Here is a 57,671-nt window from a genome sequence, read left to right as displayed (position 1 = left end):
ACTCCTACACGTTGTCGTTGTCCCCCTGACAATTCATCAGGTTTTCTGTTTTTATATTTTTCAGGTTCTAATCCAACCATTTCAAGTAATTCATCTACTCTTTTATCTATATCTTTTTCTTTCCACTTTTTCATTTGTGGCACTTGTGCAATATTTTCTTTGATTGTCATATGTGGGAATAATGCAATCTGCTGCAATACGTATCCAATATCCCAACGCATTTCATATACTGGATAATCACTTATTGGTTTATCTTTAAAATAAATATAACCTTCACTTAAGTGAATGAGTCGATTAATCATTTTTAATGTCGTAGTTTTTCCACAACCTGAAGGTCCAATTAGTACAAAAAATTCACCCTCATTAATATCGAAACTAATGTTATCGACAGCAACATGTTTGCCATAACGCTTAGTTACATTTTTAAACTTAATCACTTTGCCACCTCTTTTTTTCTCATAGCATAAAACCGAGATTATATGTATGTATTCCCTATTTAACCACGTTTATTACAATTTTCAAACTTAAATGATTTATCCTTGAACTTTTTTAACAAAATAATGAATAATAGGTAATCTCCAGTTAAGAAATAGTGTTATTTTACCTTGAATTCAAAAAAACACCCAGTAAAACAAGGAATGCTTACTAGGTGCCTTCACTATACTTTAGCTTTATAATTTTGAATCGTTTCTAAAAATGCTGGACAATAATGTTTTAATTTGTAACTACCTACGCCATCAATATTAATCATATCTTGTTTCGAAGCAGGCTTACGTTTAGCAAATTCCTCCAACGTGTAATCAGAAAATATACTTACAGGTGCTATCGTTAATTTGTCACTTAACTTTTTACGAACTTCTACCAACTGACTGAATAATACTCGGTCAACCCCTTCAACCGTATTTATAAATACTTTTTCAGTCGCTTTTTGCTTAAATGGTGTTGTGAATACTTCTACTTCATTACTGAGTAATTTTTTAATTGAAGTATCACACATTAATATTTCATCATTTTCATTTAAGAACCCTTTGAATCTTAATTCATCTATTAAGTGACTTAATTCTGATGTTGTGTAACCTTTCATTAAACCATGGGTTGAAATTTGATCATAACCTTTATACTTAATATAATCTGTTGACTCTCCTCTTAGCACTTGAATGATAACACTATAACTCTCTTGTTGTTTCATACGAGCGATGCAACTAATAATCATCTTAGCTTCTTGTGTCATATTATATGATTTATCTTGTTGAACACAATTACTACATTGTTCACATTCTTCTAATTTTTCATTCGGTTCAAAATAATGGACAATTGTTGCTTCTAAACATTTTTTTGTTTTTGTATATTGAATCATTTTAGTTAACTTTTCGCCCATTTTATCTTTATAGTCATCATCAGCTTGAGAGACTGTTATAAAATACTCGTGTAAATTGATATCGCGTTCGCTAAATAACAAAATACATTCACTTTTCAACCCATCACGACCTGCACGACCCGCTTCTTGATAATAAGATTCTAAATCTCCAGGCATATTATAATGAATAACAAAACGTACATTGGATTTATCAATACCCATACCAAAAGCATTTGTAGCAACGACTACTTTAACACGATCAAATAAGAAATCATTCTGCGCTTCTTCTCTTTCTTTATTGCTCAAACCTGCATGATATATAACACTTTCAATTTTCTGGCTTTCTAAGGCTTCTTGAAGCTCTTCAACTTGCTTACGTGTAGAACAATAAATAATACCTGCATCTTCATCGTGTGTTTTAATATAATCCAATATAAATTTTTGACGTTGATAAGTAGGATTTACTTTAAAAATTAAGTTTCTACGCTTAGTACTCGTTTTAATTTGATCAGTTTGAGCGATATTTAACTTTTCTCTAATATCTTGCTGTACTTCAACCGTGGCAGTTGCTGTCAACGCTATTATTGTAAAATCTTGAGGTAACGTAAATACTTTAGAAATGACGTTTTGATAACTCGGTCTGAAATCATGCCCCCATTTAGATATACAATGCGCTTCATCAAACGCGACTAAGTGAATCTTTATACGCTGAAGCATATTTAAAAAATATCGGTTTTCAAATCGTTCTGGTGCAACATACAAAAATTGAATTTCTCCATTTGATAATGCTTTTTCAATACGTTGTTGCTCTTTTTGAGTCAAACTACTATTTAAAAAAGCAGCTTGAATTCCCATCGCTTTTAATTGATCCACTTGATCTTTCATTAATGATATTAGTGGACTTATTACAATTGTTGTACCACCTAACAATAAACCTGGTACTTGATAGCATATAGACTTACCTCCACCAGTTGGTAAGACACCAAGCACATTACGATGGTCTAATACTTTGCTAATAATTTCTTCTTGTCCTGGTCGAAACGTTTCATACCCAAAGTAATGCGATAATGTTTGTTGCATCATAAATTGACCCCTTATTGTTGTTCTTTAATTTCTTCTAACTCACTCCATCTTGTGATGTCTAAATCATATTGAATTTCAAGTTGTTCTTTTTCTTCGTTTAATTCTTTAATTTTCCCATAATCTGCACTTGCCTCAATCATGAGCACATCAATTTCTTCTATTCTTACTTCCGCTTGTTCTATGCGTTTCATCAATTGTTCATATTCTAATTTTTCTTTATATGATAACCCATTTTTCTTACGTACAGTTGTAGAAGATTTAGATTGTTGCTTCAATGTAGATTTATTTTTATCTAATGATTTTTTATAATTTTCATAATCTTCAAAAGTTCCTATAATCTTTTCCATCTGACCATCATGAATAAACCAATATGACTGTGCAACTTTATTTAAGAAGTAACGATCATGGCTTACGGTAATCACTGTACCACCGAAAGTATGAATATAATCTTCAAGTATTGTTAAAGTCTCAGTATCTAAATCATTTGTCGGTTCATCTAACAACAGAACATTTGGCTGGTGTACGAGTAAACGTAATAAATACAAACGCTTTTGCTCTCCACCAGATAATTTATAAACTTTTTTACCATGAGTGGCACTTGGAAATAAAAATCGTTCAAGAAGTTGTGTAATAGATACCGAGGTTCCATCTTTTTCTTTTGCGATCTCACTTTCTTCTCTTAAATAATCAATCATACGAATATCTCTATCCAGGGTCTCATCTGTTTGCTTAAAATAAGCTACTTTAACCGTCTGCCCAGTCTTCAATTTACCTTCGAATTGTTGGTCTTCTCCACTCAAAATATTTAAGAGTGTTGTTTTACCAGCTCCATTTGGCCCAACAACACCAATACGCTCACCTTTTTGAATAATTTCCGTTAGATGTTCAAATAATACTTTATCATTAATAGCCTTTGATAAGTCTTCTAATTCAAACACTTGCTTACCTAATCTTGAATAAGCAAGATTCAATTCACCTTTATCGTCTTTATATTGCTGGTTAACTTCATTTTCTAGGTCATTAAATCGATTAATTCTAGCTTGTTGCTTTGTAGTACGAGCCTTAGCTCCAGCCCTCATCCAAGCAAGTTCTTCCTTATATAAAGCTCGTTGTTTTTGTTGTTGCTTTTGAAGTGTTACTTCTCTTTCAGCGCGCATTTCAATATAAGATTCATAGTTACCAGGATATGACGCTAACTTACCTCTGTTTAGTTCAATAATTCTAGTGGAAACTTCATTTAAAAAATATCGATCATGGGTTACGAATAAAACTGTATGAGGATATTGCTTCACATAGTTGATCAACCAGCTGATTGATTCGAAGTCTAAATGGTTCGTAGGTTCATCTAATAACAATAAATCTGGTTGTTCTATTAATGTTTTAGCAAGTACAACACGTTTTTGTTGTCCGCCGGATAATTCTTTAATGTATTTAGTGGTATCATGTATACCTAGTTTTGAGAGAATTGTTTTAATTTCAGCGTTATAGTCCCAAGCATCATGTTGATCCATAGCATCTTGCGCATCCATCATTCGCTTGAACAATTTATCACTTTGGTCATCCGCATAAGCTTGTACTGCCTGCTCATATTGCTTGATGATACGTAAAGTTGTTGTATCAGAACTTAATACTGCATCGAAAACTGTCATATCTTCATTAAGGTCCTGTTTCTGAGACGAATATCGAATTCGATATTGATTTGGATGCATAACATTGGCTGTAAAATCATCATCAATACCACCAATTACTTTTAACAACGTACTTTTCCCTGTACCATTAATGCCTACCAAACCTATTTTTTCACCTTCTGAAATTGATAAATCTAGGTTATCGAATATAGTCTTATCGGCATAAGATTTATTTAAATGTTCAATTTTATATGCTTCCATACCCATCTTCCTTCTTCTGTTGAAATCTCTACGTACTTAAATCAGTTCTATACATTATACACCTTTTTGAAATCAAAAGAAATCGATACCGTTAAGTGTCATAATTTAATATATTGTTGCTTCAACTATAAATAAAAATTGATAAGGCTTTGATGACTATGCTAATGATCTTTATAATATACCTTTTTATCAACACATATAATGTAAAACATAATATAAAAGAACATAATAAAAACCCGGATTGATATTTTATCAATCCGAGTTCGTGTTTAGATATTATTTTTTAGAGTTTGCTTTAGGTCCTGTTTCATATTTATACTTCGAAGGATTTACCTTTTTGAAGTCTGGATTTTTGTAGAATCTAAACAAATCACCATTAAGCACGTTGTCACTCATTTCGAGATCCTTTTCAACTTGCTTTTTATTCTTTTCGAAATCAGCTGGTTGAGTAGTTATGAGTTCATTATTTTTATTAGAATAAATCTTACCATTAACATATTTATAATCTTTTGTTATAAAGTCACCATTTCTGAATGGAACTACTTGATTATGACCTTTAGAGAATAAATCAGTACCGAACATTAAATAGTTCTTCGTATCTATACCAGCCAAATGTAAAATTGTTGGCATTACATCGACTTGACCAGCATATTCATTATTGATACCACCAGATTTACCAGGGATTTTAATCCAGAAACCAGTTCTGTTTAAATCTGTAAATTTAGCCGGTGTGATTTTTTCACCTAATAGTTTTTCCATGGCATTGTTATGGTTTTCAGAGATACCATAGTGGTCACCATAAATCATAATCACTGAATTGTCATATAATCCTTTTTTCTTCAAGTCATTAATATATTCTTCTAATGCTTCGTCTAAATAACGCGCTGTTTGAATATAACCATCAACTGTTGCATCACCTGTGTTTGACTTCTCAATAGTTGCATCCTTTTCATCTAATGTGAATGGATAGTGGTTAGTCAATGTAATTAAATGAGAATAGAATGGTGATTTCATCTTAGCTTGATAATTAGCAGAATCTTTAAAGAAAATTTTGTCTTTCAAGCCTAAGTTTACAACGTTTTTATCTGACATGTCATAGTATGTTGCATCATAGAATTTATCGATACCAAAGTGTTTATATACTTGGTCTCTGTTCCAGAATGTTTTATAGTCACCGTGCATGACATCAGATTTGTAGCCTTGCTTTTGATCTAAAATTGCTGGCAATGACTGATACGTATTATCTCCTTTTAATGAAAAGGCAGAACCTTGCGGTAAACCGTATAAACTGTTATCCATTGTAAATTCAGAGTCAGATGTTTTACCTTGACCTGTTTGATGGAAAAAGTTAGGGAAGTATGTGAATTGCTCTTTCCCACTTGATAATTTGTTTAAAAACGGTGTTACTTCTTTACCATTAACCTTTTTATTAATTAAGAAGGTTTGGAAACTTTCTAAATGAATCTTAATAATATTTTTCTTCTTTGCCACCCCATAATATTCTGGGTTAGGCTCTGTTTGACGTTGTTTCGTGTAATTTAATACTTTTGTTAAGTCATCTTCAGATGCCAACGCTTTTTGTTGATTATTTTCGATAGTTTTAACACCATCGTATACTGTAAAGTTATACGGTCCTAAATATTTCACTAAATATTTATGGTCAAATGTACGTGTTAATAATTCTGGTCTATCAGTTTCAGCAAAAGCTAAGTTTAAGAAGAATAATGCTACTGAAGCCGCCATTACGACAGGAACAAATTTCTTACTAAATGCTTTTGTGTCTAACCATTTTGTTTTAAATATTAAAATGAATAAGTAAACTAACGTATCAATGAAATAAACAAAGTCATACCATTTGAATGATGCACTAACCGCACCACCCATAGATTCTACGTTACCTACTTGGTTTAAAGTACTAAACGTTAAAAAATCCGAGAAGAATCTAAAGTACACAACATTGGCATATAATAGGAACGTCAATAAGAAGCCGCCTATGAACATGAACCAAAATGCTTTTTTGCCTTTAAAGAATAGGAACACACTTAAAACCAGTGCTACTAAACTATAAGGATTCATCAATAATATTAAGTTTTGTACTAAACCTTTAACACCTAAAGAAAAATCAACATAATAAGAAAAATACGTCTTCAAGGTAATCGTTATTACGGTTAATAAGAAGAACGCAAAAAGACTAATTTTCTTTTTTTGTGAACTCATGATTCTTTCCCCCGTTATTTAGATAATAAATCTTGCGAAAGTACTTGAATAAATTAGATATTAACATTATGTAGTTAATTAATAAGTGCGTTTAAAAGTTAACATTGTCATAATTATAGTAATTACTTTCAGATTCAAGTTTATAATTTTCATTATTTGTAGCTTTCAACTTTGATTTAACAAGTATTTTGGGCTACAACTCATATTTGCTTGTGTAAGTTTCTTTATTTAAAATTATCATTCAATTAACAAATTTAAAATTTGTAATCAAATTGTAATAATAAGCATAGCTCAATTAATAAATATAGAGTAATTTTAGTCAAAATTCAAGTAAAAACACACTTTCTCTTTTCATTTTACTGTGAAACGAATTAGAATATGATACATTTCGCAGATAAAACACAGTATTATTTCATTATACATTAGGAGGAAATTATTTGCATCGGACTCTAGTATGAGCTACGTACCAAATATTATTTCATCATTTCTAATTGCATTCTATATTCTATTCCATGGAATAATTGGTTTAACCAGTTACTATACTTAACAAGGTTCTTTTCAGCCGTTAAAATATCTATAAATTGAAATTTCAAACGTGATCCTTGTGGTTTTTGTGCTAATTTCGTTAAATGATAACTTGCGATTGTACCGATTTGCGGGTAGCTACCTAGCGTATAATGATCATTTAATAAGATAATAGGTGTGCCATCACGCTTAATTTGTATCGTTCCTTTTTTGACAGTCTGATACGGTGGCATATCTTCATAAAAAGCTTTGATTTTTTCACCTTCAAGCATCATCCCCATGCGATTTGCTTTGCTCGTTACTTTATAATCATGTTTCACAAATCTTTGAATGGCATCTTCTTTAAAATCTTCCGTACCTTTATTTTTAACGACATGAAATACATCAGACATATAATTAAATGACAAGGCGTATCCATCAATACCCCAATCTGTTTGTTTCGTGTGAGTAAGGTTTTCAAATAACTTATGATGACGAGCTGTATAATCTCTCTTAAGCTTTATTTCATCGCCATCTTGTAATGTTCTACCTTTAAAACCACCAATTTTTACATTAAAGTCGGTTGAATTAGATCCTAACCATGCATCTAATTCAAATCCGCCTCCCACAGCTAAATACACTCGCGATGTATAACTTGTTTCTCTAAATTTTAAAACATCGCCTTTATCTAACAAATACAATTTATATGGAGATATAGTCATATGCTCAGTGTAAGCTTTGACATTACCCCCTGCTAATGCAATCAGCGTAGATTCTGTAAAACGAATCGTTGCCATTTTATTAGTCATTTCCAAAGTTGCTTCATTCTTGTCATTTGCAACTAATCGATTAGCAATTTCATGTGCTAAAGTATCAAGTGCACCACATGGAATTACACCATCATGTTCATATCCCCTTCTACCAAAGTCCTGAAAGCTACTGAATAAGCCACTTTTTTCAATTATGATTGACATCTTTAAACGCTCCTACTTCTAATTCATTTTCATTGATAGGTCTAAATTTAATATTATCGCCTAACTTTAAGCGTGCGAAATCTGATTCTTTCGGATTAAAAAGTGATAATGGTGTATAACCAATAACTAACCAATCATTAATTGTATCCGTAGTTACAATACCGCATTTTTTCCCTTCAAGTACTACAGAACCAGCTGGAATGAATTTTTTCTGTTTACTCGTGTGATTAATATACAATTTCTTATTTAATCCAGTTAAATAAGGAAACCCAGGTGAATATCCCATCATCGAAACAAAATATTGCGCCTTAGAGTGTAATTCAATAAATGTTTCTAGCTTGATTTTGTAATGTTTTAAAAGTGATTCTAAATCCGGACCATATTTCGAACCATACACAATTGGTATTTCAATCAAATCTTGCTGGTTAAAATCATGTTTTATGTTTAAATGAATCGATTCTATTAGTGCTTTCATGTATAAAAAAGGTGATTGTATATTATGGTGTTTAATCATATCCCTTGCGTCATAGACAATCATCATGTCTGATTCTGATGGCACAATTTCTATAATAAATGGATATTTTTGTTCAATTAAATATGAGCGAAGTGTTAATAAATCTTCGGTTAAACTTTTAGATACTTCTTTTTCAATTGCGACTACAATGGCTTGGTCACCTTGACTATATATTTTCATTTGTACACCTCTTCAATATTTGGTTAATTTACTTTGATTTTTAATTATAGAATCGATTGAATAGTTCATTTTACCTACTCACTAAATTTACTGGTGATACATTAAATCCATTGCTCGCACAACAAAAGGCATGAGTTCGTGAATTAATGCGTATACAAGGATAAAGCTTATAACAGTAGTAATTGTTGCTATCAAACGAACAACATATATTCTATTTTCAGATAGCAATCGATTCACTAATCGATAATTTACGTATACAAGAATTAACAACAGCACAATATAAACAATAATCATATTTGGCCCCATTTAATTTTTAAATTTGTTTTCACTTCATTTTCTACATTATTATCATACTAATTTTAAAGGCAAAGGTGGACATCGGCAACCTCTCGTAAACTATTTATCAAAAATAAACGTATCTCATTGTTATGATATTTATAAATCAATTCGTTTTTATTAAAGTCTTTTTCAACAAGTTTGTCACTATCTATTAAATAATCACGCATGCATCCTTTTAAGAAATCATCTTTATAACTTGGTGTGTACCATTTTCCATCCTCTTCAATGACAATGTTGCCAATATCAAATTCAAGGACCTTGCCGTCCTCTGAAGTTAGCAATATTAAATCTGTTTCATGATTGTGTGATAAATGCTTTCGTTCTGTCGTTTTATTATTTATAAAAGTTGGATTAACTGCTTTGGGCAACACTTGAAATTTTGCTGTAAAACTACTTTTCTCAGGTAAAGGTGACACTTTCGTTTCGAATTCGCTTTCAGCATGTAATACGATTTTAAGTCTATATTGGCCACTGTGATACTTTGTTGTTACATCGTTTAATTCATTTCGCCATGCATGTTCATCAAATTTAAAGTTTAATCGCTCAGAAGAACATTTTATGCGATTAGTATGATAAATAAGTCTAGGGATATGTCCATTATCAATTTTCATTGTTTCAAATAATTGCATTATAACATCTCCAAAATCTTGGTTTTTGCGTAAAATTCATTTACTTCATCTTTTGGCTTAGAATCAATTGTAATACCTGCTCCGACTCCATAAATCGCTTGTCCATATTTATACTCAATAGTACGAATTGGAATATTAAAAATCATTTTATCATCTTCAGTTGGAAGTAATAGTCCAATTGCTCCGCAGTATATACCACGAGGTGAACTTTCTAATTGTTTAATATATTTCATTGTATTCAGTTTCGGTGCACCTGTAATCGAACCACAAGGAAATAACGATGTTAAAATTTGAGTTAAGTCTGTATTAGTTTTTAAAGTTCCACTTACCATCGAAGTCATTTGAAATACAGTTTTATATGCCTCAATGAAAAATAGTTTATACACCTTAATTGAGCCACTCTGTGATATTCTCCCTATATCGTTTCTTAGTAAATCAACAATCATGACATTTTCTGCACGATCTTTCGAAGAAGTTTGTAATGTTTTATAATACTGTTGATCTTCAGCTTCCGTTTTACCTCTAGGCATTGTCCCTTTCATCGGTTTGCTTATGATAACGTTATCGACATTGTTAAATTGTCCTTTTTGAAAAAATAATTCTGGTGAGATAGACGCTACTTGGATTTCATCTGTTTGTAATAACGCAGTATAATTACCATTACTAAATTGAGTTAATCGTTCATATAAAGTACTAATAGGATAATAAATGTTATCCGTTAAGCGCGCCGTATAGTTCACTTGATACGTTTCCCCTTCAACAATTGCTTGTTGGACACGTTTAATATTAGTCATCATAACCTCAGAAGATTCAACAAATGAAAAATGATGCTTTGATACATAAGAAGTTTGATGTTCATATGTTGAATTTATGCTTTCCGCTTTTTCAAAACTATAAGCTACTGCATAAATATCATCTTTAGCTAATGAATGTGTACACATAACATGATTAAAATACTTTGCCGCTTCGTAACTTAAATATAACGAAACATATCTACCTTGTCGTTGCTGCGCTTGTGCAAAGTGTATCACTTCTCCCACATCAGCCAACTTAGTGGCAACATACTTCTTTATAAATCCCTTTAATTGAATATGGTATTGCTTATATTCATTTTCAGTTAAGTAGTAGCGATAATTATATTCTATTCTCACAGTATTCACCTACCTTCGATAAAAATAATTCAACTTGTCGATAACCGTATTCACTCAAAATAGATTCAGGATGATATTGCACACCAAAAACCGGATATGTAATATGCTCAAATGCCATAATAATCGCTTCATCATTTTTTGCTGTAATCTTTAAGCAATTTGGAAAAGTCGCTCCGTCAGCAATTAATGAATGATAACGCATTACATTGAAATTTTGAGGCAGTCCTTGAAAAATACCTTCATTGGTATGGCGTAACTGTGTAGTATGTCCGTGTACAGGATGATAGCCGTGAATGATATTCCCACCAAAATAAGACACGATACATTGAAATCCTAAACATACACCTAGTATAGGTACACGCTGATAAAATTGTTCTAACACTTCATTCAAGATAGGATAATCATCCGGATTACCCGGCCCAGGTGAAATAACAATTGCTTTTGGCTTCATATTAATGATGTCTTCTATCAGCAGATTATCAATACCAACAACTTGAACTGTTAGTTTCGTTTGAGTCTTAATATAGTCTATTAAATTATATGTAAATGAATCATTATTATCTATGACTAGAATCATTGTATACTCCGTTCTAAATGTGTTTTATTTTTATAATATGTATTGGATGTAGCTAAAACTTTAAAGGCATTGTCATTATCCTGACCTTGATTTTAACTAATATATGGTATATTCTATTCATCGTACATAAATGAATATCAGAGGTTCCTAGCTGAAACCCTCTATAAAAAACTAGACATTGAAATTTCAAACATTCGTTGGTAAACCTTTAATATATATTATAGGAGCAACCCATTTCTTTCGTCTATCTTTTATGGAGATAGGCTTTTTTTATTTTATAAATTAAAAACGGGCTTATCAATGCCATTAACCTCTTTATTAATATTATTAATGATAGGAGCAATTACAAAATGGAAAGTGTATTAAATAATGAAAAAGCCATCGTTGTCTTTAGTGGTGGTCAAGACAGTACAACATGTCTCTTTTATGCAAAAAAACATTTCAAAGAAGTTGAACTCGTAACGTTTAATTATGGACAAAGACATGATACTGAAATTGAAGTCGCAAAACAAATTGCACAAGATCAAGGAATAAAACATCACATTTTAGATATGTCATTATTATCACAACTTACTCCAAACGCATTAACACAACATGATATGGAAATTACTAATAATGAAGATGGTATACCTAATACATTTGTTCCAGCTAGAAATTTACTTTTCTTGTCGTTTGCAGGCGCTCTAGCTTATCAAATTGGGGCTAAGCATATTATTACAGGCGTATGTGAAACAGACTTTTCAGGCTACCCAGACTGTCGCGATAGTTTTATAAAATCAATGAACGTAACATTAAGCCTAGCTATGGACAAAGATTTTGTCATTCATACTCCTTTAATGTGGTTAAACAAAGCAGAAACGTGGAAATTAAGTGATGAACTCGAAGTTTTAGATTATATTCGTACAAAAACATTAACATGCTATAACGGCATCATTGGGGATGGCTGTGGTGAATGTCCAGCTTGTCATTTACGTCAACGTGGTCTAAATCAATATCTTGAAAGTAAAGGAGCGCTTTAAAATGTTACAACAAATCTATCCTAATACAACGCATCCATATCAATTCGAATTAAATAAAGATTTTAATTTTTCAGCTGCACATCACATTCCGTGTGAAGAAGCAGGTATTTGTCAAAATGTCCATGGTCATACTTACTTTGTTAATTTAACAATTGTCGGTGATAAACTAGATGACACTGGCTTTTTAGTGAACTTCAGCCATTTGAAAAAGATGATACACGGTAAATTTGACCATCAACTGTTAAATAACTTACCTGCTTTTAAAAACAAAATCCCTTCAACTGAAATCGTAGCGGAAACAATTTATCAAATTGTTAAAGAAAATTTGGCATCGCTCGAACACCAACCAAAATGTATTCAAGTATTTGTAAGAGAAACACCAACAAGTTATGTCGTATTTAGACCAAAGGAACAGGTGTAACTAATGGCTAAAATTCCTGTACTCGAAATATTCGGTCCAACCATTCAGGGTGAAGGTCGAGTAATCGGTAGAAAAACGATGTTTGTGAGAACAGCTGGATGTGATTATCGCTGTAGCTGGTGTGATTCTGCATTTACTTGGGATGGTAGTGCTAAAGGCGATATAAAACTCATGACCGCTGAAGAAATTTATGATGAATTAAAACGAATTGGTGGCGATTTATTTAACCACGTTACAATTTCTGGTGGTAACCCAGCATTAATTAAAGGTATCCAAGAGTTAGTTGACTTATTTCAAGATAAAGGTATTTTCAGCGCACTGGAGACACAAGGCAGTAAATTCCAACCTTGGATGACACAAATTGATGATTTAACGATTAGTCCAAAACCACCAAGTTCAACTATGACGCCTGATTTAAAAAAGTTAGATGAAGTGATTGCACAATGCGTACCTTCCTCATTAAACTTAAAAGTAGTTGTATTCGACGATAAAGATTATGATTTTGCCAAAATGATACACCACCGTTATCCAGATATTCCCTTCTATTTACAAGTTGGTAACCCATATTTATCAGACAGCGTAGATAATCATACCGAAAAGTTGTTAGAACGCTACGAGCAGTTGGTAGATTTAGTTATGCAAAGTAATGATATGAATCACGTTTATGTGTTACCACAACTTCACACATTACTTTGGAGTAATAAAAAAGGTGTATAAAGAATAACTTATTTTACTTTTTACAAGTCATATCTAATGAATAACAATATATTAATTGATATAATAGTTGATTGAAGTATAACGAACAGGAGTCCATCATGATTGTATATATATTAATTAATATTGCTATCGTCGTACTTATAACTGGATTCAATTTATATAGGCATCAAATGCAACATTTATCATTAAGTGCAATGTTGTTATCTATTACTATAAACGCCTTTATAAATACATTCATAATTGATAAATATAACTTTATTACTCTGTGTACTATAACGATGTTTATCATTTGGACGATACTACAGTTTTACATTGATAAAAAATTAAAACCTGTATACATTACAGACCAAAAATTTATTGCTATCATATTAACGATTGTTGTCAGTTTAACGCAACGTGTTACCGACTTTTCAAGTACACAATCAATATATATGTCTATTCCATTTTTAGCCCCTGCCATTTTCATCATTGGTGGTATTATGTTGTTTATTTCAACATTTAATAACTTAGATGAAACTGCTGAAAATAATAACAAAATAAAGAAACTAATGATTAAAGGACTTATCATTATTAACATTTCATTTATCGTTATGATGGTTTTAACACCATATTGGTACTTGTATTTAATCGTCTATCTTATTTTCTTGTTGTTTTTATTGTGGCAAAAGGTTTATAAATTTTAATATCAAAACTATAAAACACTTCTGATATTCTTAGTTCGATATATCAGAAGTGTTTTATAGTTATAACTAGTTTAGATAAATATTTTCTTACTTAAAAAACCGTCCTCCTCTTATTTTGACTCCTATTTATTTAAATCAGACAATTATTTTCATTTTCAAATTATTCTTTCTTCAATATTAGTTAAGCGATATTTAAACGAAGTTAAGAATTAGTTAATGGCATATTATTTGCCTTCATTTTAAACTTAACTTATCAAATTGAAGAAATGAGGAGTTAGCATGAATACAAAATATTTTTTAGCAGTTGGTGCTGTTGCCTCTGTATTAATTTTAGGCGCTTGTGGTAATTCTAATTCACAAGATCAAGGTAACAAAACTGAACAAAAAACAAAGTCAGAAGATAGCAATGTTAAAACTGATAAAACAAAACACCTAACTGGTACATTCAGTTCTAAAAACGGTGAAACTGTTGAAGGTAAAGCTGAGATTAAAAATGGTAAATTAATGCTTACTAACTACAAATCATCAAAAGGTCCAGATTTATACGTCTACCTAACAAAAAATGGCGACATTAAAAACGGTAAAGAAATCGCAATGGTTGACTACGATAAAGAAAAACAAACATTTGATCTTAAAAATGTAGATTTAAGCAAATATGATGAAGTAACAATCTATTGTAAAAAAGCTCACGTCATCTTCGGCGGCGCTAAATTAAAATAATCAATTTCTGAGTTAAACTTTTATTTACAACATACTATTACTATACATTACAAATTTTAAAAATATACATTACACTCATTACTCAATGGAAAGCGTATGATTTCACAGCCCCCCTAGCTTGTAGAAATCATACTTTCCTTTTTTCAATATATATACAACTATTAAATCCCATAAGATTGTAGAGCACATAAGTAAATTTTTTTAGAGCTTGAGGTTTGTTTAGCTTAAGCAACCCATGAGCTCAAACACTTCCTGTTCACATAACACTACAAATCACATTATGTTGCTTAATCTTATGTTTATATAAATTACACACAATAAATAGAAAGAATGTGAACATCATGAATAAATTATTGCTACTCGTTACATTTATCATTCGTGTGAGTTCAGGTATTGTTATGTTAATGCAAGGTTACGAAAAATTAACGGGCGGATTTACGCTGAAAGGTTTAGTACCAGTCATCGCTAACAATACTGATTCACCAGAGTGGTATAAGTGGTTTTTCGCAAATATAGTTGCACATACGACGTCATTATTTGATATTGTTGTCCCACTCGGAGAGATTGCAATTGGATTAGGTTTAATTTTTGGAGTTTTTGCATATGCTGCTAGTTTCTTTGGAGCCTTTGTTATGATAAATTATATCTTAGCAGATATGATATTTACGTATCCTCTTCAATTAACTTTCTTTATCCTTTTATTAATGAGTCACTCATTGTTAAAACAGATTTCACTTAAAGAAATCATTAATTACTTTAGAGGTCGTAAGAACAGAGGTGAAAAAATAGATGACCCACTTACTGATCGTGGATGATGAACAAGACATTGTAGACATTTGTCAAACCTATTTTGAATATGAAGGTTACAAAGTAACAACGACAACTAGCGGTAAAGAAGCAATTTCTTTACTATCAAATGATATTGATATCATGGTACTTGATATCATGATGCCAGAAGTTAATGGTTACGACATTGTCAAAGAAATGAAAAGGCAAAAATTAGATATCCCCTTTATCTATTTAACTGCCAAAACACAAGAACATGATACCATTTACGCCTTAACTTTAGGTGCAGATGACTATGTCAAAAAACCATTTAGTCCAAGGGAACTCGTTTTACGTATTAATAATTTACTTACAAGAATGAAGAAATACCATCATCAACCAGTTGAACAACTGTCATTTGATGAATTAACACTTATTAACTTAAGTAAAGTTGTGACTGTAAATGGTCATGAAGTCCCTATGCGTATTAAGGAATTTGAGTTATTGTGGTATTTAGCTTCTAGAGAAAATGAAGTTATTTCTAAATCAGAATTACTTGAAAAAGTTTGGGGATATGACTATTACGAAGATGCTAATACCGTGAATGTCCATATACACCGTATTAGAGAAAAATTAGAAAAAGAGAGCTTTACAACATATACCATCACAACTGTATGGGGATTAGGATATAAATTTGAAAGGAGCCGATAATGGTGTTATCAATTAGAAGTCAAATCATTATTGGCGTCGTATCGAGTATACTATTAACTTCAACTATTTTAGCAATTGCATATATTTTAATGTGGTTTAACGGCCATATGACACTAACTTTGACCTTAACGACAATAATTACAAGCTGTTTAACCTTATTAATATGTAGTATTTTTATTAATCCACTTATACAAAAAATTAAGCAGTTTAATATAAAAACTAAGCAATTTGCTAACGGAAATTACGCAAGCAATGATAAAACGTTTAATTCACCAAAAGAAATTTATGAATTAAATCAATCTTTTAATAAAATGGCTTCTGAAATTACGCAACAAATGAATCAAATTAAATCCGAACAACAAGAAAAAACAGAACTGATTCAAAACTTAGCCCATGATTTAAAAACACCTTTAGCAAGCATTATTTCATATTCTGAAGGACTACGTGATGGTATAATCACAAAGGATCATGAGATTAAAGAGTCATACGACATATTAATTAAACAAGCAAACAGATTATCAACATTATTTGATGATATGACTCATATTATCACTTTAAATACAGGTAAAACATATCCCCCAGAATTAATACAACTAGACCAATTACTTGTATCAATATTGCAACCATATGAGCAACGTATCAAACATGAAAACCGCACATTAGAAGTGAATTTCTGTAGCGAAATTGATGCATTTTATCAATATCGAACGCCACTTGAGCGTATTTTAACAAACTTACTTGATAATGCGCTAAAATTTTCAAATGTTGGTAGTCGCATTGATATTAATATTAGTGAAAATAAAGATCAAGATACTATCGACATTGCTATTAGCGATGAAGGTATTGGCATTATACCAGAACTACAAGAACGTATATTCGAACGAACATTCAGAGTAGAAAACTCTCGTAATACAAAAACGGGTGGTTCTGGATTAGGCTTATATATAGCTAATGAACTCGCGCAACAAAATAACGCAAAAATCAGTGTAAGCAGTGATATAGATGTAGGAACTACGATGACTGTAACATTACACAAATTAGACATTACGTCATAATCCGATTTATTTATAAAATAAAATGCAAAGACTAAAAAGAAGCTCTCATTAATGAGGGCTTCTTTTATTGTTTATTTAGAATAAACTTTATGGGTATCCTTCTCATCATTTTCAATACTTGAAAGATTTGTAGCTTGAATAATATATTTAGGACGTGCCTTAACTTCATAATATATCCTGCCAATATATTCACCTACAACACCAATTGAAATTAACTGTATGCCGCCTAATAATAAAATAGCTGCAATCGTTGAAAAATATCCTGGAATATTAACACCAGAAATCATAATATTGATGAATAAATAGATAATATATAACACACTTATTGAAAAAATAAATAAGCCAAGATATATCATCATTCTCAAAGGTTTACTATTAAAGGAAATCAATCCATCAATACCATAATTAAATAACTTTTTAAAGGACCACTTAGATTCTCCTTTTTGTCTCGCAACATTTTGATACGTAAACACTTTAGTATTATATCCTATCCATTCAAATAGCCCTTTTGAAAATCGATTATATTCTTCAAGTGATGCAATGGATTTAACAGCTCTTTGGCTTAAAAGTCTAAAATCACCAACACCATCATCAAATTGTACTTCTTCTACAAAGCAATTAACTAACTTATAGTACAAATGGCTTAATGTTTTGCGACTAAAATTTTCACCACTTCTATCACGCTTTGCAATCACTTGATCATAGCCTTCCATAAAACCTTCAACCATTTTCGGAATATATTCAGGTGGATGTTGCAAATCACAATCTATCATGATGACTGCATCAAATTCAGTACTATGCTGGTAACCTGCAATCATAGCTGCTTCTTTTCCAAAATTTCTGCTAAAAGAAATAAAGCTGACATGTCTATCTATTGTGGCAAGATGTTGCATTTCATCTATAGTGGTATCCGTACTACCATCATCTATGAAAAGCATATTATAATCATAGCCTTTCACACTACTATCTTGTGAAAGTATTTCAGTTAATTGTTGATGTGTTTGTGTAATGACTTCCCCTTCATTAAAACAAGGAATGACGACTCTAATTTTCATCTATGTCCATCCTTTTTATTTAAAAGATTTTGAATGTACCTGAGTATTGTTTTATCAAATAGTAAAAACCAACTCATTTATTTTAATGTACACATTAAAAGGCATTCATAAACGTAAAATTTAACATCCAGTTATTTTAAATCCCCAATTTTCACATCATCTGGATTTTTACCTTGTCTTGCATTTCTATTTAAAGCATCAATTTCAGCTACTTCTGTTAATTCTAAATTAAAATCTAAAATATCTATATTTTCTTGAATGCGTTTAGGTGTCTGAGATTTTGGAATAATAATTCTATTGTGTGCTAAATGCCAACGCAATACAACTTGTGCTGGTGTTTTATGATATTTTTCAGCAATTTTAACAATGACAGGGTCGTCTAGTAGTCCTCTATTTCTCATCAAAGGCATCCATGCAGTCACTTTAATATCGTGACGATCACAAAATTCTTGTAATTCTTGTTGGTTAAAATATGGATGTACCTCAATTTGATTCACCATTGGTTTGATACTTGATTGAGCCATTAATTTTTCTAGATGATGAACATTAAAATTACATACACCTATTGCTTTTACCTTACCTTGCTCGTAAAGTTCTTCCATAGCTTTATATGTTTCTAAAAATAGACCATCTGCTTCACAAGGCCAATGTATTAGAAATAAATCAAGATAATCAGTTTGTAAATTTTCAATCGATTTGTTGAAATATTCGAATGTTTTCTCATAACCTTGATAGTCATTCCATAACTTCGTTGTTATAAACAAATCTTCTCTATCGACGCCATTATCCTTTAATGCTCGTCCTAGTGAAGCCTCATTATCATAAAAGTATGCTGTATCAAACGCTCTATAGCCTGCGTCAATTGCAACATTTACAACTTTAGTCATATCTTCGTCAGAGATTTTATAAACACCTAACCCAACTGAAGGCATCGGGTATCCATTATTTAATATTTGTATCTCATTCAACATCTTTATATCTCTCCAATCTATGTATCTTTTATATCTTTACATTACCCTAAATTTTTCAACAAACTCAATTAATACGAATTATCGCTTTCAATAAAAAATATTCATTAAATCATTAAAGATATTGAGTTCCAATACTATTTTCACTTTTCATTAATTTTAGTCAAAAAATAACCAACCAAAAATGAATTAAATCATTCTTAGTTGGTTTATATATTAATATCTATTCTGATTTTTCATCTTCATCAGACTGTCCGATAGTAGGTCTCGCTTCATTAAATTCATAGTTTAACATCACCCAAATAATTTGGTGGTTATCGATTTCTGAAACAACCCAGCGATCATAAGTTGTATCCACGTAATCATCTTTTTGTAAGTTAGTATTACGAGATTGTAACCATCCACCTATCGTATCAATATCCTCAGAATCATCAAATTCTATACCGAACTCTTCAGTTAAATCATCCAATAGTACTCTACCATTTACTTGGAATGTCTTATTATCAATTTTAACGATATCATTCACTTCATCATCATCAAATTCATCACGAATTTCCCCAACGATTTCTTCTAAAATATCTTCCATCGTTAAAATACCTGCCGTTCCACCATATTCATCTATAATAAGACTCATATGTACATGTTCACGTTGCATTCTAATTAATGCATCACTTATACGTGTTGTCTCTGAAATCATTGGCAACTCATGTATATAGTTTGCTATTTTAATCGTTTTTCCAGAAGCATATTCAGTTAAAAATTCTTTGACGTTAATAAATCCTTTAATGTGGTCTTTATCACCATCATCAGTAATTGGATAACGCGTAAATTGATGTTCTTTTATTGTTTCTAGTAATTCGTCTACATTAAAAGGTTCATTTAGTGTAATCATTTGAGTTCTAGGTACCATTATATCTTTTGCATGTCTTTCATCGAATGAAAAGATATTTTGCATATATGCCAATTCAGTTTGGTTGATTTCTCCACCATTATAACTATTGTTAATAATAATTTTGATTTCTTCTTCTGACATTGCATCGGTTTGGGCATCAGGATTTACACCAAACATTCTAATAATAACACGTGCAGAACCATTCATCAGCCAAATCAATGGTTTCATAATGTTACCGAAATAGAACAATGGTCTTGCATATACTAAAGCAAGCTTTTCAGTATGTTGAATCGCTATAGATTTAGGCGCTAATTCACCAAGTACTACATGCAAATACGTAACGATTATAAATGATACTGCAAACGAAATCGTCGTTGTTAATGCAGTTGGTAAATTGATTGCTTCAAATATCGGGTGTAATAGCTTTTCAAACGTTGGTTCACCAAGCCAACCTAACCCTAAAGATGTTACTGTTATACCTAACTGACAAGCAGAAAGATAATAATCTAGATTAGCAATCATCTTTTTTACTATTTTAGCTGGTTTATTTCCTTCATCTGCTAGCTGTTCAATTCTTGTTGCTCTAATTTTTACTAATGCAAATTCTGAACCAACAAATACTGTGGTTAATGCAATTAATAGAATAAATATAATCAAACTAATTATGGTCGAAGTTTCCAATTAATTCCCTATTTCTAGGGATTCACCTCCATGTTATATGTGTCACTCATGGGTAACACGCATTCAAATTTATCACTATGACTTAAATTACAACTACATGTTATCGCTTTCCCATTTAGACACCCCCAGAAAAAAATGTTATTGCTTCTATTTTATCATAATATAAAGTGCTTATGTTAACAGATTAAATCTATTGCATACATTTAATTATGATTATCTATTAGCTAAATGTGTGAACCTTACCTTGTTTTATTGTAGATTTTACATTCATGTCATCATCTAGAATAACAAGATCTGCATCCTTATTTACTTTAATACTACCTTTTCTATCATCGATACCTAATGCAATGGCTTGATTTAAACTTGTTACACGCCATAAATGATCTAATGTATCACCTGTAAATGATATTAAGTTACGTAACCCATGATTCATTTTTAAAATACTACCAGCAAGCGCACCATTTGCAAGACGTGCTTGTTGCGATTGAACAGTTACTTTTTGACCACCCAAATCATATTCTCCTTCAGGCATACCTTTTGCACGCATTGCATCGGTAATTAAATAAAAACGTTCATTACCTTTCATACGGTAAGCAATTGCAACCGATGCCGGATGAGAATGTGTGCCATCAACAATCATTTCGGTATGTAAAGCATCATTCAACCATGCTGCTCCAAAAACACCTGGTTCTCTATGTTGGAATGGCGTCGCTGCATTATATAAGTGCGTGACATGTTTAGCTCCTCGCTCAACAGCTTCAACTGCTTCTTCGTATGTTGCCACTGTATGACCAATTGAAAAAATAATGTCATCTTTATACGTTTCAAGCGCTTCTTTTGCACCTTCAACTTCAGGTGCAAACGTCATAATCTTTATTAGTCCGTTAGCAGTCTCTTGAAAATGTTTAATTTTATCGATAAATGGGCGTACAACGTATTGCGGATGTTGAGCACCAACTTTATTTTCAGATATAAATGGCCCTTCCAAATGTATACCTACAATTTTCGCTGCATTGTGAACATCTTGCTCCACTTCATATTTAGCAATATTTATAAGTGCTTTATCTATTTTATCAGTCGATTGCGTCATTGTAGTGGCCAAGTATGATGTCGTCCCTTCAGACAACAAATTTTCGGATAGATATTTTAAGCCATCGTATGACCCATCCATTGCATCCTGTCCATAACCACCATGAATATGTATATCGATAAAACCTGGCACTACATGATGACCTTTTGCATCAATCACTTGAATTTTATTTGTCGTATCATTATCAATCGCTGCTTTATCATTTACTTCTCCAATTGCAACAATCTGTCCATCTTTCACATGAATGTAACCATTATCGATTTTGCCATCTTCAGTATAAACTTTGCCGTTATATATAATTAATTCTGACACGTATAAACCCTTCTTTATTTATAAATTTTCACTTTAAGACACTCATATTTTACTATATCTGCTTCGTTTGGCATAACTTTTTGCAAAATATTAAAAAAGTCTATACATTTGTGGTGTTTATTTCTTCATTCATTTATCTAAAAATAAAAACACCTTCATATCAATTCATAAAAACTGAATTAATAGAAAGTGTTTTTATAACTTTGTAAAAGCTATCGTTAACACGATATATAAAACTAACATATATTCATTGAACTTACAACTTAATATGAAGCTCTTTGCTAACAATCATTTTAAATCATTAAAACTACTCGTCCATTGATTTTGAAGCTTCGATTTCTGTTTCAGTTAACTTTGGTTTAATAAGTCCATAAATTAATGCTGAAACTAATGTACCTACTACAAGTGCAATAAGTGTTTGTAGTAAATGTGCACCATCCGTACCAACAATTACGATAATACCACCGTGTGGCGCAGTAATTCGAGAACCTAAACCTAAAGCGATTGCGCCACCTATACCTGATCCAATCATCATTGAAGGAATAACACGTAATGGATCGGCAGCTGCAAATGGAATCGCACCTTCTGTAATAAACGACATACCCATCACATAGTTAGGGATAATTGAACCACGTTGTTCTTTTGTAAATTTACGTCTGAAAATTAACATCGCTGTCGCAATTGCTAACGGTGGAATCATACCACCAATCATTGCAGCTGTAATTGGTGCTGCATTCCCTTCAATCAACGCACCTGTTGCAAAAACATATGCCGCTTTGTTGAATGGACCACCCATATCAATCGCCATCATAGCGCCAATAACTAAACCTAATAATACAATATTAGAACCTGATAAATTGTTTAATCCATCTAATAACAAATGATTTAACCAAGATGCTGGTGGATTAAAGACATAAATCATCAATAAGCCTGTAGCTGTCACTGTTAATAGTGGATAAATTAATGTCGGCTTTAATCCCTCTAATGCTTGTGGTAATTTACGTGTCATGGCTTTAACACCTTGTGTTAAGTAACCTGCTAAGAAACCTGCAATAATACCACCAATAAATCCTGAACCACCTGAAATTGCTAACATACCACCTACAAGACCTGAAGCGAATCCAGGTTTATCCGCAATACTACGTGCAATGAATCCAGATAAAATTGGAATGATTAACGCGAATGCACTTTTACTACCGATATTCCAAAGTTGTTCTGCAAACGCGTTATAATCTGAACTTTTCGGATCAAATGAGTTTGCACCAAATAAAAACACGATTGCCATTAAAATACCACCAGATATTACAAGTGGTAGCATGTTAGAAACACCGTTCATTAAGTGTTTATAGAATGCTTTACCTGGACTTAATTTTTCTTGACTGTCATTTGAGTTACCTTTTCTTTGACCATCACGGGCAACAAAAGGTTTACGACTTGTATCTAATGCTTTATTAATTAATTCTTCTGGACGTTTAATGCCATCTGCTACTGGTACTTCTACGACATTTTTACCATCGAAGCGATCCGTCTCAACATGAACATCAGCAGCAACAATGATACCTGTTGCATTTTTAATATCTTGTTCCGTTAAATGGTTTTTAATACCACTTGAACCGTTCGTTTCAACTTTAATTTTAATGCCCATTTTATCTGCTTGCTTTTTCAATGCATCACGTGCCATATATGTGTGTGCAATACCTGTTGGACAAGCAGTTACAGCTAATACATATGGCTCGTTCGATCCATTAGTGTCTTGATTTGCTTCTACAGCAGCAACTTGTTGTGCTTCAGCTTCTGCCTCTTCTTCTTTTGTCGCTTCATCATCAGCATGATCAATAATTGCTAACACTTCTTCTGGAGACGATGCATGTAATAATTTTTCACGTACATTTTCATCCATTAAAATACCAGATAGTTTAGCTAAAGCATCTAAATGTGTTTGGGCACCACCTTCTGGCGCTGCAATCATAAAGAATAAATGAGCTGGTTGCATATCTAAACTTTGGTAATCTACACCTTCTTTAGATTTACCGAATGCGATAGCTGGAGACTTAACTGCGGCTACTTTCGCATGTGGAATAGCAATACCTTCGCCGATACCAGTTGTACTTTGTGATTCTCGATTGTGAATCGCTTCTTTAAATGACGCTACATCACTTAATTTACCTGCTTTGTCTAATTGATTTACTAACTCATCAATAACACCATTTTTGTCATTTGCCATTAAATCCATTGCTATTGTATCTTTTGTTAATAACTCTGTTACTCTCATTATTTTCACTCCCCATCAAGTACGCTAATCGTAACTTGTGATTTTATTTTTTCTATAGCGTCCCGTGTTGCTAAGTCCTCATCAAATGCCGTGGCAGTACCGCATGCGACTGCTTGTTGGAATGCTTTTTCAATCGTTAAACCTGAAGCAATTCCAGCCACCATGCCTGCAACTGTACTATCACCAGAGCCAACTGTATTAACCACTTTCCCTTGTGGATTAACTGCTTTAATACTGATTTCTTTATCAATATAAATAGCACCATCACCGCCAAGTGAGACAATAACAGATTGCGCACCTTTATCAACTAACAAACGACCATATTTAATAACATCTGCGTCTGAGTTCACTGTTGTATTAAACATCACTTCTAATTCATCTTTATTAGGTTTAATAAATAGTGGACGATATGGTAAAACGCTTTCAGCCAATTCTTTTTCAGCGTCGACTACTAATTTAGCACCTGTCTGTGCTGTAATTTGTGCAATTTGCGCATACGCATCACTTGGAATACTACTTGGTACACTTCCAGCAACAATAACTATATCATCGCTTGTTGTATTTTTAATTTGTTGTAACAGTTGTTCAAATTGTGTTGACGTTATATGAGGACCCGGTGCATTGATTTCTGTTTCTTGTCCTGTTTTTAATTTCACATTAATACGTGTATCTTCATCAACTTCAATAAAATTCGATTGAATTGCACTGTTATTTAATGTATCTACAATGAATTTCCCAGGAAATCCACCTGCAAATCCCAAAGCAGTTGACTCAACTTCCAATGTCTTTAAAACACGTGAGACATTAATACCTTTTCCCCCAGCAAATTTATATGTTGCTGTTGCTCTGTTCAAACCATCAATTTTAAAATCATTCGTAAAAATGACATAGTCAATTGAAGGGTTGAAAGTCACTGTATAAATCATAAAGTCCCTCCTATAAAGTGATACTTTTGTTGGTATTCTTTTAACGATTCTTGATTTAATGCTTTTTCAGATGTGATGATTGTCGTACTTTCTAGCAAAGGTACACGAGCAAAATATACTTTATTAAACTTAGAATGATCTATAAGTACAAATGATTGATTGGCTAATGACATTGCTGTTTGTTTAACTAATGCCTCTTGCTCATCGGGAGTAGTTAATCCAAGTTCAATATCTAATCCATTCATCCCGATAAAAGCTTTATCGAAACAATATCGTCTTAATATCTCCATGGCACTTGAACCAATCGTAGCAAGTGTATTTTCTTTAACTTGACCACCTAGCATAATTGTTTTAATACCTTTTTTAAGTAAAGCTTCTACATGTGTTAAACCATTGGTTACCACAATGATATCTTTCGCTTGAATATATTTAATTAGCTCCAATGTAGATGAACCAGCATCGATAAATAAGCATTCATTATCGTTGATTTGATTAGCTGCTATTTTAGCAATCATTTTCTTTTCATCGAGATTAGTTGCTAATTTTTCAGTTAAATTCGCCTCAACCATACGATTTTCTTTTAACATTGCACCACCATGCACACGTTGCAATTTCCCTAATTGTTGTAGTTTAGATAAATCTCTTCGTATTGTTGAAGCACTGCAGCCAGTTCGATCTATTAATTCTTGTAAAGTCAAAAAATCTTTGTGCGAAAGTTCTTCTAATATTAACTCGTGTCTTTTTTCTGTAATTATCATCATCACCCCATCTCACTCTGTATTATAATGAGTACGCTTTCACTTTTCAATCATAAATTACCAAAAACAATCACAAACAATCAAATTGTGACGATAAAATTACATTTTTATGTTCAAATACTCAATTATCATGACTGTTTATGATCGTAAAATGCTATTTCAATCAAAAAGGAGTGTAGCAGAAATGAATTTTATAAAAATTTCATCTCTGTCACACTCCTAATCTTGCCCCATACTTTTTGTTGTTATTAATCATTCATGGATAACTGCTCCAATTTTGCCTTTAGTTATTGTAATCAAATCCTCAACAGCTATCGTGATTTGCATTGTTCGAAGCCCACCACTCACACTGATATGACTATAATTTTCACAGGATTTGTCAACGACTGTTGGAAACAATGTTTTCATACCAACAGGTGAACACCCACCACGAATGTATCCCGTTACATTTTTTAAATTATCTAAAGGCATAAGTTGCAATTTCTTCTCTCCAACCAAAGCAGCTGCCTTTTTCATATCTAAAGTTTCACTTACTGGGATAACAAATACAAAATGTTCATGTTTTGTATTTTCTAGAACAAGTGTTTTAAATACTGTTTTAACATTTGCTTGTATGAGTTCTGCAACTTCTTGACCAGATAAATGTTCTTCTGGTACCTCAAAGCTATGAACTTCGTATTTAATTTTTGCACGATCAAGCATACGCATCGCGTTCGTTTTCTTATTTTTAGCCATTTCAACACCTCATTTATACTTCTTCAGAACTATATTAACATTTTAAAATACATTACGGATTGGTTGATTTTGACATTACATTTACATCATTTTATAAGTTGATTTCACCTTTTTAAATTAAAATATTGCAAAATAAAAACAGTATATCCAATTAGAATACACTGTTCCATCTATTATTTCGTTATTATGCCTTGATTTGAAATACTTACATGTTGCTTACTAGTTGAATTATCATTGGAATAAACATAATTATATCCATGATTTGTCTTAGAAATTCTTTCTAAACCATAATTATCATTGATATGCTTATCTGCATAACGATCAGCAATAACTTGGCACTCTTGTTCGTTAAAAGAATTTGATTTATTTGCATTCACACGATGCTTAAAATGATTTTGCTTTTTCACATTTTCATTCACTTCAGATGCTTTAGCAGTATGAATATTGAGAATATCCATTTTCTTTTTATAAGTATCTTCAGTTGATACATTTATCGCGTTAAACGTATTAATCGTTTTATGTACCTTAGCAAGCGCATCTTCATTTGTTGCTAATATTAATAAACCAATTAAACAAACAGTTAATATTACAGCAACAAAGCCTAAAAATAAATTTTTTACTGTCATCCCCTTACCCACATTTCCTTACTCATTTTTTATCATCTTAACACATTAACGTTAATGAATTAGGTATGTGGATTGCAATTTAAAAAGAATGTAATATTTGTAACATGTTTATTACTCAAAATCATTTTTTGTTACATATAACATTTAAATATAAAGAGTAAAACATTTAATCAATCGAATCTTTTTAAATGTAAAGCATCGACTTTTCTTAATAAAATTCATAAGAAAAACGATGCTAATTATTCATAATATTACGGTTTACTTTATATCAATATACACCAAAATACTTATGCTACATATCTTGTTCTTTCAATTTAGCTCTATGTTGCTTTTCAATTAAAACAATAATAACACCTGCTAATGAAACACCTATAGCCATATAAATTGGTGCTTCAATGTGTACATCAAATAACGCACCTGCGATTAAAGGACCTATGAAATTACCCATACTAGTGAATGTCGAGTTCAATCCGCCTGCAAAGCCTTGCCTTTCTCCAGCAATATTAGAAAAATAATTTGTAATGGCTGGTCGTATCATATCGAAACCTATGAAGACAACAAAACTGATTAACATTATTGACCAATAGCCATTAGCAAAAACTAATAATATTAAGACAACAACTGAATATAATAATGACCAAGCTATAAATGTTAACTCTGAGAAATACTTCATAAATTTATCGAAGAAATAGATTTGGAAAAGTGCCCCAAATATACCGCCACCTGTAATAGCAATCGAAATATCTTTAGGTGAATAATTTACCTTGTCAGCTGTATATAGTGAATACAATGTTTCAAATGCAGATAAACCAAACGATAATACAAGTGTTAGAATAACTGGTGTAATAAACACTTTCCAGTTAATTTTCGTTAGCAATTGTGGCTCCAACTTTTGGAATCCATTTGTCGAAACTTTTTTAGGGTCGTGAATCAATGCAATTGACATTATAAATGCTAGAATACCTAATGCACCTGCAAAATAAAATGGCATACGATGTGAAACTTCTGCCATAAATCCACCAATCCCTGGTCCTAAAATGAATCCTGAATTGATAATCGCTGACATGTAGCCAAAGTTTTTTGCTTTTTGATGGCTTGGTGAAATATCAGCTATTAAACCTGTCACCCCAGGCATAACCATACCAGCACTCATACCACCGATAACCCTTGATAACATCAAAATTAAAAAATTCTGACCGATAGCAAACATAAATTCTGACACTGAAAACAAAATTAATCCTATACATATAATTAATTTCTTTCCTAATTTATCAGCTAACGTACCACCGAATGGCGATATAATCATTTGAGATAAGGCGAAAGCAGCAACTAATAATCCTAAATCACTACCAGTTAACCCCAAATCTTTTAAATAAACAGGTAAGACTGGTATCACTAGACCGATACCTAAAAATATTAAGAAAATATTAAAATATAAAACCAAAATCTGTTTATTCATTTGCTCACCTCTTTTTTCTACTTGTCACTCTTAAAGCTGTTATTTTTCTTTTCCACGACAGATTGCAATTCATGCTAAATATTCGTAAAAAGTTTCTATATTGTATTACAATATTGCTACAATTGACAATATTTTTTTCTTTGTAATTATCACTATTTTCCATTTAATTGTATAATTAATGACATATTAAAATAAAGGGGATTGATCATATGAAATTGCAAAAAAGTAATCATACTATACTACTAGTGTTAGAAAAAGGAGAAGATATCATTGAATGTATAACAAACTTTGCAGATGACCAAGACTTAACATTTACATCTGTCAGCGGCATTGGTGCATGTGATGACGTCATTTTAAAATTTTTCAATTTAAATACGAAACAATATGAAGAGACACATATAACTGAACCGCTTGAATTGACTAGCTTATTAGGCAATATTTCTCGTCTAGATAATGGACATTTTGCACATTTACATGCAACATTTGGTACGCAATCATATGAAACTTTTAGCGGACATTTATCAAAAGCTATTGTTTCTGCTACAGCTGAAATTGTGCTTACCGTTACAGATATGGATATTCAACGTACATTCAATGATTCAGTTGGTTTAAATTTACTTGATCCACAATAACACATTACTTTTTAGTTGAAACACATCAACTCAAACGTTATCATAAGTGTTTAATTATAAATGCATTCGCACTTTGGTTTAGACATTTCTATAGTAAATAAACCTTTAAATAAAATTTTGGATGTAATTATAATTACCACATTAATATGAATAACTTTTTTCATTAGAAAGTAGTGTATATCATTTATGAATTCACGATACATCGCTAGAATTTACTTTTTAGTATTATTTATTGCGTCACTATTTGAGAATAAAATATATCAATTTATGACATTAAATTTATTTTTAGCATATATACCTTTTGAGCTAAGCCTACTTTTGCGTTTATTTAGACCCAATAAAAAATATGAATGGCCGCTCTTCGTCATATATAGCTTTATATTTGTATTACTTTTACCTAACACATTTTATATGGTAACTGATTTAATTCATCTAAACCAATTTCAATTTAACTTTTATGCAGGGCTTAACTTATTTGAATGGAAGTACTTTACTTATTTACTGTTAGGTGTCTTTTTAGCAATTTATGTAATGATTTTAATCTATTTTGAAATTTTAACGCTTACTTCGCATCCATGGCTTAATAGAATAATTGTTGTAATTCTTATGTTTTTAAATGGCTTCGGCATTTACATCGGACGTTTCTTACGCTTACATTCCGTATACTTCTTTAATGAACCTATACGCGTCTTAAATCACATTCTAAAAAGTTTAACAATCGACACAGCAATATTTGTATGCTTTATGGTTATGATGCAAGCAGCTATTTTATTATTTGGAAAAGGAGTTAGATTGAAAAAGTGACTTTAGATATAACCGTTTTTATGATATCAATCATCGTTCTTCAAATGATTATTGGACACCTATGGCATGATATTGGTTTAAGTTACACAAGAAGTATTCTACTGATGTTATTTCCGCTAGGTATAGGCGTTTTTGTTCAACAAATGATTTATTTCGAACGACAATATCCTAAATGGGATGTTCCTCAACATATAAAAATAAGACTAAAGTATATTTATATCATTACATTTTTGGAATATGTCTTGCTATATTTCACTATGTTTACTGACATATTCCGATAGAACAATTTAAACAAGCTAACTATGGCAAAACATGTCTTAGTTAGCTTGTTTTATTTTAGTTGAACCATCAAATCAGATCAATTAGTCTAATGCTTTAAATGTCGCTAAAACTTGAGATCTCTTTTCTTGATGATCCACTATTTGTTTTGGATAATGACGACCTAACTCAATCCCTTGTTTAAATAATTCAGATTCATTTCGATGTGTGTCATGTAAATACTTTGCATCAATTTGATTTAAAACTGGAAGATATGTTTTGATATATAATGCTTTAGGATCAAAGCGTTCACTCTGCCTAATTGGATTAAACATTCTAAAATACGGCACCGCATCCGTACCAGTAGATGCAGACCATTGCCAACCATGAACATTTGATGCTGCATCATAATCTATAAGATACTTTCTGAAGAAATCCTCTCCCCATGTCCAATTTATAAATAAATCTTTTGTTAAAAATTGAGACACAACCATTCTCATACGATTATGCATAAAACCTGTTTGTCTCAATTCCATCATTGCTGCATCAATTATTGGAAATCCCGTTTGACCATCACACCAAGCTTTAAAATCCGCTTCATTTTCAGACCAATTAATATGACGATATTTCGGTTTAAAAGATTGATGTGCAGACTCCGGATATTGTGTCATTAAAACATAATAAAACTCTCTAAAAATGAGCTCCCGAATAAACGCTTCATAGTTTGACTCATCTTCTTCATATCGTGATAACAAATCATTGAAAATTTCAATAATATCTAATAAGCCATATGCTAAGGCAATGCTTAATTGACTTGTTAATATTTCTGGTAAATATTCTCTGCCATTTTCATAATTCTGTATATCATGTTCTAAAAATTGTTGCCATTTTTCTTGTTCATGCGCTTGTGATGAACCAGCATCTATTTGGACATCTTTTAAATTATTAGGAGATGCAATTACAATGTCAATTAACTCATTTAAGTCGTAATGATATACATCTCTAATTCTCAAGTAAGGTCGCCATTTTTTATAAAAACTTGTAAACACTTTGTATGGTTCACCTTGTTTATTCATCGTTTTACTCGCTTTAAAATAATGATTACCACGTACTAATGTAACGGTAATTTCTGCTTGATCAAATTGAGAACGTTGATGTAAAATATCGTATTCTTCAAGATGATAACTCATAATATCACCCGCAATCACTACTTCAGGGATATTGTTTTCTTTACAAAATGAAATGATATCGTCATAAGACATGACATAAGGTGTGAGCTTTTCTGCGTGCAACGATTGGTAAAAGCGTTGCAAAGTACCACGATAATATTGTGCTTTCAAATCAGATGCTGTACTCATATCCTCTTCTGCAATAATGAAATAACAAGCATCAATATCATCTTTTTGTTGATATATATATTCAAATAACGGATTATGTTCTGTTCGAAACATACGATTTAATAACACAGCTATTGCCATAAATTAACCACCTATATTTTATCTTTATTAATAACATAACCTTTCAGTGGGAATGGGACAACGATAAAGAAATACTTTTTCTTTAGAAATTAGTATTTCTTATGCATGAGTTTTACTCATGTATTCCTATTTTTAAGTACATATTAGCTGTGGCTAATGTGTAAGAACCACTACATAATAAATCATAGGTGGTTCTTTATCATTTCTGTTACTCTCCCTCTTTTAAAGCAAACCTAACCATTTCCAATAAGTCATACTAAAAACTATCACTAGAATATACCCTACAATTGTCAATGGTATACCTGCTTTCAAGAAATCTTTAACTGTAAAAGTACCAGTGCCATAAGCCAACATATTTTGAGGTGCACTAACAGGTAATAAGAAACCAAAACTAATAACAAATTGTTGAATTAAAACAAATCCTATAGACTGGTCTCCTAAGTGTAACGTAGAGGTTAGCGAAATAAAAACAGGTATTAACGCTGATGATAAACTTGTTGCACTCGCAAAGCCCAAATGAATCAATATATTAAAAAGCGTGATAAGTGCAATTGTCGCGATAATAGGTAAATGTTTTAAACCTAAAACACCAAAAGTTTGATCACTTAACCATTGAGCTGCACCTGTTTTCAAAAGAACGTTACCTAGCGAAATACCTACACCAAACACGATAATTGTTCCCCATGGTATTTTATTTTCAACATGTTTCCATGTCATGACACCAATTTTCGGCATTAACATAACACCTAAAGCAATAATAGTAATGGATGCAGAGTCAATCGGATGTAATACTTTTTCAGTTGACCAGAACAGTAATAATAACATCGATATAACAATTAAACGCCATTCACGTGCGCTAACGGGGCCAAGTTTATGCAATTCTTCTTTTATTAAATCTTTGCCACCCTCTATTGTATTAATTTCGGGAGGCATCACTTTAATCATGATGAAATATAGAGATATAGACATAACTATGGACCAAGGAGCTGCATATAAAAACCACTCGCCCCATGAAACATCAAATCCTAATTGATGGTTTATAAAATTAATCGCTACGATATTTTGTGCTGCCGCCGTTTTGATACCAATATTCCAAATTGACACAGCTTGTACTGAAGTAATTATTAATAATGACGCTAACTTGCTATCTTTAGAAACTTTAAATGCTGCAATCATACCCAGCAAGATTGGTACAACTGCCCCTGCTCTAGCTGTTGCAGAAGGAACGAAAAATGCAAGTACAATTGAAACAATAATTGCTCCAATAACTATATTTCTAGTTTTATTACCAACAATTGATAGCACTATAAGAGCTAGTCTTTTATGTAAATTCGTTTCTTGCATAGCAGCAGCCAAAAATAATGCGGCTGCAACGAGAGCTACAGCTGATGTTGCAAATCCACTAAACGCTAATGATAATGCATGATTTGTTCCTAGAGGATCACTTCCAGTTAAAACAGCACTACCACCTTTCGGGTTACCCAGCTTTTCTCCTAAATTTTGAACCGGGCTAAATCCTAAAAGTAATATCATTAAGCCAATAATTAAAGTTGCTGATACCGGATATGATACAGCTTCCGTTACCCACATAATAACTGCAAAAGCTAAAATAGCTAGTACTGCCTTAGCCATTATTGGCAGACTTGAAGGTGCCGGGAGTAATAGTACAACTATAAGTATTATAAAACTCATAACAATCCAAAATGGCTTGTATTGCTTTTTTGTCTTTTCTTTCTTTTGTTGTTCATGTTTAACTACCTTTTTTTCTTCTGACATAACAGTCACCCCTTTGTTTAATCTTAATTTAATTATAACAATTTTTTAAAACATACATTTTTAATTTATGCAAAATACACAATTTTATCGAAATATTTTGTAAATAATATTGCTAGGTGATGAGTTATCTCGGTTAATTACAAAAAGATATCTAAGTTTAAATATTAGAACATAAAAAACTATCTACTGAATATCCTCATAGCATCATTTTTCTAAGCAAAAGTTAAACTTAGTTAGATAAAATGCAAATGAGATTATTGTAGATAGTCTCTTTTTAATATTTAAAAATGATTAATGCCATAAACATAAATAATTCCAAAGAATGCCGCGCCACTAAGTACTGTTAATATAAGACTTAGTAACAATGTGCGTTTATAATGTTTAATAAATGCTATGAACAAAATAACTACATTATACGCAAAGAAAAGTCCGAATAATGTCATTGTTATTTTCAAATCAGAATAGAAAATATTTAATAGTAATACAATGACTGCATAAATTACATACGGAATAACTATAAATTTGCGTTCAAATCTTAATTGTTCGAAACGTTTATCTTCGTTTGTCATGATATGCTCCTTTATGATTTAAAAGTAAATAAGTTTACGGAATATCTTGTCCGATAATAGCGGTGTAAATGTCAAACCACGACTGATCATCTAAATTAAGTTGCAGCCCTTCGATTGCTTGATCAATACGCTTTAACTGACTTGTTCCAAGTATCGGCATGATACGATGCGGTATTTTTACTAACCATGCTATCATCACAGCTGTGTCACTCACACCATATTTGTCAGCTATTGATTGAATAACTTTCATAATACGTTGCGCTTTAATATCTTCCTTGTCGAAAATTTTACCGCCTGCAAAAGGACTCCAAGCCATGATTTGAACATGGTTTTGATACATTGAATCCATTGTTCCATCTTGTAAACTATCAACGTGATATGGCGATAATTCTAATTGATTGATGCTAATATGTAGTCTTTCTTTCTTTATATATTGATTTAACAATTGGTATTGAGAATGATTAAAATTCGACACCCCGAATGACTTCAACTTACCTTGTTTAACAAGTTTAGTTAATGCATCAGCAACTTGTTCTGGATCCATCAATGGTGAAGGACGATGAATGAGTAGACTATCTAAATAATCTACATTCAAATTGATTAATGACTGTTCAACAGATTTCACGATGTGCTTACTACTCAAATCATAACGATGTCCATTTGTAAAATCAAATTGCTTAGAAGGCAAAATGATACCACATTTCGTAACAATTTGAATTTTATTTCTTAATTCGGGTGATAAATCCAAAGCATTACCAAACAGTGATTCACATTGATAATCCCCATAAATATCAGCATGATCCATCGTTGTAATCCCACGTTCAACTAATTCGTTTATAAAATAATTTAACTCTTTCGCAGTCATCTTCCATTCATTTGCACGCCAAAAACCTTGTACAAGCCTAGAAAAATGAACATAGTGATTAATCATTATTTGTTCCATATCTCATCCACTCCATCCCTCAATGTCACAAAATATTCACAATAAAAGTATTAAGAAATTAATGTGCTATTTCCGTTAAATTGAAACAACACATTTTCTAATTTACGTAAATTGTAGCATATCCAATTGATTACGTATGTGATTTGTATCTAAAGTTTCACCAATAATAACAATCGTTAATGGTAATTGCATGCCAATTATTCCATAGTCTGGTAAACCATATGCATATTGAAATTCATAAATTGCATTTGGTTGATCTCTAAATGATACATAACCTTTCAAACGTAGAACAGATTCCGGTAATTTCATTATAAATTGATAAAACAATTGACGATCAATCGGACCTGTAAATGTGTAAGTCATACTTTTAATCCCATGATGATGGTGATGATGAGACGATATCTCTCTGTCTTTACCAGGTAAGTCCAATTCTTCCAACGAAACTTGTCCATAGGTTGTTTTATAAGTTGGAATACTTGCACAAATCATACTTAATTGTTTATCAATTTTCTCAAGACTGTCATCAGTTACAAGATCAATTTTATTAATAATAATCATGTCACTTAGTTTCAACTGATCTTCCATCAGCGAAACTGTATTTTCAGTATATTGATGACGTTCCAAAAATCGAGTCGCATCTAATACACCATAAATAATTGGCTTTTCAAAGAAATTAACGATTTGCGGATCTTGACATGCAACTAGTAATTCTAAAGGATGCGCAATGCCTGTCGCTTCTATGATGACATGATTAACGTCCCCTTTTAAAGCAATGGCTTTTAGTTCATAGACAAGTTCTTGTTTAAGATCGCAACAAACACAACCATTAATCAATGAATGGACTTCAATTTCATTTGAAATACTATTGCTATCAATATCAAAAGTACCGAATTCATTCATGATGATTTTAATTTTCTCATCATTTTTTAATAATTCACTAATATAATGTGTCAGTAACGTGGTTTTACCACTACCCAAAAATCCGTTAATTATGGATATTCTTATTTTTTCATCTTTATTATTTTTCATTTTATATTCTCTTTTCTATTACAGTTATTTTTAAAAATGATAACATATATATTAAATTATCTTTTTGCTTGATTTAATCAAAAATATCTTCTAAACTTTAAACATACTTTAATTTTAGCATGGCATTGAATCAAAGAAAGTTGTGAATTAATAAACAATCAACTTTTTAATGATTACCAATCCGAAAAGAGAAAAAAACGGATAGTATGTCTGGAGGAGAACTTTAATGTCTGATCAACATAATTTAAAAGAACAGCTATGCTTTAGTTTGTACAATGCTCAAAGACAAGTTAATCGCTACTACTCTAACAAAGTTTTTAAGAAGTACAATCTAACATACCCACAATTTCTTGTCTTAACTATTTTATGGGATGAATCTCCTGTAAACGTCAAGAAAGTCGTAACTGAATTAGCACTCGATACTGGTACAGTATCACCATTATTAAAACGAATGGAACAAGTAGACTTAATTAAGCGTGAACGTTCCGAAGTCGATCAACGTGAAGTATTTATTCACTTGACTGACAAAAGTGAAACTATTAGACCAGAATTAAGTAATGCATCTGACAAAGTCGCTTCAGCTTCTTCTTTATCTCAAGATGAAGTTAAAGAACTTAATCGCTTATTAGGTAAAGTCATTCATGCATTTGATGAAACAAAGGAAAAATAATTAACTTTTGTCATGACAATTAAAGTAATGTTTAGAATTTATTAAGAATAGAAAAACAATTAGCACGCGTAAGCTTGTTAGTTAAAAAACTGCTTGAAAGGTTTCTTAGCCTATCAAGCAGTTTTTTTATGCATTATATTGAATCATATTCCATAAAGCACCTTGATTAGCGAGTAATTGTTGATAGTTTCCCTTTTCAACTATTTTACCATTTATCATCACAATGATGGTCTCAAAACGTGACAATAAAGTTAAATCGTGTGTAGCAACAATTAATGTTTCTGCATGTGCTTCAATTAAATCCATAACTTTTAAACTATTTTGTTTATCTAATGCCGTTGTTGGTTCATCTAAAATCCATGTTGATGCAGTATCTTTTAATAACATCCTCGCAATCGCTAAACGCTGAATTTCTCCGCCAGATAATGTATGACCATCTAAGTCAATTTGACGTTCTAGTGCCAAATGTTCTAAATCTAATTGCTTAAATATTGCTTGCACCGCTTCATCTTTTTCATCGGTAAATAAATTTTGACGTATTGTACCATCAAATAATTGTTGAGATTGTAGCAAGACATTCAACGATTCAAACTTATCTTTGTCATCTATTTCAAACATATCCATATTTTCGAAACGAATAGAGCCACTATCTAATTGATATAACCCTGCCATAATTTGTAGTAATGTACTTTTTCCTGAACCAGAAGGACCCACAATCGCAATCTTTTCGCCTCTATTAACATTAAAATTAATATCCGATAACACATACGTTTGCTGGTTCCAATACTTAAAACTAGCGTCCTTAACTTCATAAATGTTCGTTGCGTCATACTTATCAGTAAGGCGGTTTTTTCCATTAGTAGAAGGTACAGATATCACTTCATTAATATCGTGCAATGCTTGGTCAGTATCCGCTTTATAATACGCGACATTTGTCATTGGTACAGCTTGTTCAAATAAAGTTAAGACCATTAAAACGATACTCGTCATATAAATAATATTTAGTTGGCCTTCATTAATTTGAATTAATCCTAGAACTAAACTTCCAAAAATCGAAAGCATAGCAATAATATTTAATATAAAATCATAAATCGTTAAAAAGCGTTGCTCTTTAAGTTGTAATTTATCAAAATGATTTAATTTAGCCATCAAATTATCTCGATAATGATTAATTTGATTAAATCGACGTAGTTCATCCATACCAGCTTTATAATCATAAAAATGATTTAAAAATCGAGCCTGTTCATTAGCTGCATGTTTCTTTAAAGTACGTGCTTTTTTTGAGCTTAACCAAGGAACAATGAGTAAAGTAAACAACATGCTAACCATAATCAATAGCGCATGGCCGATTGAAATGAACGCCAATACTATTACTGTAACTAGCGCTGTCAAACCGATGACGACTGGTGGATAATAAACACGTAAATAAATATTTTGTAATGCCTCAACACGACTAATCATACGTGAAATTAAATCACTAGAACTCAGTTTACGGTAAACATTAGGAATGACATTTACTAATTTACCGAAAAACTGTACCCGAATATCACGTAGCATTGTAAATGTAGCTTTATGAGAAATAAGGCGCTCTACGTATCGAGTAATAGCTCTTAAAAACCCAAACAATTTTACTGTTACGACTAAAATCATCAGAGCGTATAGTGGCGCACCAAGTGCACTTTGTGTCACCATATAACCACTTAAGAAAAACATGGCGAGCGCAACTAAACTTCCACAAACACCAACAACTATAGCTAACAATAAATCCTTATCTACTTGAAATTTTAGTCGTGTTTTCATAAGTCATCACCATTTTCTGTTATATTTACTGAAATATTGCGATCATCAGCAATCAGTCTTCCTTTTTCTATATACAAACGTCGTTGTAAATGGCGAATTGTATTATCTCTATGTGCAATGACAATCATCGTTGTACTTTTAAAATGTTGAAACAGAACGTTCTGAATCATGTGTTCTGTTTGAATATCTAAACCAGTTGCAGGCTCATCAAATATAACGAGATCTGGCTTCATAACTAAAAGACGGCAAAGTTCTATGCGTCTCATCTGTCCACCAGATAACATTTCGCCTCCTTCACCTATTATTGTATTAATGCCTTTTGTGAAAGATTGAACTTTGTCTAATAAACCTACTTCGTCTAGCACTTCTTCAACAGTATTATTTTCTATATCTTTAAACATCGTAATATTCTCTTTTATAGAAGCACTGAAAATATATGGCTGTTGGCTAAGTATTCCTATATTTAAATCACGCTGGTTTGTACTTATAGTACCTATTGTTGGCTGATAAACACCTGCAATAAGATGTGTCAAAGTGGATTTACCTGCCCCGCTTGGACCTACAAGTGCAATTTGATCACCTTTAAATATTTCCAAATTCAAATCATTTAATACCAATCTATCAGAATCATCATATCGAAATGATATGTCTGTTAGCTGAATAAATGGCTTTTGATTTTCCTCATACTTTAATAGAAATTCATTATTATTGTTCGGTTGTTCTAAAAACTCAAACACAACGTCACTGGCACCTTCACTTTGTTTTCCAGTATGGAACGCTTGTCCTAAGTCCTTAATTGCATTATAAAATTCAGGTGCTAAAATAATCGCAATTGCTACAGTTTTAAAATCAATATTATGAAATACTACTAAGCTTAGCGTTGCTTCCAATGCAACCAATCCAATACCTAACATACTTATAAATTCGAGCATTAATCCCGATAAAAAAGCACTGCGTAAAATGCGCATTGTTAAAGTTCTAAACTGAGTACTATCGTCGTAAATATGCTTCTCTGTTTGCTCTGTACGATTAAATAGCTTTAACGTCACTAAACCTTTAGCAATATTTAAAAACCGTTGACTAAATTGATTCAAATAAGTCATTTGATCTTTTGACTCATCTCGCGTTTTCAAACCGAAAATAATATAAAACAAAGGAATAAATGGTGCAGTTATTAACATAATTAATGCGGTATTGATATGGATGAAAAACATTGCAATGATTATGATGAGCGGAACCATCATTGATTTGAACACTTGAGGCAAATAACTCTTATAAAAAGGTGCTAGACCATCAATGTTTTCTGTGAGTATAGTCATTTGTTCACCGATTGGATGACCATTATTTTTATAAATAACCCGCTGTCTAAGCATATGCTTAACTTTAAATGCTAATGTATCACCTAACCATTGATTTAGAAATTGCACAGTTGCTCTTAAAAGTAAAACACCTAATAAAATAAATAATACAATCCATAAACCTTGAAATTGATGTCTTATAATTTTAGCTAAAAAACCTGCTATTAAAATATTTTGCGTTATAACGAGTATGCCGAGACCAGTACTGACCAAGAACATGAGTACCGGAAAAATTTTATATTGAAACAGTATTGTTGTTAATTTTTTCACAATTATATCACCTAAACCTATTATAAAAGGTTTTCCTTAAAATCAAATTAAATAGCTCAATAAAATATTGTAGTTTTACATGTAAAAGAAAATGAATATATACATCTTTAGTCTAGTATTATAACTATAACTAGCATGTCTTTAAATGAATATGCTATCATGATATGGTAATTTTGATATTTAAATAAATTAAATTGAGTAATGAAAGTGGGTACATTATGTTTATCATTGAATTAATAAAAGGTATTATCTTAGGGGTCGTCGAAGGATTAACAGAATTTGCACCTGTTTCCTCTACTGGACATATGATTCTAGTTGATGATATGTGGTTAAAATCATCTGAATTTTTAGGTTCTCAATCAGCATTTACATTTAAAATCGTCATCCAATTAGGATCCGTCTTTGCAGCAGCATGGGTGTTCCGCGAACGCTTCTTAGAGATTTTACATATTGGTAAACACAAACATGTTGAAGGAGAAAACGATCAACAAAGACGTTCAAAGCCAAGACGTTTAAATTTATTACATGTATTAGTGGGTATGGTGCCAGCAGGTATTTTAGGCTTACTATTTGATGATTTCATCGAAGAACATTTATTTAGTGTGCCAACTGTTATGATTGGCTTATTCGTAGGTGCTATCTACATGATTATTGCTGATAAGTATTCAGTTAAAGTTAAAAACCCACAAACAGTGGATCAAATCAATTATTTCCAAGCGTTTGTAATTGGTATCTCTCAAGCAGTAGCTATGTGGCCTGGTTTCAGCCGTTCAGGCTCAACAATTTCAACTGGTGTATTAATGAAATTAAATCATAAAGCAGCATCGGACTTCACATTTATTATGGCTGTTCCAATTATGTTAGCAGCTAGTGGTTTATCTTTATTAAAACATTATCAAGATATTCAGATTGCTGATATACCTTTTTATATTTTAGGCTTTTTAGCTGCATTTACTGTTGGACTAATTGCAATCAAAACATTCTTGCATCTAATTAACAAAATCAAATTAATTCCATTTGCCATTTACAGAATTGTATTAGTAATCTTTATTGCTATACTTTACTTCGGATTTGGCATTGGTAAAGGTATTTAATTTTCTTTTAAAATATAGACTGTCAATTAAGGAACCACTTGATTGGCAGTTTTTATTGTCTTCTTTTAAAAACATCTGAAATACTTATAAGTGATTCACTACTCTCATCGTTTATATTGATGTATCATAGGGTATGTAAAATTAATAAAGTAATTATGGAGGCAAGATCTATGGATAAGAAAAAAGTCATCAAATTTATGATTAATGTATTACCAATTGTATTGGTACCGTTAATTGTTGAACGTAAACGTATCAAACAACATCCGGACGTACAAAAAGTTACAGATGCTACAAGTAAAGTTGCTTCAAAAACATCTGCAGCAATCAGTAACACAGCGAGTGATGTTAAAGAATATGTCGGCGATAAAAAGCAAGATTTTGAAAATAAGCGTGAACTTAAAAAGTTTGCTAGAGAACATGATCCTGCCTATATTGAGAAAAAAGGCGAAAAATTAGCTAAACAAAATCGTAAAGACGCTGATAAAATGAATAAAATACTTCAAAAAAATATCGAAAAGCGTCATAAAGAAGAGCAAAAAGCACGCGAAAAGAATGAAATACAACGTATTAAAGATATGAAAAAATCACAAAAATACGAAGAAAAAGCAGGCTTAACACCTAATAAATTAGATGAGAAAACTGAGAAAAAAGGCGATAAACTAGCTGAAAAAAATCGCAAAGAAATCGCTAAAATGAATAAAAAGTTACAAAAAAATATTGAAAAACGACACAAAGAAGAACAAAAACGCCAACAAGAAGCTGATAAAGCACGCATCAAGTCATTTAAAAAATATAAAGATTATGTTGCCAAAAGCGCCTCTCAACAAAATAAAGAAAACAATACAGAGGCATAATTGTGACACATATTATTATTGATGGAGATGCTTGTCCTGTTGTTGATTCTATTATAGATTTAACAACTGAGACAGGCATTTTTGTGACAATTATTCGGAGCTTCAGCCATTTTTCGAACCAATTATATCCCCCACATGTATCAACATTATATGTTGATGATGGACCAGATGCAGTTGATTACAAAATTGTTCAATTATCAACGAAAGATGATATCGTAATCACTCAAGATTATGGACTCGCAAGTTTATTAGTCGACAAAGTCTTAATTGTCATGCATCATAATGGGAAGATATACAATTCCAAAAATATTCAACAACTATTAGATAAACGATATATGAATGCACAAATTAGAAAACAAGGTGGTCGCCACAAAGGTCCCCCACCTTTTACAAAGCAAGATCAAAAAGTGTTTGAACAATCACTATTAAGAGTCATTCAACGAATTAAGGAGCTGGATTAATATGAAGCGAATCGCAGTTTATTGTGGTGCAAGCAAAGGTCATGACCCTTCATATGTACAAAAAGCATACGATTTAGGTAAATATTTTGCTGAACAAGGTTATGAATTAGTATTTGGTGCAGGGTCAATTGGTATTATGGGTGCCATTCAAGATGGTGTATTAGATCATGGTGGCAAAGCTATTGGCGTCATGCCTAAAATGTTAGATGAACATGAAATCACAAGCCAACGTTTAACTGAATTAATTTTAGTTGATTCTATGCATGAACGTAAAAATAAAATGGCAGAACTTGCAGATGCATTTGTCATGGCTCCTGGTGGCGCAGGTTCACTAGAAGAATTTTTCGAAATGTATAGTTGGGCTCAAATAGGTATCCATGAAAAGCCTATTGCCATTTATAATATTAATGGCTTTTTCAATCCATTACAAACAATGATTGACCATATGATTGAGGAAGGTTTTATTGATCCAAAGTATCGTGCACTTGCACCGTTATGCGACACTAAGGAATCATTAATAGAATCAATATTAAATTTCAAACCTCTAGGTACTCGTTCATACGATTAATCATTCTAAGGTTAAAAAATAAACAAACACCCCTAATATTGTTATCATCAGCTAAACAATGTTAGGGGTGTTTGTTACGCTTATGTATAAATTTTTCACTTTCGAAGATTAATGTAATAGCGCACTTGCCTTTTTAATAAATGATACTTACTTAGATTGGGTAATTCGAAATGATCATACACTGTCATGCCAATTTTTTCCATTACACGTTGTGAAGCTTTATTTGCTTCTGCTGTAAAACTATAGACATCGTATATTTGATGTTGTTCTGCTAACTTCAACGCTGCCTTTGCGCCTTCAGTTGCTAATCCTTTTCTCCAAAATTCTGGCAACAAGCGCCAACCTATTTCATAAAGCGGTAATTCTTTAAATGGATAATCGCTTGTTTCTGGAATATAATTCAAACCTATAAAGCCTATCCATTGATGGGACTCTTTATCTTCTACAGCAAATAATCCAATGCCATAATCTTTAATAACCGCATCCATAGTTCTCATATCTAATTCTGAACGACGATAACTCAATAAACTTGGAAAATATTTACGTACGTCATAATTCGCATTCATTTTTTGAAAAGGTAACAGATCATCTTCATGCCAGTCTCTTAATATTAAACGCTCTGTTTCACAATAAATCATCGATTGACACTCCTATATAATTTCTCAATAAAAAACACAAAATCGATATTTTGATCAACTTTGCGTTTTAGATAGCAGTTTATTTTGATTTTGAAATATAACTTATAAGTTCAACATGAACTGGCACTTCTTTTAAACGTGCTCTATCTGATTTCAGCGCAGTAAAAGTTGCATCTATAAAATCTTGTTGATGGTTTAAACGATATGTAGCAACAAAAGTATCTGTATCGGACTCAAAGTTTGGTAAATGTGCAATTACACGCTTAATTTCGCCAGTAGAATCAGCAATCGTGCGTCCTGTAATATTTTCTAATTCTCTACCTAATTCTGGCAAAGTAATATCTTGACCCTCTAAAATTCTAAAATCTTGTTCATGCATGCCGTTTCTCTCCTTTATTAATTACGTTGTCTATTTTTACGTTCTGTTTCAATCATGACCACATTTTAATTAATACATACCCTTAAAATAAGGTTTAAAACGCTGTACCTTTCATCTATAACAAGTAAGCAATTCAATTATGATTGGTGTTTGTCATTAGCTTTTTGATCTTTATCTGTTGATGTAGGCTTTTTGTGATTATCTTTATCCGATGACTTAGTTTGATCTTTTGATTGCTTATCTTGTGATGCCTCTTTATCTTTATCTTTGTCTTTGTCTTTTTTATCATCCTTGTTATCTTCTTTAGAAGGTTTTAAATCTTTCACTTCTTTTTCAAGGTCTTTTTGCTTATCTGCTAATTTTTCTTTTTCTTGTTGAAGCTTTTCTTTTTTATCTTTTAATTCTTTATTTTCTTTTTGTAAATTATCGATATCTTTTTCAAGAGTTGCTTTTTCTTCGCTTTTACCGCAACCTGCTAATAAAATCATAACTGACATGATGCTGATGATTAATTTCTTCATATAAAACTCCTTAACGTCATTTAAATCTTTATTAATTTTAACATGAATTAGCAACATAATCCTAATTCTAATCAATATCTTTATACATTTTCACATGACTCACTTGATAACCTAAATCTTTATTCAAAGATATCATTGGCAAATTACTTTTATGAATTGTACTGCTTATTCGCTTTGCATTCATAGTTTTTGCCCATTTTTCAAGCGCAATCTTCAGTTGCGTAGCTATTCCCAGTTTGCGAAATTGTGGTTCAACATATAGCAGTTCAATGTTAACCATACTTTTTTCATTACTAAAATGTCCCCAAATAAACGCTATTAATTGACCTTCATTTTCATATATATAAATTTTATCATTTGTATGTTCTAATCTTGAACATATCATCTCGTACCTAAGAGCTATACTCAGTTTAGTACATTTATAGTTGGATTCTGCTTGCGACAATAATGTCTCATGTATATTAGCTATTTGCTTGATATAATTATGTTCATCTTTATTAAGTGTCCTCATTTTCCTCTCCAATATTAATCGTTATATTTATGCGTTTAATATGATATGATTGACCTTATTAATACTATAAAATCATTTCCATTTTAATTTGGAATTAAACATTTTTAAAGGAGCGCTTAAGTAACAATGAAAAGTACTGCGCAATTAACAAAAGAAAATAATGTTAAATCATTAAGATTAAGCAATACTGATAGAGAAATCTTCGAGAATTATATGACTTATATGCGCTCTGACTTTCGCGTCAATCCTCATGATACAGAGTTAATTATTAACCGTATACTTAAACAATTATTAAGCGCAGAACAACATGGTTTATTAGCCTTAGATTTTTTCAATCATGACCCAAAAGCACATGCAATAAAAGAACTAAAAGCGATGCCTAATGAAACATTTAAAAATATTTTTAAATATATATATCAGCACATCGTTCTATTAATTGGAATTGTTAGCTTTCTCAAAGGATTTTTAGGATTTTTCATGGAAAAAAGTGGAAGTAATTTATATTTTGTTTCATTCCCGTTTTCAGTAGTCGTTGGATTCTTTATTGTCTTTTTATTTATATGGTTTAGTTTTAAAACAATACAACTGCAGTGTTTTAACAATTCAAATTGGATATGGATATTCACCTATTTAGCAATTATTCTACTAATTGTAGGATTTTTCTATGTATTCTTTATTCCACAATCATTACTTGCCTTTGGACCATATATTCAGGTAAGCAATTGGGTATTTATTATATTTTCATTTATAGTTATGCCTATTGGATTACGCATTGAAAAAAATATTTCGAAAAAACATTCTCATACATTTTTATAAACAAAAAGCTTATTACATCATATGCTAATTTGGTACTGTTAATGATAAAATCACTAAATTACAGTTACCGAAAAACATATTTTGCAATAAGCTTTTTATTAATTAATCAATAAAGCATCTATAAAGAACCATACAATCATTATAAACATAATGATTGCTTGAGCTATACTACTTGTTAAAAATGCTACGATTGAACCTATACTTACTTTAACTGCTCTTTCAAATGAATAGCCTTGTATTAATTCAACTATAAATACCAAAATAAAAGGTATAATAATAATTCCAAATGGCGGTAAAACAAAACATCCAATAACGACACCAATTAAAGCTGCATACTCTCCAAACTTAGAACCACCGAAGCGATTCACAAAATATTTATTAGCTAAAAAGTCCGCACATAAAATTAATATTGTTAGCAATGCCATAGATACATAAAACACCCATGATAAATGCTGATTATGAAAGCCAAATTGATAGATTAGAAAGCCAACCCATAATACTAAAACAGAAGGAATAATCGGCTTAATCAACCCAACAAATGCTAACATGAAGGCAGCGAGGATAAGTAGCCATAAAATAATTGTCATGTTGATATCACATCCTCTTTTGTAATTTTTTGATTTTTAGTAAAGAATATAAGTATCATACCTAACATGATTGATGTTGCTGATACAAAAAATACATTTTCCAAACCTACCCAGTGACTCATAGCACCACCTAATAAGTTACCACCTAACTGTCCAATAACCATTGCATTAGAAAATAGTGTTGAGGCGTATCCTGGGAAATCTGGTAAGATATCTTGGAAATAACTAATGCCAATTCCTAAAAGAACCGCTAAGAAAATAGCTAAAAACACCTGTCCTGCTAACATCATATAGAAGTTTTTAAATACCCCAATGCTGAAGTAGAATAAAGCACCAAAAATCGCTCCATAAATCAACAATGTTCGAGTCTGTAATCTAGATGATAAAACACCAAGAATGATCATAAATGGCACTTCTAAACCAGCACATAAACTAGCTAAATAACCGACATGTTGCTCATTTTCTTTTAAATAATCAGTAACAAATAAAGGCATATTCATCGTATACATCCATTGTCCAATGTGTAATAAAATAAATGCAATAAATGGTAATAAAAGCGTTTTGTCTTTAAACATGTTAGGAGCAATTTTTTCAACATGTTGTTGCGTACTAATCGGATGTTTAATGTTTAAATCCTTATAGAAAAACACTTGAAGTACTAAAGTAAATAAAATGATACTTATTGTTCCACCAAACAATCCAGCATAGCCTTTTAATCCGATTAATTGCGCACCAATAAATGGACCAAATAAAAAGCCCAATGAGAACATTGAACGTAATACTGTGTTGGCAAATTGAGCTCTATCTTTAGAGCTTGAAACATTGATAGATTCTCTAGCAGATGCGTAAAGTTGGGGCATTGCTGGTGCAAATAATCCTTGGAAAATCGCATATAGTAATATGAATAACCAGATTGTATCTACAAAAAAGTATATTGAAAAACCAAGCGCACCCATTAATAATGCGAAAATAATAATAATTTTTCTATTAAAGTGATGCGTATCCGAAAATCTAGCAATAATTGAATTTACTGTAAACTGGCTAATCGCTGCAGATGCTAGAAGTAATCCATACTGATTTGTTGTCATACCTAAATCTTTAGTTGCAAAAAGAACAAGATATGGGACCGTAACCGCAATACCCATACCTAGTAGAAACATATTAGCAACAAAGAGTTTATAATTCTTTATTTGTAATAACGCTGCAAACATATCCATAACCCCGCTTTTTAGAGTCCCTTTTAATTTATTAATTAGGGGCTCTTATGCAGATGGTGCGTTAGCAACCAACTGTATTCCTTTGTCCCCTTTTAATTTATTAATTAGGGGCTCTTTTGCAGTTGATGCATTAGCGTTAGCAACCAACTGTGTTTAATTTAACCGAATAGTTTAAAATTAAATACTAACCTTAAATTAGTCTAAGACTACGCCTTTGGTTGTTCAACAAAGCTCGCCATAAGATTTACAAAAGAATCAACTTGTGGCAATTGCAACATGCTCGGATCATAACTCATAAACGTTGAACGAATCAGTGGTTCATTATCAATTTCTACTTTTTCAAACTCAAATTGTTCTTTGCTGATATTTTTCATCATAATTTCTGGCAAGATTGTAACACCTACACCACTAATCAACATTTCTTTACAAGTTGCCACTTGATCCACTGTAATAGTTGCATGATAATCTTGCTCTAAATTATCGTTATACCATTGCTTTATTTGATTTATATAAATCGGGTCAGCTTGAAACTCTATGAATGGCAACTTTGTAACATCGTCTCGTCTATTTTTTGGAAAAATAAAATAATGATCATCATTAAATAAATGTGTGTTAGCTAAATTCATTACCTTATTTCCACGAGTTATCATAACATGATAGTCTCTATGGTTTGCTTTAATTTGTTCAGTTGAACCAACTTGTACTTGAATTTCAACATTAGGAAATTGGGCATTATATAGGCTCAAAACTTCAGGAAGTAAGGTTTGTCCAATCAATGAAGAACACCCTATTGATATCGTTCCATTCACTTCACCAATATGTGCCTGCATTTTGTCAAAAAATAATCGCTCTCTTTTCAACATGTCACGGGCATGCTCAATAATCATTGTTCCTTCAGTTGTTGTAATCAATTGTTTTTTTGTTCTGATAAAAATATCTACTCCAAAAGCATTTTCAATAGCTTTTAGTCTTTGTGTAACAGCAGGTTGAGATATATATAAAATTTCAGCCGCTTTACGTAACGTTTTCGTTTCGTCTAATGTTATTAGTAAACGATAGTCTTCAATCTTCATAATTTCCCCCCATAAATTATTCAATTATTGAACTTTCATGGCAACAAGCAGTCATGAGTTCATTACTAACGAATAATTTCACCAATTTTATTGGTATGGCTGCAGCTTGAATTACTTAGTTTTTCTTTTGTTGTTGGTGATTTTTAGTTTGATTATTTTGCTTAGGTTTTATTTGTTTGCTTTTTTCAAAATTAGTTTTATTTTGTGGCTTTTGATGATTTTTTTGAGCCTTTGCATTAATTTTATTAAAGCAGTACATGATTTTCTTTTGGAATCCTTTAAAATCATTTTCTAACTCTGCCATAATTTGATGCGCAATCATATATGCTTCATGAAATTGCTTTTTTGTAATTTGCTCACTTTCTAATGCAAACATTAAATCATCTTCATCTACTAACTCATATTCACCACTTGGTAATGCTAAAACATCTAAACATAAATCTACTGTACGTGCATTACCTTTTTGCGTTATATTTTTGATATTTATATCAAAATAATATTCTAATGGATTGCCTTTATTATCAAACATTACAGTTATACTATAACGTTTCTTTTCAGGTAGTATTTGCAACCATTTATAATTGTCATCTGCGACAATAATATTTTGTCCAACTACCGTCACCTCTAAAGGATCACGAACCTTTTTCATCGTGACTAAGCCTATAATACCCTTGAACCTATTATTATTAACTTTTACCTCTGTGTATTCCCTATCAATTAGGCGACGCCAGTGACGTTTATCTATATACTTTACTTTCACAGTCACCAACTCCTTGTCATTATTATATAAAACTACATGAATGATGTCATGTCATGATACAGTTTTATAGTTTTTGTTAATCATATGAAAATATTTATTATTATTTTACTACAACTCGCTTCAATTTACTTAAAATAGACAATATTAATTAGATAGTACACACACTTCTTCATAACAATGATTTTTCAAAATTATAATTAATATGGTCTTATCGTTTTCAAAATCATTTAATGTTAATTTCATTAGAAAAAGCTGTAGCATCAATTCTATTCTGATTCAATCAAGAATACATACAAAAATGAAGTGACTCAAAGGTTTATTAACAACCTTCAAACCACTTCATTGATCATTTTTATTTTAAAGCATATTTTTCAATCACTGATTTAAGATGCGGATATTGTGTAATTAATTCAGATTGCTTAAACAATTCAAACTGCTTAAACTCAAATGCCGGTTGACACATACAACCTACTAAACTATAAGTATTTGAAATTTCGATTGAAGAAGCAAAAATTGTTCCTTTAGGCACTACATATTGCAATACATCTCCATTTTGGATATCAGTACCCAATGTTGCAGTCGTATATTCCCCATCCGGATTTATCATATGAATTGTTAGAGAATCACCAGCATGATAGTACCATACTTCATCAGCATCAATTCGATGAAAATGCGAAATATTGTCATCTGTAAGTAAAAAATAAATACTACTAAACGGCGCTCTGCGTCCATCTTTTAATACTTCTCGGATTGTCTCTCTATAGAAACCACCTTCAGGATGTGATTCAAGTTGCAATTCATCAATCCATTGTTCTGCTGATTTCATTATTTCAAATCCACATTATGGAATACGTTTTGTACATCTTCTAAATCTTCTAATGCATCGATTAATTTTTCAAATGTTACTTGGTCCGCTTCAGAAAGTTCAATATCTGTTTGAGGTAACATTTCAAATTCAGCAACTTTAAATTCTTCAACACCTGCTGCACGAAGCGCATCTTGAACGACTGCGAATTGATCTGGTTCAGCATAGACTATTGTCAATCCATTATCGTCAATCACATCATTTACATCTACATCTTGTTCCATTAATGTTTCAAGTATTTCGTCAACAGACTTTCCTTCAATACCAAATGTTGCCACATGATCAAACATATAAGCAACTGATCCAGATACACCCATATTACCGCCGTTTTTACCAAAAGCAGCTCGCACATCAGAGGCAGTACGATTTACATTATTTGTTAACGCATCAACAATTAGCATTGATCCGCTTGGGCCAAATCCTTCATATCTTAGGTGATCAAAGTTTTCGTCTCCAGCACCCTTAGCTTTATCTATTGCTTTTTCAATAATATGATTCGGCACTGAATATGTCTTAGCGCGTTCAAGCACCAACCTTAAAGCTTGGTTAGATTCTGGATTGGGTTCACCAGATTTTGCTGCAACATAAATCTCCTTACCAAATTTCGCATATATTCTACTTGTGTTTTTATCTTTTTGGGCCTTTTTTTCTTTAATGTTATTCCATTTACGTCCCATAATGTCATCTCGCTTTCGAACTGTTTAATTAACAACATATATTATACATGATTTTTTTATGATTATATACATTTTCACAATTAACATTATTGAACTACGATTTCTTCAATCTGTTACTTAGTTTTAAAATATGTATAAATTAAAAATGTGCCGATAAGCAATTTCTATGCTTTCGACACTCAATTTCAATTAAATATTTAAAAATTGTTCTACATCTTCAAATAAAGCATTAAATTTAGATATATCATCATCATTTAAATAAATATAAATTTTACGCTCATCTTTAGATGATCTAACTTTACTAAGTCTTTCTTTTTCAATTAGTCTTCTTATAGAAACTAATAATTTTGTCCTACTTAAATCTAGCTCATCCATTGCAGTTTTTAAAAATGATTGCATAAGTACTTTCTCATCTTTGCAATGCTTCATCGTTAAATCTAAGACTGCTAAATCATTTAGCGACAACTTATATTTTTTATCAATATATTCAGATAATGCTTTATATTGTTTATAGAAGCCAAGCAATGTTTCTAATTTCTCAGTATTCAAAATGTTGCACCCCCAAATATATAAAGACAATGCTTCTGTTATTATTATCTTAAATTTTTTTGCCATTGTCTTTCTCATTTGTTTTTAATACGTTGTCAAAATTACCAACAAATGCAAATTAAATTTTGCAATACATATCAAGGAGTTATTTTTTTCCTATTTTAATTATGTATAACGCATTAAAAGTAACGTTAATATTTAAGGAATTATTACTAAAGTTATGCTCTTTAATCTCGATTGCTGGTTTAAGGTAGTTGTCAATTTTAGATAGTAAACTAGGGTTCCATTCATATTTATCTCTTAATTCTTTAGATATCAAATTATTAATGTTGCCACTATTTTCGTCCAATGTTTCTATTATAATTAGATATTTATCGTTTAAAACATTGTTTTTAAAATTTATATAAACTTGACTATCCTCAAAATTACTCATAATTGTCTCGCTCTCTATCACTCGCCAATCATAAATAACAAGACAATAATAATTCTCTATATCAAAAATAGAATAATAACTGTTTTCATATTTTGGTTTCGAGACATATTCGATAAATTTTTCCAATATAAGACCTAGTGTTGTTTTAAATCCATTTTTGTCATATAGATGCATCGCATTAAATGCTTGATGATTGTCAAAAATGTTCAATCCAAACCCATCAAAGTTGTGATACAGCGCACTTAATGTCTTATAAATTAATGGAGCACTATTACTTAAATCTTGTTCTTTATTATTAAGCAGTTTATGATTTTCAACATTTAGAAAAATCAGCTTTTCTTGTTCAATATCCAATTCATTAATTACTTGTTTTAAATTTTTAAAATGCAAAATATTTTTCAATAGTAACTCGTCACTTTCCCCCATCAAATAAGGGCTACTTAAATTTGCATTATCTATTATTAACGAATCGAATTTAAGTCGCTTTATTTGTGATACTAGTGATTTAAAAACTGAAGGTTTTTCAAATAAACAGGTAATGTTCAATCCTAATTTCACATTCAACATGATGTTATGTAATTTTAATATCATTCGATAAATTGTTCTAATTTCCATCAATGATAAATCAAAAACAAAATGCACTTCGTAATTATTATGATTACTTAATTCGTTTGGAGATATTTGTCTGAAAACACTCATAAAAGCTTCTTCAACATAATAAGTTGTTTCAATATCATTTATATTAAATGCTATCTTTAGATCACTTTCAATTATTGTTTTAATGATTGCGAATTTTTCTTCTTCGGACATGGTATTTTTACTTTTTAAAATCGATGGCATGATGAAAAAGACAACTTGACTGTTCTTATTCAATAAGGTTTTAAAGATTCCTTCTAAGAAAACTAATTTCATTTCTGTATAAGTATTTATTTGAATAACCGTTTGAAACAATTTAGGTGTTTCAAATTTGTCTTCATCAATATGTATAACATCAGTTAGGTGGTTTTTATAATGTTCAATATAATTCAATATGATTTCTTTTACTTCTTGCACCATTTTGCCTACTAGTGGTTCTGGCTTTAGCATTAAACATTTATTATATTTTGATAAATTACGATATTCATTCGGTGTTATATCCATATAACTTTTAAACATTTTAGAGTAAGTTGAGCTACTACTAAAACCTAAATGTTCACTTATGTTGCTAATAGTACTATCAGTAGTAAGTAGAATTTCAATCGATTTACCAATTTTCAAAGTATCAATATATTTTTTAAAACCCATGCCCATAAGTAAGTGGAATTGTGATGACAAATTTGACTTTGAGACAAATAATTTATCAGCGACACTTTTTAATGTCAATCGTTGATTTACATTTTGATAAATATATTCGAGCTCGTCACGCAAATCACCATAATAGGCATATCGATATTGATTTTGCGCAATCTTTTTATCCATACTTGCTTCTTTTGCAATAATTTTAATAATATCCTGTAATTTTCTAACATCAGCGTCATTGAGAGGTTGATTATCAAGGTATCGATAAGTCAATTTTAATAGTAGACATTTCAAATTATAGGATGATTTAATTAACTTTGCTGTATAGTGGTAATTAAAGAAAGTATAGCCTAATTCCGCAAACCAATCGCTACTCAAATACAACATGATCGTTTTTTTATTATTCTTAATACTAAATACATCCAGATGATTAATAATATATATATCATCTTCAATTATTTTACTTTTACGAAATTTTTGTAGTTCGATTTCCCCGTCAATTGGCCAAAATAAGACTATGCCATCTTGGCAACGCGTTGTCGCATATTCATTATTAGTAAGTATATGCAAGCATGATTTTGCCATAACTTTACCTCTTTCTATATTTAAGTACCACTTTTATCATTCCCTATAATATTTAACTTATTTAATTAAACGTAAATTTAACACAATACGAATACCAAATCAAAAATAAATAAAACTATATAATGGGTAATTTTTAAACTTATATATCAATCATTTAAATATTACAAAAATAGATGTAGTCAGTTTAATTAAACTATCCAATTGAAAACACACTACTTTTTAGTATTTTCAAAATAATTTTAAATGACCACATCTACAACGTATTACTATTATCTTTTGTTAGTTTTATATTCATTTTCAATTTAAAAATAAACACTTATTTAAATCACATTCTACTTTTGAGATGAGCTCAAACTAACATTAAATTGTTTATATTATCTATACTTATTCCTATTAATATTTCGATTTTAAAATTAATACGTAGCTATACTTTACTTTTCTAATAAAAGTGTAATTAGAAAAGCAAGTACATCTGTTTAAAGTTTATCTTCTAAGATTTATTTACTTTAGAACTATAGCAGTTAATCATTTCAATGATTAATAATATCTTTACAATTAAGGTAATATATCTTTATTGCTTTATCAGTAAAATCTCTGTCTAAATTTCTAATTTATGACAATCGCTCTAATTTAAGGTTGATATTCATTATTGATTATTCCAAAACTTTATACAAATTTCTTTATTAATTTAACTGTTTATCTTCTGAACATATTAGCAAGATAAAGTATATCCTTAATAATATTCAACAAATTAATAAATAGATTAAATCCCATTTCTCTTGGTGAATAGTCACCTCTTTTTAAACGATTAAAATCATACAAAGTATAAAGTAGAAATAACAACAGACTAACGACGGTAATAATAGTATAAAAAATAGGATTTTGAAGAAAAATACCAATTATACTCGCAATAATTAATGTTATTAATGTAACGAATAAATACTTGCCTATACTCGATGCATCTCCAACGAAGAAATAACCAATAATACCAAATGCTATAAATGCAAAAATTGCTAATGCGATATTTTTATAGAAAATATCTGGTCCTAAATTTTGTAAATACGTGGTAAACGTTGCGTATGACAATAAGCCAATTACTACAGCGTAAATATGTGAAATAATTAAACCGAACCGTCTCGCTCTTTCAAAAACAAGTGTTGCTAAAATAATAATCAGTAATCCAAATGACAAGGGTTGTCGCCAACTTAATGGTAAAAACTGACCTAGATAGCATCCTATGCCAAATATAATCCAATAATACATAAAATAAAGCCACACTTTACTTATTGATTGAGCATGCTGGTTTTGATGATAATATGAATGATTTGTATTTTGCGACAAACTAATTCCTCCTTCTACTGTCGTTTTATGCGTCAAATTTTACAGTAAATTTTGCTTCATCAAAAGAAATAACCTTTAACAAGTATAGTAATTTTACATTTTACAATGTTACAAAATATAATTTTTTATAATTAGTTAAAATCACTAAAACGCTTTTATACACTATCAAATCAGCATTTATAAAAATATGAACCGATATCCTAAAATGTTAATAATATTACAAGATAATAACAAACCACACAAAGCTACTTATTTTTGATAATATGGAAAGCGTAATATAAAACGAAAACTTAATTTACTATATAAATTGTCTTAATACTTTTTAAAAGTAGTAAATCTTAATTTTAAGGAGGAGTCCCTTTGAAAAAATTAGCATTTGCAATAACAGCAACATCTGGTGCAGCTGCATTTTTAACGCATCATGATGCACAAGCTTCTACACAACATACAGTACAATCTGGTGAATCATTATGGAGTATTGCTCAAAAATACAACACTTCAGTAGAGAGTATTAAACAAAATAACCAATTAGATAACAACTTGGTATTCCCTGGTCAAGTTATCTCAGTAGGTGGAAGTGATGCACAAAATACGTCAAACACTTCTCCACAAGCTGGTTCAGCATCATCTCATACTGTACAAGCTGGTGAATCATTAAATATCATTGCTAGCAGATATGGTGTTTCAGTTGATCAATTAATGGCAGCCAATAACTTACGTGGTTATTTAATTATGCCTAACCAAACATTACAAATTCCTAATGGTGGATCAGGTGGTACAACACCAACAGCTACAACAGGTAGCAATGGCAATGCATCATCTTTTAATCATCAAAATTTATACACTGCTGGTCAATGTACATGGTACGTATTTGACCGTCGTGCTCAAGCTGGTAGTCCAATTAGTACATATTGGTCAGACGCTAAGTATTGGGCTGGTAACGCAGCTAATGATGGTTACCAAGTAAACAACACACCATCAGTTGGTTCAATTATGCAAAGCACACCTGGTCCATATGGTCATGTTGCTTATGTTGAACGTGTCAATGGTGATGGTAGTATCTTGATTTCTGAAATGAATTACACATATGGTCCATACAATATGAACTACCGTACAATTCCAGCTTCAGAAGTTTCTAGCTATGCATTCATCCATTAATTAAATAAATTGTACTGATATATACTAGCAATTCACATCATGTGAGATTGCTAGTTTTTTATTTTTGAAAAAAATTTCATTTTGGTACAAAAAATTATCTCACCCTTCCCTATCATACTTATTTATATTTTGTATGAATGGTAGTTAGGTAAAAAATAATAACCTACCTATTTGATTAAATTAAATGCATAATATATTAAAAATCAAAATAATGCAACTAAGTTGACTATATAATGATTTAATTTGTTATACCAGTATTTTACGCTTTTTCGTCTACATATACAAATTTATATTAAATAAAGTCCAATACAATTTAGTCAAGTCCAGACTCCTGTGTAAAATGCTATACAATGTTTTTACCATTTCTACTTATCAAAATTGATGTATTTTCTTGAAGAATAAATCCATTCATCATGTAGGTCCATAAGAACGGCTCCAAT

The 57,671-nt window shown here is 31.2% G+C and carries 59 protein-coding genes (1 of these 59 running past the window's edge); 18 read left to right on the top strand and 41 right to left on the bottom strand.

Going from position 1 to position 57,671, the window contains the following annotated elements; genetic code table 11:
- The 10 genes from IDG45_RS05915 to IDG45_RS05870 all read right to left on the bottom strand — a co-directional run.
- Positions 1 to 437, bottom strand: the 5' end (the start) of a protein-coding gene (locus IDG45_RS05915; RefSeq protein WP_000589246.1) for an ABC transporter ATP-binding protein. 541 nt of this gene lie to the left of the window's left edge; the window shows 437 of its 978 coding nt (coding positions 1-437); it begins with the start codon at positions 435 to 437; the stop codon falls past the left edge of the window.
- 221 nt (positions 438 to 658) lie between these two features.
- A complete protein-coding gene (gene recQ / locus IDG45_RS05910) occupies positions 659 to 2,440 on the bottom strand; it encodes a DNA helicase RecQ (protein WP_000983677.1) in 1,782 nt (593 codons plus the stop codon).
- Between the two features lie 11 nt (positions 2,441 to 2,451).
- Positions 2,452 to 4,335, bottom strand: a complete 1,884-nt coding sequence (locus IDG45_RS05905) for an ABC-F family ATP-binding cassette domain-containing protein (RefSeq protein ID WP_072358024.1) — start codon at positions 4,333 to 4,335, stop codon at positions 2,452 to 2,454.
- A 270-nt stretch (positions 4,336 to 4,605) separates the two neighbouring features.
- Positions 4,606 to 6,546, bottom strand: coding sequence for a polyglycerol-phosphate lipoteichoic acid synthase LtaS (gene ltaS, locus IDG45_RS05900; RefSeq protein WP_000098285.1), 1,941 nt, complete (start codon positions 6,544 to 6,546; stop codon positions 4,606 to 4,608).
- Positions 6,547 to 7,019: 473 nt separating this feature from the next.
- Positions 7,020 to 8,024 carry a 5-oxoprolinase subunit C family protein gene (locus IDG45_RS05895; protein WP_070023555.1) on the bottom strand — a complete coding sequence of 335 codons (1,005 nt, stop codon included), beginning with the start codon at positions 8,022 to 8,024 and terminating at the stop codon, positions 7,020 to 7,022.
- Positions 8,008 to 8,718, bottom strand: a complete 711-nt coding sequence (locus IDG45_RS05890) for a 5-oxoprolinase subunit B family protein (RefSeq protein ID WP_000708686.1) — start codon at positions 8,716 to 8,718, stop codon at positions 8,008 to 8,010. Before IDG45_RS05890 ends, IDG45_RS05895 begins: the two co-directional genes overlap by 17 nt.
- 87 nt (positions 8,719 to 8,805) lie before the next feature.
- The gene (locus IDG45_RS05885) at positions 8,806 to 9,012 is read right to left on the bottom strand and encodes a hypothetical protein (protein WP_001790169.1); all 207 of its coding nucleotides are present in this window, start codon (positions 9,010 to 9,012) and stop codon (positions 8,806 to 8,808) included.
- 65 nt (positions 9,013 to 9,077) lie between these two features.
- The gene (locus IDG45_RS05880; RefSeq protein WP_001175770.1) at positions 9,078 to 9,686 is read right to left on the bottom strand and encodes an aminotransferase class IV; all 609 of its coding nucleotides are present in this window, start codon (positions 9,684 to 9,686) and stop codon (positions 9,078 to 9,080) included.
- Complete coding sequence (locus IDG45_RS05875) at positions 9,686 to 10,837, bottom strand: chorismate-binding protein (protein WP_001217797.1); 1,152 nt, start codon at positions 10,835 to 10,837, stop codon at positions 9,686 to 9,688. The genes IDG45_RS05880 and IDG45_RS05875 overlap by 1 nt, the downstream gene beginning before the upstream one ends.
- Positions 10,821 to 11,414: an anthranilate synthase component II gene (locus tag IDG45_RS05870; RefSeq protein WP_000604509.1), complete on the bottom strand. Its 594-nt coding sequence runs from the start codon at positions 11,412 to 11,414 to the stop codon at positions 10,821 to 10,823. The genes IDG45_RS05875 and IDG45_RS05870 overlap by 17 nt, the downstream gene beginning before the upstream one ends.
- A 350-nt stretch (positions 11,415 to 11,764) precedes the next feature.
- Between IDG45_RS05870 and queC the strand changes: the two genes are divergently transcribed.
- The 8 genes from queC to saeS all read left to right on the top strand — a co-directional run bounded on the left by queC (position 11,765) and on the right by saeS (position 17,505).
- Positions 11,765 to 12,433 (top strand): 7-cyano-7-deazaguanine synthase QueC, encoded by a 669-nt coding sequence (queC, locus tag IDG45_RS05865; protein ID WP_000446721.1) that lies wholly within the window; start codon positions 11,765 to 11,767, stop codon positions 12,431 to 12,433.
- A 1-nt stretch (position 12,434) separates the two neighbouring features.
- Complete coding sequence (gene queD / locus IDG45_RS05860; RefSeq protein ID WP_000941334.1) at positions 12,435 to 12,854, top strand: 6-carboxytetrahydropterin synthase QueD; 420 nt, start codon at positions 12,435 to 12,437, stop codon at positions 12,852 to 12,854.
- A gap of 3 nt (positions 12,855 to 12,857) precedes the next feature.
- Positions 12,858 to 13,571 (top strand): 7-carboxy-7-deazaguanine synthase QueE, encoded by a 714-nt coding sequence (gene queE / locus IDG45_RS05855; RefSeq protein WP_001062968.1) that lies wholly within the window; start codon positions 12,858 to 12,860, stop codon positions 13,569 to 13,571.
- 98 nt (positions 13,572 to 13,669) lie between these two features.
- Entirely contained in the window at positions 13,670 to 14,254 is a 585-nt protein-coding gene (locus tag IDG45_RS05850; protein WP_000637683.1) for a hypothetical protein, read from the top strand.
- A 279-nt stretch (positions 14,255 to 14,533) separates the two neighbouring features.
- Positions 14,534 to 14,974 carry a DM13 domain-containing protein gene (locus IDG45_RS05845; RefSeq protein WP_001093557.1) on the top strand — a complete coding sequence of 147 codons (441 nt, stop codon included), beginning with the start codon at positions 14,534 to 14,536 and terminating at the stop codon, positions 14,972 to 14,974.
- Between the two features lie 341 nt (positions 14,975 to 15,315).
- A complete protein-coding gene (locus tag IDG45_RS05840; RefSeq protein ID WP_001037811.1) occupies positions 15,316 to 15,789 on the top strand; it encodes a DoxX family membrane protein in 474 nt (157 codons plus the stop codon).
- A complete protein-coding gene (saeR, locus tag IDG45_RS05835) occupies positions 15,764 to 16,450 on the top strand; it encodes a response regulator transcription factor SaeR (protein ID WP_000149344.1) in 687 nt (228 codons plus the stop codon). The genes IDG45_RS05840 and saeR overlap by 26 nt, the downstream gene beginning before the upstream one ends.
- On the top strand, positions 16,450 to 17,505 hold the full coding sequence (saeS, locus tag IDG45_RS05830; protein ID WP_000244415.1) for a two-component system sensor histidine kinase SaeS: 1,056 nt from the start codon (positions 16,450 to 16,452) through the stop codon (positions 17,503 to 17,505). Before saeR ends, saeS begins: the two co-directional genes overlap by 1 nt.
- A gap of 71 nt (positions 17,506 to 17,576) precedes the next feature.
- Here saeS and csbB read toward each other — a convergent pair whose 3' ends face one another.
- The 10 genes from csbB to norA form a co-directional block, all read right to left on the bottom strand.
- Complete coding sequence (gene csbB / locus IDG45_RS05825) at positions 17,577 to 18,560, bottom strand: lipoteichoic acid-specific glycosylation protein CsbB (protein ID WP_000702776.1); 984 nt, start codon at positions 18,558 to 18,560, stop codon at positions 17,577 to 17,579.
- 131 nt (positions 18,561 to 18,691) lie between these two features.
- Positions 18,692 to 19,531, bottom strand: a complete 840-nt coding sequence (locus IDG45_RS05820) for an aldo/keto reductase (protein ID WP_000931246.1) — start codon at positions 19,529 to 19,531, stop codon at positions 18,692 to 18,694.
- 220 nt (positions 19,532 to 19,751) lie between these two features.
- Positions 19,752 to 21,101: a hemolysin family protein gene (locus IDG45_RS05815; RefSeq protein WP_000450258.1), complete on the bottom strand. Its 1,350-nt coding sequence runs from the start codon at positions 21,099 to 21,101 to the stop codon at positions 19,752 to 19,754.
- Between the two features lie 220 nt (positions 21,102 to 21,321).
- On the bottom strand, positions 21,322 to 22,503 hold the full coding sequence (nagA, locus tag IDG45_RS05810; protein ID WP_001292258.1) for an N-acetylglucosamine-6-phosphate deacetylase: 1,182 nt from the start codon (positions 22,501 to 22,503) through the stop codon (positions 21,322 to 21,324).
- A gap of 307 nt (positions 22,504 to 22,810) precedes the next feature.
- Positions 22,811 to 24,775, bottom strand: coding sequence for a PTS fructose transporter subunit IIABC (locus IDG45_RS05805; protein WP_001266560.1), 1,965 nt, complete (start codon positions 24,773 to 24,775; stop codon positions 22,811 to 22,813).
- 5 nt (positions 24,776 to 24,780) lie between these two features.
- Positions 24,781 to 25,701 carry a 1-phosphofructokinase gene (gene pfkB, locus IDG45_RS05800; protein WP_000640750.1) on the bottom strand — a complete coding sequence of 307 codons (921 nt, stop codon included), beginning with the start codon at positions 25,699 to 25,701 and terminating at the stop codon, positions 24,781 to 24,783.
- Positions 25,698 to 26,462: a DeoR/GlpR family DNA-binding transcription regulator gene (locus IDG45_RS05795; protein WP_000972699.1), complete on the bottom strand. Its 765-nt coding sequence runs from the start codon at positions 26,460 to 26,462 to the stop codon at positions 25,698 to 25,700. The genes pfkB and IDG45_RS05795 overlap by 4 nt, the downstream gene beginning before the upstream one ends.
- A 249-nt stretch (positions 26,463 to 26,711) precedes the next feature.
- The gene (gene ybaK, locus IDG45_RS05790) at positions 26,712 to 27,194 is read right to left on the bottom strand and encodes a Cys-tRNA(Pro) deacylase (protein WP_001107241.1); all 483 of its coding nucleotides are present in this window, start codon (positions 27,192 to 27,194) and stop codon (positions 26,712 to 26,714) included.
- A gap of 173 nt (positions 27,195 to 27,367) precedes the next feature.
- The gene (locus tag IDG45_RS05785) at positions 27,368 to 27,820 is read right to left on the bottom strand and encodes a hypothetical protein (RefSeq protein ID WP_111063804.1); all 453 of its coding nucleotides are present in this window, start codon (positions 27,818 to 27,820) and stop codon (positions 27,368 to 27,370) included.
- 292 nt (positions 27,821 to 28,112) lie between these two features.
- A complete protein-coding gene (gene norA / locus IDG45_RS05780) occupies positions 28,113 to 29,279 on the bottom strand; it encodes a multidrug efflux MFS transporter NorA (RefSeq protein ID WP_001041328.1) in 1,167 nt (388 codons plus the stop codon).
- A 209-nt stretch (positions 29,280 to 29,488) separates the two neighbouring features.
- Between norA and IDG45_RS05775 the strand changes: the two genes are divergently transcribed.
- The 3 genes from IDG45_RS05775 (at position 29,489) to IDG45_RS05765 (ending at position 30,996) form a co-directional block, all read left to right on the top strand.
- The gene (locus IDG45_RS05775) at positions 29,489 to 29,911 is read left to right on the top strand and encodes a PPC domain-containing DNA-binding protein (RefSeq protein WP_000776001.1); all 423 of its coding nucleotides are present in this window, start codon (positions 29,489 to 29,491) and stop codon (positions 29,909 to 29,911) included.
- Between the two features lie 186 nt (positions 29,912 to 30,097).
- Complete coding sequence (locus IDG45_RS05770; RefSeq protein ID WP_001088758.1) at positions 30,098 to 30,715, top strand: DUF1361 domain-containing protein; 618 nt, start codon at positions 30,098 to 30,100, stop codon at positions 30,713 to 30,715.
- A gap of 20 nt (positions 30,716 to 30,735) precedes the next feature.
- Positions 30,736 to 30,996, top strand: a complete 261-nt coding sequence (locus IDG45_RS05765; RefSeq protein ID WP_115305746.1) for a hypothetical protein — start codon at positions 30,736 to 30,738, stop codon at positions 30,994 to 30,996.
- An 81-nt stretch (positions 30,997 to 31,077) separates the two neighbouring features.
- Here IDG45_RS05765 and IDG45_RS05760 read toward each other — a convergent pair whose 3' ends face one another.
- The 5 genes from IDG45_RS05760 to IDG45_RS05740 form a co-directional block, all read right to left on the bottom strand.
- A complete protein-coding gene (locus IDG45_RS05760; protein ID WP_000952052.1) occupies positions 31,078 to 32,451 on the bottom strand; it encodes a cryptochrome/photolyase family protein in 1,374 nt (457 codons plus the stop codon).
- Positions 32,452 to 32,673: 222 nt separating this feature from the next.
- Complete coding sequence (locus IDG45_RS05755) at positions 32,674 to 34,227, bottom strand: SLC13 family permease (RefSeq protein WP_001288098.1); 1,554 nt, start codon at positions 34,225 to 34,227, stop codon at positions 32,674 to 32,676.
- Positions 34,228 to 34,508: 281 nt separating this feature from the next.
- Complete coding sequence (locus IDG45_RS05750; RefSeq protein WP_000180420.1) at positions 34,509 to 34,796, bottom strand: hypothetical protein; 288 nt, start codon at positions 34,794 to 34,796, stop codon at positions 34,509 to 34,511.
- A gap of 34 nt (positions 34,797 to 34,830) precedes the next feature.
- Positions 34,831 to 35,739, bottom strand: coding sequence for an aldo/keto reductase (locus tag IDG45_RS05745; RefSeq protein WP_000435099.1), 909 nt, complete (start codon positions 35,737 to 35,739; stop codon positions 34,831 to 34,833).
- 102 nt (positions 35,740 to 35,841) lie between these two features.
- Positions 35,842 to 36,768 carry a CobW family GTP-binding protein gene (locus IDG45_RS05740; RefSeq protein ID WP_000794416.1) on the bottom strand — a complete coding sequence of 309 codons (927 nt, stop codon included), beginning with the start codon at positions 36,766 to 36,768 and terminating at the stop codon, positions 35,842 to 35,844.
- A gap of 226 nt (positions 36,769 to 36,994) precedes the next feature.
- Here IDG45_RS05740 and mgrA point away from each other — a divergent pair, with 226 nt between their 5' ends.
- A complete protein-coding gene (gene mgrA, locus IDG45_RS05735) occupies positions 36,995 to 37,438 on the top strand; it encodes a global transcriptional regulator MgrA (protein ID WP_001283444.1) in 444 nt (147 codons plus the stop codon).
- Between the two features lie 126 nt (positions 37,439 to 37,564).
- On the opposite strand, the gene IDG45_RS05730 is transcribed toward mgrA, so the two are convergent.
- Positions 37,565 to 39,238 carry an amino acid ABC transporter ATP-binding/permease protein gene (locus IDG45_RS05730; RefSeq protein WP_000857610.1) on the bottom strand — a complete coding sequence of 558 codons (1,674 nt, stop codon included), beginning with the start codon at positions 39,236 to 39,238 and terminating at the stop codon, positions 37,565 to 37,567.
- A complete protein-coding gene (locus IDG45_RS05725) occupies positions 39,235 to 40,866 on the bottom strand; it encodes an ABC transporter ATP-binding protein/permease (RefSeq protein WP_111063806.1) in 1,632 nt (543 codons plus the stop codon). The genes IDG45_RS05730 and IDG45_RS05725 overlap by 4 nt, the downstream gene beginning before the upstream one ends.
- A gap of 218 nt (positions 40,867 to 41,084) precedes the next feature.
- On the opposite strand from IDG45_RS05725, the gene IDG45_RS05720 reads away from it, so the two are divergent.
- The 4 genes from IDG45_RS05720 (at position 41,085) to IDG45_RS05705 (ending at position 43,843) form a co-directional block, all read left to right on the top strand.
- Positions 41,085 to 41,960 (top strand): undecaprenyl-diphosphate phosphatase, encoded by an 876-nt coding sequence (locus IDG45_RS05720; RefSeq protein WP_000469894.1) that lies wholly within the window; start codon positions 41,085 to 41,087, stop codon positions 41,958 to 41,960.
- 170 nt (positions 41,961 to 42,130) lie between these two features.
- Positions 42,131 to 42,814, top strand: a complete 684-nt coding sequence (locus IDG45_RS05715; protein ID WP_000358498.1) for a hypothetical protein — start codon at positions 42,131 to 42,133, stop codon at positions 42,812 to 42,814.
- A 2-nt stretch (positions 42,815 to 42,816) separates the two neighbouring features.
- Entirely contained in the window at positions 42,817 to 43,275 is a 459-nt protein-coding gene (locus tag IDG45_RS05710; RefSeq protein WP_000148824.1) for a YaiI/YqxD family protein, read from the top strand.
- A 1-nt stretch (position 43,276) separates the two neighbouring features.
- Entirely contained in the window at positions 43,277 to 43,843 is a 567-nt protein-coding gene (locus IDG45_RS05705) for an LOG family protein (protein ID WP_000820892.1), read from the top strand.
- 95 nt (positions 43,844 to 43,938) lie between these two features.
- On the opposite strand, the gene IDG45_RS05700 is transcribed toward IDG45_RS05705, so the two are convergent.
- The 4 genes from IDG45_RS05700 to IDG45_RS05685 all read right to left on the bottom strand — a co-directional run bounded on the left by IDG45_RS05700 (position 43,939) and on the right by IDG45_RS05685 (position 45,892).
- Positions 43,939 to 44,481 (bottom strand): GNAT family N-acetyltransferase, encoded by a 543-nt coding sequence (locus IDG45_RS05700; RefSeq protein WP_000638616.1) that lies wholly within the window; start codon positions 44,479 to 44,481, stop codon positions 43,939 to 43,941.
- Between the two features lie 79 nt (positions 44,482 to 44,560).
- Positions 44,561 to 44,860: a hypothetical protein gene (locus IDG45_RS05695; RefSeq protein ID WP_000545116.1), complete on the bottom strand. Its 300-nt coding sequence runs from the start codon at positions 44,858 to 44,860 to the stop codon at positions 44,561 to 44,563.
- A gap of 137 nt (positions 44,861 to 44,997) precedes the next feature.
- Positions 44,998 to 45,381 (bottom strand): SA0632 family lipoprotein, encoded by a 384-nt coding sequence (locus IDG45_RS05690; RefSeq protein WP_000733447.1) that lies wholly within the window; start codon positions 45,379 to 45,381, stop codon positions 44,998 to 45,000.
- Between the two features lie 67 nt (positions 45,382 to 45,448).
- Positions 45,449 to 45,892, bottom strand: a complete 444-nt coding sequence (locus tag IDG45_RS05685; RefSeq protein WP_001259673.1) for a GNAT family N-acetyltransferase — start codon at positions 45,890 to 45,892, stop codon at positions 45,449 to 45,451.
- 126 nt (positions 45,893 to 46,018) lie between these two features.
- On the opposite strand from IDG45_RS05685, the gene IDG45_RS05680 reads away from it, so the two are divergent.
- Positions 46,019 to 46,708: a DUF1129 domain-containing protein gene (locus tag IDG45_RS05680; RefSeq protein WP_000842864.1), complete on the top strand. Its 690-nt coding sequence runs from the start codon at positions 46,019 to 46,021 to the stop codon at positions 46,706 to 46,708.
- 98 nt (positions 46,709 to 46,806) lie between these two features.
- Here the strand turns inward: IDG45_RS05680 and IDG45_RS05675 are convergent, their stop codons facing one another.
- The 10 genes from IDG45_RS05675 to IDG45_RS05630 form a co-directional block, all read right to left on the bottom strand.
- Complete coding sequence (locus IDG45_RS05675) at positions 46,807 to 47,295, bottom strand: DUF456 domain-containing protein (RefSeq protein WP_000152589.1); 489 nt, start codon at positions 47,293 to 47,295, stop codon at positions 46,807 to 46,809.
- On the bottom strand, positions 47,292 to 48,512 hold the full coding sequence (locus tag IDG45_RS05670; RefSeq protein WP_001807240.1) for a sugar efflux transporter: 1,221 nt from the start codon (positions 48,510 to 48,512) through the stop codon (positions 47,292 to 47,294). The genes IDG45_RS05675 and IDG45_RS05670 overlap by 4 nt, the downstream gene beginning before the upstream one ends.
- A gap of 206 nt (positions 48,513 to 48,718) precedes the next feature.
- On the bottom strand, positions 48,719 to 49,585 hold the full coding sequence (locus IDG45_RS05665; protein ID WP_000687412.1) for a LysR family transcriptional regulator: 867 nt from the start codon (positions 49,583 to 49,585) through the stop codon (positions 48,719 to 48,721).
- A 115-nt stretch (positions 49,586 to 49,700) separates the two neighbouring features.
- Complete coding sequence (locus IDG45_RS05660; RefSeq protein WP_000865620.1) at positions 49,701 to 50,345, bottom strand: ribonuclease FAU-1 family protein; 645 nt, start codon at positions 50,343 to 50,345, stop codon at positions 49,701 to 49,703.
- Between the two features lie 144 nt (positions 50,346 to 50,489).
- Positions 50,490 to 50,606 (bottom strand): hypothetical protein, encoded by a 117-nt coding sequence (locus IDG45_RS05655; RefSeq protein WP_031927551.1) that lies wholly within the window; start codon positions 50,604 to 50,606, stop codon positions 50,490 to 50,492.
- A 91-nt stretch (positions 50,607 to 50,697) separates the two neighbouring features.
- Positions 50,698 to 51,171, bottom strand: coding sequence for a cupin domain-containing protein (locus IDG45_RS05650; protein WP_000833486.1), 474 nt, complete (start codon positions 51,169 to 51,171; stop codon positions 50,698 to 50,700).
- Complete coding sequence (locus IDG45_RS05645; RefSeq protein ID WP_000532966.1) at positions 51,171 to 51,887, bottom strand: YebC/PmpR family DNA-binding transcriptional regulator; 717 nt, start codon at positions 51,885 to 51,887, stop codon at positions 51,171 to 51,173. Before IDG45_RS05645 ends, IDG45_RS05650 begins: the two co-directional genes overlap by 1 nt.
- Before the next feature lie 189 nt (positions 51,888 to 52,076).
- On the bottom strand, positions 52,077 to 52,436 hold the full coding sequence (gene sarX / locus IDG45_RS05640; RefSeq protein WP_001090984.1) for an HTH-type transcriptional regulator SarX: 360 nt from the start codon (positions 52,434 to 52,436) through the stop codon (positions 52,077 to 52,079).
- Positions 52,437 to 52,581: 145 nt separating this feature from the next.
- A complete protein-coding gene (locus tag IDG45_RS05635; RefSeq protein WP_001129769.1) occupies positions 52,582 to 54,732 on the bottom strand; it encodes a helix-turn-helix transcriptional regulator in 2,151 nt (716 codons plus the stop codon).
- A 696-nt stretch (positions 54,733 to 55,428) separates the two neighbouring features.
- Entirely contained in the window at positions 55,429 to 56,073 is a 645-nt protein-coding gene (locus IDG45_RS05630) for a Bax inhibitor-1/YccA family protein (RefSeq protein WP_000081599.1), read from the bottom strand.
- Positions 56,074 to 56,433: 360 nt separating this feature from the next.
- Between IDG45_RS05630 and IDG45_RS05625 the strand changes: the two genes are divergently transcribed.
- Positions 56,434 to 57,231 (top strand): LysM peptidoglycan-binding domain-containing protein, encoded by a 798-nt coding sequence (locus tag IDG45_RS05625; protein WP_000731644.1) that lies wholly within the window; start codon positions 56,434 to 56,436, stop codon positions 57,229 to 57,231.
- Positions 57,232 to 57,671: the final 440 nt, after the last annotated feature.

Origin of the sequence: Staphylococcus sp. EG-SA-10, from assembly GCF_017151945.1 — a bacterium.
Lineage (GTDB): Bacteria > Bacillota > Bacilli > Staphylococcales > Staphylococcaceae > Staphylococcus > Staphylococcus aureus.
This window is presented reverse-complemented; position numbering and strand designations above follow the sequence as displayed.

Coding starts and splice junctions, on each gene's coding strand:
- ybaK (WP_001107241.1), bottom strand. CDS start 27,194: ATGGCTAAAAATAAGAAAACGAACGCGATGCGTATGCTTGATCGTGCA.
- IDG45_RS05705 (WP_000820892.1), top strand. CDS start 43,277: ATGAAGCGAATCGCAGTTTATTGTGGTGCAAGCAAAGGTCATGACCCT.
- saeR (WP_000149344.1), top strand. CDS start 15,764: ATGACCCACTTACTGATCGTGGATGATGAACAAGACATTGTAGACATT.
- queE (WP_001062968.1), top strand. CDS start 12,858: ATGGCTAAAATTCCTGTACTCGAAATATTCGGTCCAACCATTCAGGGT.
- pfkB (WP_000640750.1), bottom strand. CDS start 25,701: ATGATTTATACAGTGACTTTCAACCCTTCAATTGACTATGTCATTTTT.
- csbB (WP_000702776.1), bottom strand. CDS start 18,560: ATGAAAATTAGAGTCGTCATTCCTTGTTTTAATGAAGGGGAAGTCATT.
- IDG45_RS05645 (WP_000532966.1), bottom strand. CDS start 51,887: ATGGGACGTAAATGGAATAACATTAAAGAAAAAAAGGCCCAAAAAGAT.
- IDG45_RS05765 (WP_115305746.1), top strand. CDS start 30,736: ATGATATCAATCATCGTTCTTCAAATGATTATTGGACACCTATGGCAT.
- recQ (WP_000983677.1), bottom strand. CDS start 2,440: ATGATGCAACAAACATTATCGCATTACTTTGGGTATGAAACGTTTCGA.
- IDG45_RS05880 (WP_001175770.1), bottom strand. CDS start 9,686: ATGCAATTATTTGAAACAATGAAAATTGATAATGGACATATCCCTAGA.
- IDG45_RS05655 (WP_031927551.1), bottom strand. CDS start 50,606: ATGCTACAGCTTTTTCTAATGAAATTAACATTAAATGATTTTGAAAAC.
- IDG45_RS05635 (WP_001129769.1), bottom strand. CDS start 54,732: ATGGCAAAATCATGCTTGCATATACTTACTAATAATGAATATGCGACA.
- IDG45_RS05650 (WP_000833486.1), bottom strand. CDS start 51,171: ATGAAATCAGCAGAACAATGGATTGATGAATTGCAACTTGAATCACAT.
- norA (WP_001041328.1), bottom strand. CDS start 29,279: ATGAATAAACAGATTTTGGTTTTATATTTTAATATTTTCTTAATATTT.
- IDG45_RS05850 (WP_000637683.1), top strand. CDS start 13,670: ATGATTGTATATATATTAATTAATATTGCTATCGTCGTACTTATAACT.
- IDG45_RS05680 (WP_000842864.1), top strand. CDS start 46,019: ATGAAAAGTACTGCGCAATTAACAAAAGAAAATAATGTTAAATCATTA.
- IDG45_RS05740 (WP_000794416.1), bottom strand. CDS start 36,768: ATGAAAAATAATAAAGATGAAAAAATAAGAATATCCATAATTAACGGA.
- IDG45_RS05670 (WP_001807240.1), bottom strand. CDS start 48,512: ATGGATATGTTTGCAGCGTTATTACAAATAAAGAATTATAAACTCTTT.
- IDG45_RS05665 (WP_000687412.1), bottom strand. CDS start 49,585: ATGAAGATTGAAGACTATCGTTTACTAATAACATTAGACGAAACGAAA.
- IDG45_RS05870 (WP_000604509.1), bottom strand. CDS start 11,414: ATGATTCTAGTCATAGATAATAATGATTCATTTACATATAATTTAATA.
- mgrA (WP_001283444.1), top strand. CDS start 36,995: ATGTCTGATCAACATAATTTAAAAGAACAGCTATGCTTTAGTTTGTAC.
- IDG45_RS05745 (WP_000435099.1), bottom strand. CDS start 35,739: ATGGAACAAATAATGATTAATCACTATGTTCATTTTTCTAGGCTTGTA.
- IDG45_RS05720 (WP_000469894.1), top strand. CDS start 41,085: ATGTTTATCATTGAATTAATAAAAGGTATTATCTTAGGGGTCGTCGAA.
- ltaS (WP_000098285.1), bottom strand. CDS start 6,546: ATGAGTTCACAAAAAAAGAAAATTAGTCTTTTTGCGTTCTTCTTATTA.
- IDG45_RS05685 (WP_001259673.1), bottom strand. CDS start 45,892: ATGAGGACACTTAATAAAGATGAACATAATTATATCAAGCAAATAGCT.
- IDG45_RS05845 (WP_001093557.1), top strand. CDS start 14,534: ATGAATACAAAATATTTTTTAGCAGTTGGTGCTGTTGCCTCTGTATTA.
- queD (WP_000941334.1), top strand. CDS start 12,435: ATGTTACAACAAATCTATCCTAATACAACGCATCCATATCAATTCGAA.
- IDG45_RS05820 (WP_000931246.1), bottom strand. CDS start 19,531: ATGTTGAATGAGATACAAATATTAAATAATGGATACCCGATGCCTTCA.
- IDG45_RS05840 (WP_001037811.1), top strand. CDS start 15,316: ATGAATAAATTATTGCTACTCGTTACATTTATCATTCGTGTGAGTTCA.
- IDG45_RS05700 (WP_000638616.1), bottom strand. CDS start 44,481: ATGATTTATTGTGAAACAGAGCGTTTAATATTAAGAGACTGGCATGAA.
- saeS (WP_000244415.1), top strand. CDS start 16,450: ATGGTGTTATCAATTAGAAGTCAAATCATTATTGGCGTCGTATCGAGT.
- IDG45_RS05905 (WP_072358024.1), bottom strand. CDS start 4,335: ATGGGTATGGAAGCATATAAAATTGAACATTTAAATAAATCTTATGCC.
- IDG45_RS05755 (WP_001288098.1), bottom strand. CDS start 34,227: ATGTCAGAAGAAAAAAAGGTAGTTAAACATGAACAACAAAAGAAAGAA.
- IDG45_RS05885 (WP_001790169.1), bottom strand. CDS start 9,012: ATGATTATTGTTTATATTGTGCTGTTGTTAATTCTTGTATACGTAAAT.
- IDG45_RS05895 (WP_070023555.1), bottom strand. CDS start 8,024: ATGTCAATCATAATTGAAAAAAGTGGCTTATTCAGTAGCTTTCAGGAC.
- IDG45_RS05690 (WP_000733447.1), bottom strand. CDS start 45,381: ATGAAGAAATTAATCATCAGCATCATGTCAGTTATGATTTTATTAGCA.
- IDG45_RS05785 (WP_111063804.1), bottom strand. CDS start 27,820: ATGACAGTAAAAAATTTATTTTTAGGCTTTGTTGCTGTAATATTAACT.
- IDG45_RS05795 (WP_000972699.1), bottom strand. CDS start 26,462: ATGATGATAATTACAGAAAAAAGACACGAGTTAATATTAGAAGAACTT.
- IDG45_RS05775 (WP_000776001.1), top strand. CDS start 29,489: ATGAAATTGCAAAAAAGTAATCATACTATACTACTAGTGTTAGAAAAA.
- queC (WP_000446721.1), top strand. CDS start 11,765: ATGGAAAGTGTATTAAATAATGAAAAAGCCATCGTTGTCTTTAGTGGT.
- IDG45_RS05730 (WP_000857610.1), bottom strand. CDS start 39,238: ATGAAAACACGACTAAAATTTCAAGTAGATAAGGATTTATTGTTAGCT.
- IDG45_RS05805 (WP_001266560.1), bottom strand. CDS start 24,775: ATGAGAGTAACAGAGTTATTAACAAAAGATACAATAGCAATGGATTTA.
- IDG45_RS05770 (WP_001088758.1), top strand. CDS start 30,098: ATGAATTCACGATACATCGCTAGAATTTACTTTTTAGTATTATTTATT.
- IDG45_RS05750 (WP_000180420.1), bottom strand. CDS start 34,796: ATGACAAACGAAGATAAACGTTTCGAACAATTAAGATTTGAACGCAAA.
- IDG45_RS05715 (WP_000358498.1), top strand. CDS start 42,131: ATGGATAAGAAAAAAGTCATCAAATTTATGATTAATGTATTACCAATT.
- IDG45_RS05890 (WP_000708686.1), bottom strand. CDS start 8,718: ATGAAAATATATAGTCAAGGTGACCAAGCCATTGTAGTCGCAATTGAA.
- IDG45_RS05675 (WP_000152589.1), bottom strand. CDS start 47,295: ATGACAATTATTTTATGGCTACTTATCCTCGCTGCCTTCATGTTAGCA.
- IDG45_RS05695 (WP_000545116.1), bottom strand. CDS start 44,860: ATGCATGAACAAGATTTTAGAATTTTAGAGGGTCAAGATATTACTTTG.
- IDG45_RS05760 (WP_000952052.1), bottom strand. CDS start 32,451: ATGGCAATAGCTGTGTTATTAAATCGTATGTTTCGAACAGAACATAAT.